44 protein-coding genes and 1 pseudogene (1 of these 45 running past the window's edge) are annotated in these 57,671 nt (G+C 63.4%); 16 read left to right on the top strand and 29 right to left on the bottom strand.

Going from position 1 to position 57,671, the window contains the following annotated elements:
• Nucleotides 1-28, top strand: partial view of a DoxX family protein gene (locus tag EN885_RS25020; protein WP_128243203.1) — the final stretch only. 365 nt of this gene lie to the left of the window's left edge; 28 of the gene's 393 nt are visible here — the last part of the coding sequence; its start codon lies off the left edge, out of view; its stop codon occupies nucleotides 26-28.
• Between the two features lie 20 nt (nucleotides 29-48).
• Here EN885_RS25020 and EN885_RS25015 read toward each other — a convergent pair whose 3' ends face one another.
• Both EN885_RS25015 and EN885_RS25005 read right to left on the bottom strand, forming a co-directional pair.
• Nucleotides 49-2,490 carry an FAD-dependent oxidoreductase gene (locus tag EN885_RS25015; protein WP_128243204.1) on the bottom strand — a complete coding sequence of 814 codons (2,442 nt, stop codon included), beginning with the start codon at nucleotides 2,488-2,490 and terminating at the stop codon, nucleotides 49-51.
• Nucleotides 2,491-2,733: 243 nt separating this feature from the next.
• A complete protein-coding gene (locus tag EN885_RS25005; protein WP_164897912.1) occupies nucleotides 2,734-4,272 on the bottom strand; it encodes a trimethylamine methyltransferase family protein in 1,539 nt (512 codons plus the stop codon).
• 218 nt (nucleotides 4,273-4,490) lie between these two features.
• On the opposite strand from EN885_RS25005, the gene EN885_RS25000 reads away from it, so the two are divergent.
• Nucleotides 4,491-5,081, top strand: coding sequence for a transglycosylase SLT domain-containing protein (locus tag EN885_RS25000; RefSeq protein ID WP_095482907.1), 591 nt, complete (start codon nucleotides 4,491-4,493; stop codon nucleotides 5,079-5,081).
• Nucleotides 5,082-5,094: 13 nt separating this feature from the next.
• Here the strand turns inward: EN885_RS25000 and EN885_RS24995 are convergent, their stop codons facing one another.
• The 6 genes from EN885_RS24995 to EN885_RS24970 form a co-directional block, all read right to left on the bottom strand.
• Nucleotides 5,095-7,311, bottom strand: coding sequence for an ABC transporter ATP-binding protein (locus EN885_RS24995; RefSeq protein ID WP_095482908.1), 2,217 nt, complete (start codon nucleotides 7,309-7,311; stop codon nucleotides 5,095-5,097).
• Between the two features lie 48 nt (nucleotides 7,312-7,359).
• Nucleotides 7,360-8,517, bottom strand: a complete 1,158-nt coding sequence (locus tag EN885_RS24990; protein ID WP_095482909.1) for an ABC transporter permease — start codon at nucleotides 8,515-8,517, stop codon at nucleotides 7,360-7,362.
• A 12-nt stretch (nucleotides 8,518-8,529) separates the two neighbouring features.
• Nucleotides 8,530-9,564, bottom strand: a complete 1,035-nt coding sequence (locus EN885_RS24985; protein ID WP_095482910.1) for an ABC transporter permease — start codon at nucleotides 9,562-9,564, stop codon at nucleotides 8,530-8,532.
• A 225-nt stretch (nucleotides 9,565-9,789) separates the two neighbouring features.
• A complete protein-coding gene (locus EN885_RS24980) occupies nucleotides 9,790-11,442 on the bottom strand; it encodes an ABC transporter substrate-binding protein (protein ID WP_127205702.1) in 1,653 nt (550 codons plus the stop codon).
• Nucleotides 11,443-11,815: 373 nt separating this feature from the next.
• Nucleotides 11,816-17,866: a translocation/assembly module TamB domain-containing protein gene (locus tag EN885_RS24975; RefSeq protein ID WP_128243206.1), complete on the bottom strand. Its 6,051-nt coding sequence runs from the start codon at nucleotides 17,864-17,866 to the stop codon at nucleotides 11,816-11,818.
• Complete coding sequence (locus tag EN885_RS24970; protein ID WP_128243207.1) at nucleotides 17,866-19,794, bottom strand: autotransporter assembly complex family protein; 1,929 nt, start codon at nucleotides 19,792-19,794, stop codon at nucleotides 17,866-17,868. Before EN885_RS24970 ends, EN885_RS24975 begins: the two co-directional genes overlap by 1 nt.
• A gap of 375 nt (nucleotides 19,795-20,169) precedes the next feature.
• Between EN885_RS24970 and EN885_RS24965 the strand changes: the two genes are divergently transcribed.
• The 7 genes from EN885_RS24965 to EN885_RS24935 all read left to right on the top strand — a co-directional run bounded on the left by EN885_RS24965 (nucleotide 20,170) and on the right by EN885_RS24935 (nucleotide 32,872).
• Nucleotides 20,170-25,650, top strand: a complete 5,481-nt coding sequence (locus EN885_RS24965) for an alpha-2-macroglobulin family protein (RefSeq protein ID WP_128243208.1) — start codon at nucleotides 20,170-20,172, stop codon at nucleotides 25,648-25,650.
• Between the two features lie 261 nt (nucleotides 25,651-25,911).
• Entirely contained in the window at nucleotides 25,912-28,002 is a 2,091-nt protein-coding gene (gene pbpC, locus EN885_RS24960) for a penicillin-binding protein 1C (RefSeq protein WP_128335230.1), read from the top strand.
• 1 nt (nucleotide 28,003) lies between these two features.
• Nucleotides 28,004-28,729, top strand: a complete 726-nt coding sequence (locus EN885_RS24955; protein WP_128243209.1) for a M15 family metallopeptidase — start codon at nucleotides 28,004-28,006, stop codon at nucleotides 28,727-28,729.
• A 244-nt stretch (nucleotides 28,730-28,973) separates the two neighbouring features.
• Nucleotides 28,974-30,002: a sulfate ABC transporter substrate-binding protein gene (locus EN885_RS24950; RefSeq protein ID WP_128243210.1), complete on the top strand. Its 1,029-nt coding sequence runs from the start codon at nucleotides 28,974-28,976 to the stop codon at nucleotides 30,000-30,002.
• Between the two features lie 32 nt (nucleotides 30,003-30,034).
• The gene (gene cysT / locus EN885_RS24945; RefSeq protein ID WP_095482918.1) at nucleotides 30,035-30,886 is read left to right on the top strand and encodes a sulfate ABC transporter permease subunit CysT; all 852 of its coding nucleotides are present in this window, start codon (nucleotides 30,035-30,037) and stop codon (nucleotides 30,884-30,886) included.
• Nucleotides 30,879-31,763, top strand: coding sequence for a sulfate ABC transporter permease subunit CysW (gene cysW, locus EN885_RS24940; protein WP_095482919.1), 885 nt, complete (start codon nucleotides 30,879-30,881; stop codon nucleotides 31,761-31,763). The genes cysT and cysW overlap by 8 nt, the downstream gene beginning before the upstream one ends.
• A 68-nt stretch (nucleotides 31,764-31,831) precedes the next feature.
• Nucleotides 31,832-32,872: a sulfate/molybdate ABC transporter ATP-binding protein gene (locus tag EN885_RS24935; protein WP_126105834.1), complete on the top strand. Its 1,041-nt coding sequence runs from the start codon at nucleotides 31,832-31,834 to the stop codon at nucleotides 32,870-32,872.
• A gap of 67 nt (nucleotides 32,873-32,939) precedes the next feature.
• Here EN885_RS24935 and EN885_RS24930 read toward each other — a convergent pair whose 3' ends face one another.
• Nucleotides 32,940-33,416 (bottom strand): GNAT family N-acetyltransferase, encoded by a 477-nt coding sequence (locus EN885_RS24930; protein ID WP_095482921.1) that lies wholly within the window; start codon nucleotides 33,414-33,416, stop codon nucleotides 32,940-32,942.
• Nucleotides 33,416-33,697, bottom strand: coding sequence for a DUF1778 domain-containing protein (locus EN885_RS24925; RefSeq protein WP_095482922.1), 282 nt, complete (start codon nucleotides 33,695-33,697; stop codon nucleotides 33,416-33,418). Before EN885_RS24925 ends, EN885_RS24930 begins: the two co-directional genes overlap by 1 nt.
• Nucleotides 33,698-33,969: 272 nt before the next feature.
• Between EN885_RS24925 and EN885_RS24920 the strand changes: the two genes are divergently transcribed.
• Together EN885_RS24920 and EN885_RS24915 are read left to right on the top strand one after the other, a co-directional pair.
• Nucleotides 33,970-34,956 carry a sulfate ABC transporter substrate-binding protein gene (locus tag EN885_RS24920; RefSeq protein ID WP_095482923.1) on the top strand — a complete coding sequence of 329 codons (987 nt, stop codon included), beginning with the start codon at nucleotides 33,970-33,972 and terminating at the stop codon, nucleotides 34,954-34,956.
• A gap of 251 nt (nucleotides 34,957-35,207) precedes the next feature.
• Nucleotides 35,208-35,657 carry an Rrf2 family transcriptional regulator gene (locus EN885_RS24915; RefSeq protein ID WP_006202816.1) on the top strand — a complete coding sequence of 150 codons (450 nt, stop codon included), beginning with the start codon at nucleotides 35,208-35,210 and terminating at the stop codon, nucleotides 35,655-35,657.
• Nucleotides 35,658-35,729: 72 nt separating this feature from the next.
• Here the strand turns inward: EN885_RS24915 and EN885_RS33875 are convergent.
• The 15 genes and pseudogenes from EN885_RS33875 to EN885_RS24840 all read right to left on the bottom strand — a co-directional run.
• A pseudogene (locus EN885_RS33875) lies at nucleotides 35,730-35,867 on the bottom strand (IS5/IS1182 family transposase); the annotation flags it as partial.
• A 102-nt stretch (nucleotides 35,868-35,969) separates the two neighbouring features.
• On the bottom strand, nucleotides 35,970-36,518 hold the full coding sequence (locus tag EN885_RS24905; protein ID WP_095482925.1) for a dihydrofolate reductase family protein: 549 nt from the start codon (nucleotides 36,516-36,518) through the stop codon (nucleotides 35,970-35,972).
• Between the two features lie 222 nt (nucleotides 36,519-36,740).
• A complete protein-coding gene (locus EN885_RS24900) occupies nucleotides 36,741-37,667 on the bottom strand; it encodes an SRPBCC family protein (RefSeq protein WP_128243211.1) in 927 nt (308 codons plus the stop codon).
• A complete protein-coding gene (locus EN885_RS24895; RefSeq protein ID WP_128243224.1) occupies nucleotides 37,664-38,005 on the bottom strand; it encodes a metalloregulator ArsR/SmtB family transcription factor in 342 nt (113 codons plus the stop codon). The genes EN885_RS24900 and EN885_RS24895 overlap by 4 nt, the downstream gene beginning before the upstream one ends.
• Before the next feature lie 274 nt (nucleotides 38,006-38,279).
• Nucleotides 38,280-38,765: a gluconokinase gene (locus EN885_RS24890; RefSeq protein WP_095482927.1), complete on the bottom strand. Its 486-nt coding sequence runs from the start codon at nucleotides 38,763-38,765 to the stop codon at nucleotides 38,280-38,282.
• A 70-nt stretch (nucleotides 38,766-38,835) separates the two neighbouring features.
• Nucleotides 38,836-39,822: an ABC transporter permease gene (locus tag EN885_RS24885; RefSeq protein WP_128243212.1), complete on the bottom strand. Its 987-nt coding sequence runs from the start codon at nucleotides 39,820-39,822 to the stop codon at nucleotides 38,836-38,838.
• On the bottom strand, nucleotides 39,819-40,799 hold the full coding sequence (locus EN885_RS24880) for an ABC transporter permease (RefSeq protein ID WP_128243213.1): 981 nt from the start codon (nucleotides 40,797-40,799) through the stop codon (nucleotides 39,819-39,821). The genes EN885_RS24885 and EN885_RS24880 overlap by 4 nt, the downstream gene beginning before the upstream one ends.
• Nucleotides 40,796-42,388 (bottom strand): sugar ABC transporter ATP-binding protein, encoded by a 1,593-nt coding sequence (locus tag EN885_RS24875; RefSeq protein ID WP_245493138.1) that lies wholly within the window; start codon nucleotides 42,386-42,388, stop codon nucleotides 40,796-40,798. Before EN885_RS24875 ends, EN885_RS24880 begins: the two co-directional genes overlap by 4 nt.
• Before the next feature lie 71 nt (nucleotides 42,389-42,459).
• Nucleotides 42,460-43,584 carry a sugar ABC transporter substrate-binding protein gene (locus EN885_RS24870; protein WP_095482929.1) on the bottom strand — a complete coding sequence of 375 codons (1,125 nt, stop codon included), beginning with the start codon at nucleotides 43,582-43,584 and terminating at the stop codon, nucleotides 42,460-42,462.
• Nucleotides 43,585-43,882: 298 nt separating this feature from the next.
• Nucleotides 43,883-44,911, bottom strand: a complete 1,029-nt coding sequence (locus tag EN885_RS24865) for a LacI family DNA-binding transcriptional regulator (protein ID WP_128243214.1) — start codon at nucleotides 44,909-44,911, stop codon at nucleotides 43,883-43,885.
• Nucleotides 44,912-45,157: 246 nt separating this feature from the next.
• On the bottom strand, nucleotides 45,158-45,373 hold the full coding sequence (locus EN885_RS24860) for a hypothetical protein (RefSeq protein ID WP_095482931.1): 216 nt from the start codon (nucleotides 45,371-45,373) through the stop codon (nucleotides 45,158-45,160).
• A 135-nt stretch (nucleotides 45,374-45,508) separates the two neighbouring features.
• The gene (locus EN885_RS24855; RefSeq protein ID WP_095482932.1) at nucleotides 45,509-45,919 is read right to left on the bottom strand and encodes an SRPBCC domain-containing protein; all 411 of its coding nucleotides are present in this window, start codon (nucleotides 45,917-45,919) and stop codon (nucleotides 45,509-45,511) included.
• Nucleotides 45,916-46,239 carry a metalloregulator ArsR/SmtB family transcription factor gene (locus EN885_RS24850; RefSeq protein WP_128243215.1) on the bottom strand — a complete coding sequence of 108 codons (324 nt, stop codon included), beginning with the start codon at nucleotides 46,237-46,239 and terminating at the stop codon, nucleotides 45,916-45,918. Before EN885_RS24850 ends, EN885_RS24855 begins: the two co-directional genes overlap by 4 nt.
• Before the next feature lie 148 nt (nucleotides 46,240-46,387).
• Complete coding sequence (locus EN885_RS24845; protein ID WP_128243216.1) at nucleotides 46,388-47,359, bottom strand: squalene cyclase; 972 nt, start codon at nucleotides 47,357-47,359, stop codon at nucleotides 46,388-46,390.
• 265 nt (nucleotides 47,360-47,624) lie between these two features.
• The gene (locus tag EN885_RS24840; protein WP_128243225.1) at nucleotides 47,625-48,797 is read right to left on the bottom strand and encodes an MFS transporter; all 1,173 of its coding nucleotides are present in this window, start codon (nucleotides 48,795-48,797) and stop codon (nucleotides 47,625-47,627) included.
• Between the two features lie 236 nt (nucleotides 48,798-49,033).
• Between EN885_RS24840 and EN885_RS24835 the strand changes: the two genes are divergently transcribed.
• Entirely contained in the window at nucleotides 49,034-49,321 is a 288-nt protein-coding gene (locus tag EN885_RS24835; RefSeq protein WP_128243217.1) for a DUF3175 domain-containing protein, read from the top strand.
• A 45-nt stretch (nucleotides 49,322-49,366) separates the two neighbouring features.
• Here the strand turns inward: EN885_RS24835 and EN885_RS24830 are convergent, their stop codons facing one another.
• Both EN885_RS24830 and EN885_RS24825 read right to left on the bottom strand, forming a co-directional pair.
• Nucleotides 49,367-50,143 (bottom strand): FadR/GntR family transcriptional regulator, encoded by a 777-nt coding sequence (locus EN885_RS24830; protein ID WP_127293480.1) that lies wholly within the window; start codon nucleotides 50,141-50,143, stop codon nucleotides 49,367-49,369.
• 100 nt (nucleotides 50,144-50,243) lie between these two features.
• Complete coding sequence (locus EN885_RS24825) at nucleotides 50,244-51,140, bottom strand: NAD(P)-dependent oxidoreductase (protein WP_095482936.1); 897 nt, start codon at nucleotides 51,138-51,140, stop codon at nucleotides 50,244-50,246.
• 155 nt (nucleotides 51,141-51,295) lie between these two features.
• Between EN885_RS24825 and EN885_RS24820 the strand changes: the two genes are divergently transcribed.
• Entirely contained in the window at nucleotides 51,296-52,222 is a 927-nt protein-coding gene (locus EN885_RS24820) for an NAD(P)-dependent oxidoreductase (RefSeq protein WP_126105821.1), read from the top strand.
• Nucleotides 52,223-52,431: 209 nt separating this feature from the next.
• Here the strand turns inward: EN885_RS24820 and EN885_RS24815 are convergent, their stop codons facing one another.
• Entirely contained in the window at nucleotides 52,432-53,229 is a 798-nt protein-coding gene (locus tag EN885_RS24815; protein WP_095482938.1) for a FadR/GntR family transcriptional regulator, read from the bottom strand.
• A 135-nt stretch (nucleotides 53,230-53,364) separates the two neighbouring features.
• On the bottom strand, nucleotides 53,365-54,354 hold the full coding sequence (locus EN885_RS24810; protein ID WP_095482939.1) for a sugar-binding protein: 990 nt from the start codon (nucleotides 54,352-54,354) through the stop codon (nucleotides 53,365-53,367).
• A gap of 430 nt (nucleotides 54,355-54,784) precedes the next feature.
• Between EN885_RS24810 and EN885_RS24805 the strand changes: the two genes are divergently transcribed.
• From EN885_RS24805 to EN885_RS24795, 3 genes are all read left to right on the top strand, one after another.
• The gene (locus tag EN885_RS24805; RefSeq protein WP_095482940.1) at nucleotides 54,785-55,525 is read left to right on the top strand and encodes an ATP-binding cassette domain-containing protein; all 741 of its coding nucleotides are present in this window, start codon (nucleotides 54,785-54,787) and stop codon (nucleotides 55,523-55,525) included.
• Nucleotides 55,526-55,565: 40 nt separating this feature from the next.
• A complete protein-coding gene (locus EN885_RS24800) occupies nucleotides 55,566-56,564 on the top strand; it encodes an ABC transporter permease (RefSeq protein WP_126105818.1) in 999 nt (332 codons plus the stop codon).
• Between the two features lie 90 nt (nucleotides 56,565-56,654).
• Complete coding sequence (locus EN885_RS24795) at nucleotides 56,655-57,422, top strand: SDR family oxidoreductase (protein WP_128243218.1); 768 nt, start codon at nucleotides 56,655-56,657, stop codon at nucleotides 57,420-57,422.
• Nucleotides 57,423-57,671: the final 249 nt, after the last annotated feature.

Here is a 57,671-nt window from a genome sequence, read left to right as displayed (position 1 = left end):
TGCGCTGGACAACCGCCGCAGCGCTTGAGGCGCCGACAAGCGGCGCCTTCACCCCCGCATCCGCTCGAGATTCGCGTCGAACAGCGGCGACGGCTGCACGCGCGCGCGATAGCGCTTACCCAGAAGCTCGATCTCGAAGCCGTCGGCCTCGTCGGCGATCTCCTTCGGCACATAGCCCATGGCCACGGACGCCTTCGAATGGTGCGCGTAGCCGCCTGACGTGACCCAGCCGCGCACGGCGCCGTCGAACCAGATCGGCTCGTCGCCGATGACGTCGGCGTCGGCCGCATCGACGACAAAGGCGCGCAGCCGCAGCTTGCCGCCTTGCTGGCGCTCGGCGAGTGCCGCTTGCTTGCCGACAAAATCGGTTTCTTTCCCGTAGGCGACGAAGCGATCGAGACCGGCCTCCAGCGGCCCGTAGATCGGCCGGTATTCGCGCGCCCACGAGCCGTAGTTCTTTTCCAGCCGAAGCGCGTTGAGCGCGCGCGAACCGAACAGGCCGAGGCCAAATTCTTCACCCGCTGCCATCAGGGTCTGGTACGCCGCGCGCTGATATTCCGGCGCCACCCAGATCTCGTAACCGAGATCGCCGGTGTAGCTGACGCGGCCGACCAGGCACGGCGCCATGCCGATATCCATCTTGCGGATGGCCATGAACGGAAACGCCGCATTGGCGACATCTGCCCGCGTGACCTTTGCCAGGAGTTCCCGCGCATTCGGTCCAGCGATCGACAGGCCCGTCAGCTTCGCCGCCAGCGCCTCGACACGAACCGAGCCGTCCTGCGGCAGATGCGCCTCGAACCAGCGCATGTGATACTGCTCGGCAATGCCGGAGCCGGCGAGAAACCAGCCCTCCCCGTTGGAATTGGGACTGTCGAGATTGGCCAGCGAGAAATCGCCGATCAGCCTGCCGTCTTCCTTCAGCATCGGCGCCAGCGTCATGCGGCCGGGTCTTGGCAGCTTGCAGGCAAGCAGGCGGTCGAGCCAGACCGCAGCGCCCTCGCCGGTCACCCTATATTTGGCGAAGTTCGAAATTTCCGACAGGCCGACACTTGTCCGCACCGTTCTCACCTCGTTTGCGACATGCTCAAAATCGCTTGAGCGCCGCCACGAGAACTCATCTTTGACGCCCTCGGGCGCATACCAAAGCGGCACTTCCAGTCCAAAGGCCACGCCCCATTGCGCGCCCTTGGCCGACAAGAGGTCGTAGACCGGCGTGGTCTTGAGCGGCCGCCCGGCAGGCAGCTCCTCATTGGGGAAGCGGATGGAAAAACGCCGCGAATAATTCTCGCGCACCTTGGCATTGGTGTAGGCCATCGTTGCCCAGTCACCATAGCGCGACACATCCATCGCCCAGATGTCGGCGCCGGGGTCGCCCTCGATCATCCAGTTCGACAGTGCGAGGCCAACACCGCCGCCCTGCGAAAAGCCGGCCATGACGCCGCAGGCGACCCAGAAACCAGGCAGGCCGCGCACCGGCCCGACCAGCGGGTTGCCGTCCGGCGCGAAGGTGAAGGGACCGTTGATGATCTGCTTGATGCCAGTGTTCTGGAAGGCCGGGAAATGCCTGAAGCCGACCTCCAGCGATGGCGCGATGCGGTCGATGTCGGGCTCCAGCAGTTCGTGGCCGAAATTCCACGGCGTCGAAAATTCGGACCATGGCTTGTTGGCCTTCTCGTAAGTGCCCATCAGCATGCCGCCGCGCTCCTGGCGCAGATAGAGCTCGCCGTCGAAATCGACCGCATGGATGATCTCCGTGCCGGTCTTCTGGTTCCAGGCGGCAACCTCCGGCATGTCCTCGGTGATCAGATACATGTGCTCCATGGCCAGCACCGGCAGCTCCAGCCCGACCATGCGGCCGACCTTGCGCGCCCACAGGCCGCCGGCATTGACGACATGCTCGGCCACCACCTCGCCTTTGTTGGTGATGACGCGCCACAGCCCGTCGGCGCGGCGCACGATGTCCTCGACCTTGGTGAAGCGCTCAACCTCGGCGCCAAGTTTCCGCGCGGCTTTGGCATAGGCATGGGTGACACCCGAGGGATCGAGATGGCCATCCTCCTTGTTGCGGACGGCGCCGACGAACTGCTTCGGGTCGAGCAGCGGCATCAGCTCGGCCGCTTCGTTAGGCGAAATCTCCTCGAGGTCGATGCCGAGATAGCGGCCTTTGGCGACAACGCCGCGCAGCCAGTCGAGCCGCGCCTCGGTCGCCGCCAGAAGCACGCCGCCGGTCAGATGCACGCCGGTCGCCTGGCCGGACAGCTCCTCGATCTCCTTGTAGAGCGAGATCGTGTATTTCTGCAGCTTGGCGACGTTGGGATCGCCATTGATCGTGTGCATGCCGCCGGCCGCATGCCAGGTCGAGCCGGAAGTCAGCTCGTCACGCTCCAGAAGCACGATGTCGGTCCAGCCGTGACGCGCCAGATGGAACAGCACGGAACAGCCGACGACACCGCCGCCTATGACCACGACCTTTGCATGCGATTTCATGGGTTTTCTCGTTATTTCAATGAGTTGGAGGGGAACGATGAATCGGGACGGGAGGAGCCAAGCCACCCCTCTCTGTCCTGCCGGCCATCTCCCCCTCAAGGGGGGAGATCAGCAGCGACGGCGCCGCCATGCTTCTTTCAACGTTGGTGATTGGCGAAGGAAAACGTGACAGCCAATCTCCCCCCTTGAGGGGGAGATGTCCGGCAGGACAGAGAGGGGTATACGAGCGCAAACCTGTGGCCATCACGGCTCACCCGCCCCAATCGCTTCCTTGCGCTTCGCCACATACGCCTCCAGCGCCTCGCGCACAGAAATATCCATCGTCGGCTCGACATAATCTTCCAGCGCTTTCTTCCACAGCCGCGTTGCGCGCGCCGTGGCGTCGAGCCCGCCGGCCTCTTGCCACGCCTCGTAGTTCTGCCAGTTGGAGAGCATTGGCTGGTAGAAGGCGGTGGCGTAGCGCTCCAGCGTGTGCGGCTCGCCGAAGAAATGGCCGCCGGTCGGCACAGCACCCAGCGCCTCGACGGCGAGTTCCGCCTCGTTGACTTCGATCGGGCGCAAAAATTCCATCATGTGCTGGATCATCTCGACGTCGATAATGAACTTCTCGAACGACGCGGTCAGCCCGCCTTCCTGCCAGCCGGCTGCGTGGTAGACGAGATTGCCGTGGCCGAGCACCGCGCCCCACAGCGCCATCAGCGTCTCATAGGCGCCTTGCGCGTCGGCGGCGTTGGAGGCCGAACCCGGCGTTGTCCGGTAGGGCAGTCCGTAACGCCTCGCCAACTGCCCGGAAGCGATGTTGGCCTTGGTGTTCTCCGGCGTGCCGAAGGCCGGGGCGCCGGACTTCATGTCGACATTGGATGTGAAGGCGCCATACATGACCGGCGCGCCGGGTCGGACAAGCTGCGTCAAGACCACGCCGAACAATGCCTCGGCGTTCTGCTGCGCGAGCGCGCCGGCAAGCGTCACCGGGCTCATCGCGCCCATCAGCGTGAACGGCGTCACCGCGACCGACTGGCCCAACTCGGCCATGGTCATCAGGCCTTCGGCCATCATCTCGTCGAAGCGGCGCGGCGAGTTGACCGAGATGATGGTGGTGACGCCGGGATCATCGCGCATCTCATCAAGCGTCAGCCCTCGCGAAATCGCCATCATTTCGATGCCGTCGAGCGCCCTGCCCCGGCCGATCGCCGAGACGTGAAAACTTTTGTCGGTCAGCGTCAGATTGGCGAAGTAGGTGTCGAGATGGCGTGAATTGGCCGGCAGGTCGACAGGCGCGCAGACCTGATTGCCCAGCATGTGGATGCAGTTGAAATGCTGCGCCAGCCGGGTGAGATCGTCATAGTCGCGCAAGTTTCCGGCGCGGCGGCCACGTTCCATGTCATGCACATTGGGCGGTCCGGCGACCAGAGTGAAGTTGATGGTGTTGCCGCCGAGATGGACGGTATGGGCCGGGTTGCGCGGCGTAAGCCGGTAGCTCGACCGCGTCGTCTTCAGTGCCTCGTCGACCATGCCCCGGTCGATGCGGATTGTCATCGGCGCATGATCGACCTTGGCCCCGGCCTTCTCGAACAGCGAAAGCGCTCGCGGGCTCATCACCTCGATGCCGAAATTCTCCAGAATGTGCATCGACGCCTGGTGGATCGCCTCGATCTGGTCGGCCGAAAGCATCCCCATTGGCGGATAGGGATTGGTGACGCGCCGCAGCGGCAGTTGCGGGATGGCAACCGGTCCCCTGTTGCTGGTTCGCTCGGCGCCGCGCTTGCGTCTCGGTTCGGTCATGCGGCGCATCAAAGCGCCGGCACGAGGATCGGGCTGTCAGAAATCCGCCACCTGCGGGCGTGATTTTAGCCAAGGCGGCATTTTGGGAATTTCATTCCAACAAAAGCGACAGAAAACGTCGGAATATCCATCCTCGCTGTGCCCCGGCCAAAGCAGCCGATGAGCCGTTAAGAAACGCCGCAAGATTCCCTTTATGTTTTCGGCCTAATCCTCCTCCGATGCGTAGGTCAAGTTTTAGTAAAATTGTAGCTGTTACCGTGCTGCTCGTGCTGTCGGCCTGCGCGACGCCGCCGAGCCATATCAACGATGTCTGCGCCGTCTTCGACCAGAATGACGGTTGGTTTGACAACTGGCAGGCAGCGGCCGAACGCGCCGAGCAGAAATACGGTGTGCCAGTTCCTGTGCTGATGGCGACGGTGCGCAAGGAATCCGGCTTCAAGAGCAATGCCAGGCCGCCGCGCACCAAGCTTCTCGGCTTCATTCCCTGGAAACGTGTCTCCAGCGCCACCGGCTTCTCGCAGGCGCTCGACGGCACCTGGGCGCAGTACCAGAGCGAGACGGGCAGCTGGGCGGCGCGCCGCACCAGGTTTGCCGATGCCGTCGATTTCGTCGGCTGGTACCATTCCAAGACATCAGACACGCTCGGCATCGCCCGCAACGACACCTATAATCTCTATCTAGCCTATTATCTCGGCTGGACAGCCTACGGCCGCGGCAATCGCGGCGACGCCGGCGTGCAGCGCTACGCGCGGGCCACCGAGCAGATGGCGCAGGACTACGCCGCGCAGCTACGCCAGTGCGCGCGTTGACGGCGCCACGGATCTAACCCTCCGTCAGCTTCGGCCGCTTTCCATGTGGACGCTTGGGCGGGGTGCCGGCAAAGCCCGGACCCACACCTTGCGGCGCGTCGTCCGGCACGCCTTCATTGGCGGCATGCTCCTTGTCGAACTTGATCACCGGCTCCATTTTCGCCAGCACATCGTCGGCAAGCCAGCACAGGCTCATATGGCCGTCGCCGAGATGCTTGACCGGCGGCACCTGCGTCTCGCAAAGATTGTCCGGCACCAGCTTCTTGTAGCCGCATCGCGTCTGGAACGGACAGCCGGTCGGCGGGTTCATCGCTGACGGAATGTCGCCCTCCAGCACGATGTGCTTCTTGATCACACTGGTGTCGGCGATCGGGATCGCCGACAGCAGCGCCTCGGTATAGGGATGATAGGGCGGCGAAAAGATCTGGTCGGTCGTGCCCTGCTCGACGATATAACCGAGATACATGACGACGACCCGGTCGGCGATGTAGCGCACCACCGACAGATCGTGGCTGATGAACAGCATCGTCGTCTTGTTCTTGCGCTGGATGTCCATCAAAAGCTCGGTCACCGCCGCCTGCACCGACACGTCGAGCGCCGAGACCGGCTCGTCGGCTACCACCACCTTGGCGTCGCCGGCAAAGGCCCGCGCCACGCCGATGCGCTGCTTCTGGCCGCCGGAAAGCTGGCGCGGCTTGCGGGTCTCGAACGCCCGCGGCAGCTTCACCAGGTCGAGAAGCTCCAGCATGCGCTTGCGGCGGTCGGCGACGGTGTTGCCGACGTTGAACTTTTCCAGCGTGCGGATGATCTGCGAGCCTACCGAGTGGCTGGGATTGAGCGTGTCGAACGGATTCTGGAACACCATCTGGATCGACGACACCGTCTCGACGCTGCGCTTCTCGACGCCGGTCGACTCGATCCGCTTGTTGCCGAGCGTCACAGTGCCGGAGCTTGCCGTCTCCAGCCCGAGCAGCACCTTGGCCAGCGTCGACTTTCCGCAACCGGACTCGCCGACGATGGCGACGGTCTCGGATTCGCGTGCCATGAAGGAGATCGTCTCGTTGGCCTTGACGACGCGGCCTTCGCTTGACCCGAACACTTCGCTGCCGCCGACCTTATAGTATTTCCTGAGGTCCTCGATCTTGAGCACCGGCGCGCCGGGCTCGACGCGCTCGTTGACCTTCTTGGCGCCGGGCGGCAGCGCTTCCCAGTCGATCTCGTTGAAGCGCACGCAGCGCGAAAAATGGCCTTCATGGCCGTCGACAGCGATCATCGGGATTTCGGCGGCGTTGCAGACGCCCTCGACGAAATGGTGGCAGCGGGGGCCGAAATTGCAGCCCTTCGGCCGCTCGTGCGGCAGCGGCAGTTGCCCCGGTATAGAGATCAGAGGCCGAGAATTCTTGTCGGCGCCGGGCAGCGGGATCGAGCGGAATAGGCCTTGCGTGTAGGGATGGCGCATTCGGTCGAAGACGTCCTTGATCTTGCCGGTCTCCACCGCTTCGCCCGAATACATCACCGTGATGCGGTCACAGGTTTCCAGGATCAGGCCAAGATTGTGCGACACGAAGATCATCGAGGTGCCGAACTTCTCGCCGAGCCCCTTGACCAGGTCGACGATGCCGGCTTCCACCGTCACGTCGAGCGCGGTCGTCGGCTCGTCGAGCAGGAGCAGCGCCGGCTTCGACAGCAGCGCCATGGCGATGACGATGCGCTGTTGCTGGCCACCGGAAAGCTGGTGCGGAAAGGAGCGCATCATGCGCTCGGGATCGGGCAGCCTGACCGAGCGCACCATTTCCAGCGCGCGTTTATAAGCCTCTTCCTTCGACACTTTGTCGTGGATCAGCGGCACTTCCATCAGTTGCTGGCCGACCTTCATCGCCGGGTTCAGACTGGCCATCGGCTCCTGGTAGATCATTGCGATCTTGTTGCCGCGGATGGCGCGCAGTTCCTCGTCGGACAGGTCGCCCATGTCCTTGCCCTGGAATTTTATCCGGCCGCCGACGATCTTTCCGATGTTGGAGAGGTCGCGCATGATGCCGAGCGACACGGTCGACTTGCCGCAGCCGGATTCGCCGACGATGCCCATCGCTTCGCCGGGCATGACCGTGCAGGAGAAGTCCATAACGGCCGGTATCTCACCCTTGCGGGTGAAGAAGGAGATCGACAGGTTCTCGATCTCGATGATCGGCCCATTGGTCGGCTTGGCGGGATTTCGAACTGCCTCATTCATGGGTCGCTCCAATCCTGGTTCTTCTAAGTAGGGTCGAAGACCCGTCCATCAATCTTTCATCGATTGTTCACGCAGCGAGTCTGCCAGGAGATTAAGGCCCAGCACGAACGACATCAGCGCGATCGTCGGCGGCAGCGCCGGATGGATGAAGGACCGCAGCAGCCGGCTGGCATCCTTGATCGCGGTGCCCCAGTCCGGGCTCTCTGGCGCCAGCCCCAAGCCGAAATAGCCGAGCGTGCCGAGCAGGATCGTGGTGTAGCCGATACGAAGGCAGGCATCGACGATCAGCGGCCCGCGCGCATTGGGAAGTATCTCCCACAGCATGATGTACCAGGGCGATTCACCGCGCGTCTGCGCCGCCGCCACATAGTCGCGCGTTTTGATGTCCATGACCAGGCCGCGCACGATGCGGAACACGCCGGGGCTGGACGCGAACACCACCGCCACGAAGATGTTGAGCTGGTTGGGATCAATGTGGATGATCCTGAACGGGTCGGCGTCGAAGACGAGGCCGGCGTAGACCCAGCCGCCAATGATCAGCGTCAGCCCCAGGAGGATGTACAGGCGGTCGGGCCGCTTCTTGTAGCGCGTCCAGAATAGCACGCTGAAGAAGATGATCGGGAACAGGAAGAACAGGCCGGCCATCATGTAGGGAATCGGTGTCTCCATGATGCCCGGCGTCACCAAGAGGTAGAACAGGAGGATCACCGGGAAGGCGAGCACCAGATTGGCGAGGAAGGACAGCACGGTGTCGATCCTGCCGCCGTAATAGCCGGCCGGCAGGCCGAGCGTGATGCCGACCATCAGCGCGAAACCGGTCGCCGCCGGCGCGATGATCAGCACGATCTGGCTGCCATAGACCATGCGGCTGAACACGTCGCGGGCAAGCTTGTCGCCGCCGAACAGGTAGACAAGTCCGGATTGCGGCTCGACCGCGCCCGGCAGCGCGTCCTTCATGATCGGGATCTGGACAAGCGGATTGAAGGGCGAGATGGTCGACGCGAAGATCGCCGTGAACAGCCAGAATAGGCAGATGCCGACGCCGACGATGCCGACGCTACTGTCGAACAGCTGACCGTAGAGGCCGAGCCTCTTCTTGTAGGCGAAGCTCGCCCCCATCACCAGGACGAGAGCGATCCAGACCGGCCAGAAACGCGCAAGCACGCCAAGCACCACGTTGAAGGCGCCGATATATTCAAGCTGCATCCGCCCGATCCCCTATTGAACTCTGATACGCGGATTGAGAAACGCATAGCCGACATCGGAAATGAGCTGCGTGATCAGGACGATGAACACCGAGACCAGGGAGCAGCCGAGCAAAAGATCGATGTCGTTGTTGCCGGCCGCCTCGACCAGCGTGTAGCCGAAGCCTTGATAGCGGAACATCACCTCGACGATGACGACGCCGGTGAGCAGCCAGGGAAATTGCAGCATGATGACAGTGAACGGCGCGATCAGCGCGTTGCGCAGCGCGTGCTTGACCACGACGCTGCCGAAGGAGAGGCCCTTCAACCGGGCGGTGCGGATATATTGCTGCGTCATCACCTCGACCATCGAGGCGCGGGTCATGCGGGCGATGTAGCCGATACCGTAGATCGCCAGCGTCATGACAGGCAGCGTGAAGTTGTAGAAGGTGATGCCCCGGCTGGCCGAAGCCGCCGAACCGTTCAGCAGGCCGAGCCATGAGGCGAAGATGACGGTAAAAATGACGCCCGACACATATTCGGGCGTCGCCGTCGAGGCGATCGAGGCGACGGACAATGTCCGATCGGTTCGCGACCCCTCGCGCATGCCGGCGAGGATGCCGATCAGAAGCGAAATCGGCACCATCACCACAAGCACCCAGAACATCAGGATGCCGGTGGCGCCGAGCGCCGGGAAAAGCTTCGACGCGACCGTCGTCTTGAACTTGGTCGAGCAGCCGAAATCGCCCTGCAACACGCCGGAGAACGTCGGCTCGACAGGATCGTTGCAGAAGGAAAAACGTCGCCCGGGCTTGCCCGTTGCCGGGTCTGTGACCGGCTGCTTGGGCACGACACCCAGCCATTGGCCGTAGCGGGAGAAGAAATTCTGGCGGTAGCCATGATTGACCAGCCAGCTTTCGAGCTGCTCGGCCGAGGTGTGCATTTCGGTCTGGCTAATGGCCAGCTTTTTCAGATTGGGGTCGAGATTGATCAGGAAGAACACGACCAACGTCAGGCACAGCATCGTCAATGCCATGGTGCCGAGGCGTCGAAGGATGAAAGAAAGCATGGCGGTCCCCTGCCGGTCTGGTTGGGGTTGAGGCCGGCTTGGAACCAGCTCAGCCGCTATCGGCGGAGCTGGCTGTCAAACGGACCCTCAGAATGCGATCAACCCTGTCTTATTGCACGCCCTCATCCGAAGAGTTTGCGCTTTTTTGCTGCGCCGACTTTCGGTTGTGGGATCATGCATGGCGTGGGTGGAAGGGGCGAACCGCCCCTTCCACGATCGATCCGATCAGGCCTCGTCGAGCCAGACCTTGCCGTAATCGCGCTCGAAGGTCGGGTGCATGGCGTAGTTCTTAACCGCCGCGACCGAATGGCTGTACAGCTTGCGCCAGTAGGGCTGGATGATGATGCCGGAATCCTGCAGGATCTGCTCGATGTCCTTCATCATCTCCTTGCGCTTGGCGGCGTCGGCGACCGAAAGCGCGGCGTTGAGCTTGGCATCCCACTCGGGATTCGACCAGGCAGTTTCGTTCCAGGCTTCTCCGGTGCGGTAGCCGATCGCCAGAACCTGGACGCCGAGCGGCCGCATGTTCCAGTTGGTCATCGACAGCGGATACTTCGTCCAGTCGTTCCAGAACGTCGAACCCGGCAGCACCGTGCGCTTCACCTTGATGCCGGCGTCGCGCATCTGCGCGGCGATCGCATCGCCGGTGTTCTTGTGCCAGTCTTCGTCGACCGTGATCAGCTCGTGCTCGAAATCGGCCTGCCCGGCTTCCTCCATCAGCGCCTTTGCCTTAGCCGGATCGCGGGCAATCTTCGGCAGCTCGTAATATTCCGGATGGATCGGGGCGACATGGTGGTTTTCGGCGACAGTACCGGCATCGCCACCCCCCAGCTGGAGCACGACAGCGTTGTCGACTGCGAGCTGCAGCGCGTTGCGGACCTTCTGATCATCATAAGGCTTGTTGGCCACGTTGGTGCGGCAGACGATGGTCGCTGCGGTGACCACCTCGTACTTGACCAGGTCGACACCGTCGAGGATCGACACATAGTCGGCTGACGTCTCGAAATTGGTATGGACCTCTCCCGATTCGAAGGCGCTGACCGTGGCCGCCGGATCGGTGCCGTAGTCGATGAACTCGATGCCGTCGAGAAAGACCTCGCCGTCCCACCACTTGTTGTCTTCGCGGCGCTTGTAGACGACTTTCTGGCCGACATCGTAGGAGACGAGCTCGAAGGGGCCGGTGCCGATCGGGCAGGCTTTGAAATCGCCACCCTTTTCGTCGAAGGTCTTGTGGACGACGAGACCGGGATAGTCGCACACGTTGGGGATGAGGGCGATATCCGGCGTGCTGAGCTTCAGCTTCACCGTCAAATCGTCGACCTTGGTGACTGCGCTCTCATCCAGCTTGTCGTCCTTGACCAGCGAGCCGAGACGGCCGGGCATGGAATTGCCTTCGGCCTTCTTGTCGGCCCAACGCTTGAAGTTGAAGATGACATCGTCTGCGGTGAACGGATCGCCGTTGTTCCAGGTGACGCCCTTGCGCACATGCAGCGTGTACTCGGTGGCATCGTCGTTGACGTCCCAGCTCTCGAGCAGGTAGGGGCGGAACGTGTATTCGTTTGTGTACTTGACCAACGGCTCGAGCGCCTGGCGCTCGGCATTAGCGATTTCCGACCAGTCGGCCTTGCGCGGATCCTTCGGATCCTTGATCCACATAGCGACCTTCAATATGCCGCCCTTCTTGCCCTCCACGTCCTGCGCTCTCGCCGGCGTCGGGTCGGCGAGGCCGAGCATGCCATAGGCCATCGCCGTGGACGCGCCGAAGACGCTGGCCAAAGCGAGAAACTCGCGGCGATCGACACGTCCGGCCCTGGCTTCTTCGGCCATTACGTGGATGTGATCCGGAACGCGATCGCCATTACTCTTGTAGATTGTCATCACGAACTCCCATTGTTGGCTTTCTGCCTTTTACCATTCCGCATCCGGGCCATGATGTCAAAAACGGCACGGATTGGGAACATTCCAAGGAATGTGCAACTTTGGAAGGGAAGCAGTTCGCGTGATAACGACAGTCTTGGCGCAAAATTGCTATTGCCCGGCAGATTTCGCTCGAATATCCGGCATCGATTAAACTGAGACATTCACTACAGCGCCGCGCGTCCTCGTGGACGCGCAAAGGACGCTGTAGCGCTTTGATTTTGCGCATAATCTTTTGCCGAAAATCGATTTCGATTTTCGGGGTCATGCGCGAAGGTCTGCACGGCGCCAGTTGATCGCGGATGTCGTGCAAAAACGGCGGCGGCGGCAGGCTTCAGTACTCGCGCTCGTAGAAAACGCCGCCCTTGGCTTCGCCGGCGTCGGTGGCCTCGCCGCGCAATTTGACGCCGCGCCCGACGTCGAGATCGATCGCCGCCTTGCCCGAACCCGGCTTGTCGCCTTTCTGGATCGTCACATAGGTGCGGTCGTTGAGATATTTGCCGGCCGAGACCGCGGTGCCGCCCTCCTCGTCCGTGATGACGTCGAGATCGTCGACGCCGATCGCGCTGCGCAGGTTCTGGAGCAGCGACGTCGAGCCGCCGACACCGGCCAGTTGCGCGGCGGCTTCGGCAAGCTGGGCGATCTGCAGCGGCGACAGGTTCGACATCGAGCGGCCGAAAATCAGTTGCGCCAGAACCTCGTCTTCCGGCAGCGCCGGCACCGACGAGAAATTGAATTTCGGATTGGTCGCCTCGCCCGATACCACGATGGTGACGGTGGCGCTGCTCGTCGTCGATGTCGCTGTGAGGTTGAGATAAGGCACCAGAGACCCTGAAAAGCCGACCGTGCCTTCGGTGAAGGTCAGCCGCTTGGCAAGGATCGTCAGCCGCCCGCGCTGCAAGGTGAAGGTGCCGACCGCTTGCGGCGACGACGCCGGGCCGGTCAGCCGCAGCGAGCCGCCAAGCTCGGCATCGACGCCCCTGCCCTGGATGAATATCTGGCTCGGCGCGTTGACCGTGACATCAAGATTGAGGCCGCTGCCACCGCTGCTGCCGCTCGCCGTCGCCGGGCGCAACGCCTTGTCCTGCGCGCGCACGGCGGCCGGTGCATTCTTGTGCTTGACGTCGAGCGCCGCCAGCGAGCCCGGCAGTTTTTCGGGAACGGTGATGACGGTCTTGGCCAGGTTGACCGTGCCCGAAATCACCGGCGCCGATGCGAGCGGACCCCTGATAGTCAGGTCGCCGCCGAGATTGGCGGTGACCACCCTGCCGTCGGTGTAGCGGCCGTCGACGAGCTTGACCGTCAGGTCGGCCGGAAAACCTTGCGCCGGAACGATGCCGACGGTGCCGCTGGCAGACAGGCTGCCGCGCGTCGACAGCGTGCCGGTCAGGCGGTTGATTCTGGCGACGCCGCCGCCGATTGCGACATCGGCGGCGATATCGTTGATCGCAAGGCCCGAGCGTGCATCGATCAAACGGGCACCTGACGTGCGGACCGTGCCTGAGATCACCGGCGATGTCGCCGGGCCGCGCACCTGCAAATTGACGTCGGCCGTGCCGCTCAAGGACAGGCCTTGCGCAGCGAGTGTCCGAGTGAGGAAGGCGAACGGCACCTTGCCGGAGAAGTCGAGATCAAGGGTGGGCGTGCCTGATGTCGTCATCGTGCCGCCGCCCTTGAGACCGAGGCCGGCGCCGTCGCTCATGTCGGCGTCGAAGGCCAGTCTGTTGCCCGAATATGTGCCGGAGGACGAAACACCCATGCCGCCGAAACCGGCACCGCGGGTCTGCGACGTCTGGACGCCTGCGGCGTCGATCTTGAAGGCAACGGCCGGATTGGCCGGCGCGCCCGTCACCTTAACCGTGCCCGAGATCGAGCCGGCGGCATCGAGGCCCGGCGAGAAACTGTTGGCGAGCGAGATCGGCACCCGGGCCAGCGTCGCGTTGAGATCGAGCGCCTGCCCAGCTTTGCCCGTGACCGTCGCCGTGCCGCCGCCGAGGTTGAGCACGAGCCTGTCCAGGTTGGTGGTGCCGTTGGCGATGGTGATGGTCGAGGCCTGGGCGATCGCCGCCTTGATGCCACGCATGGTCGCCTCGCCGGAGGTGAGCTCGACCGTCGTCGTGCCACTGGCGATCCTGACGCGGCCGGCGGCCCTGGCCGGAATATCCTTGACGGTGGCGCCGCCGGAAAAGCCGGTCCAGTCGGCCTCGCGCTTGAGGTCGACATCGATGCCGCGAATGACGGTGCCGCCGGAGGTGACGCTGTCGGCACGGATCTTTCCGGAGATCACTGGCGCGGCGAGATAGTTGGCGATCTGCGCATCGATTGTGACCGTCTTTGCCGAAAGATCGCCGCGCGAAATCGAAGCCGTCGAAGCCTTGATGGTGACTTCAGGCGCATTGCCGGTCTTCGAGAAGACAATCGTGCCGCGCACGTCGCCTTCCGCCTTTTCCAGCGCAAGCGCTGCGAGCGGTCCGATATCAGGCAGGTCGAGCGCCACGGTGCCATCAGGCACGAAGGCATTATCAAGTGCCAGGTCGCCCGATATCCGGTTCTTGCCGAGCGACAGCAGAAGCCCGTTGATGGCGCGCTTGCCGTCGGACGTCGCCAGCACGGCACTGCCTTGCAGGGCCTGGCCCGCGACATTTCCGGTCAGTTGCACATTCGCCGCCGGGTTGGCGGCATCGGCCTTGCCGGTGGCGGTGAGCCTCAGCCCGGTGATCTCGCGTTCAGCCACCGAAAGCCGGTCGCTGTTGACCGTCAGCGACAGGTCGGGCGCCGTGCTCGCGCCTTGCGCGTTCAGCGCGAAAGCGATGGCGCCCTTGGCATCCCCGGATAGAAGCGAGATGTCGGCCAGCGCGCCCTTGATGTCGGCGGCGAGTTTGTTGTCGGCAAGGCTGGCCTGCCCGTCGGCGGTCAGCGCGCCGGACACCAGCCGGATCGCATTGGCGGTGACATTGCCATTGGCGCCACGCTTCAACGCGGCACTGAGTTCCGTCCGCTCCGCGAGCACACCGCGCGCTGCCGCCGGCAGCGCTGCGGAAGCCGCATCCGCGCTAAGGTTGAGATCGATGGCGCCGTCGGCCAGTGAGACCCTTCCGTTGAAGCTGGTGTTCAGCGCGTCGCCCGTCACCGACCCGCTGTCGATGACGAAGGTGTCAGCGGCGAGACTGCCGGCCACCTTGGCGGTGATCTTGCCGGCGATCAGCGGCGCGATGGTCGGATTGTCCAAGCCGATCTTGTCCGCCGTCACCGTGCCGGAGATCGGTCCTGTCCGGCTTTTCACGTCGAAGGCGTCCGAGTGCAATGCCAAGGTGAGCCTCTCGACCTTGGTAAAGTTCGTCGCGACCGAAGGCAGGAAAGCGGAGATATCGAGCTTCGGCTGTGTGCCCTGCCCCGCAGCCTTTACCGAAAGCGCCTGCAGCTCGAGCTTGATCGGGCTTTCGGTGCTGCCAAACGCCAGCGGCAGGCTCGGGCCGGTCGAGGCCAGGTCGAGCGCAAAATCGCTGATGCCGTTCGGATTGATGGTGCCGGCGGCCTTGCCGGAAACCTTATCTCCGGTAAGCGTCGCTTGATCGATGGCGATGCCACTGGCGGATGAGAAGCTGCCTGCCGCATCGACATTGAGCGGACCGAGTCCCGCCTGGCGCGTCTGGCTGGTTTCGGCGCCGTTGAGTTGCGCATTGAAACGAATGTCGGGGGCAGCCGACGGTCCCGTCACTTGCGCCGTTCCGCCGAGCGTGCCCGCGGCGTCGAGGCCGGGTGAAAAATCATTGGCAAGGGCGGCCGGCAGCGCTGAAAACTCTGCCGCGAGGTCGAGTGTCTGGCCGGCAGTGCCGGACACGGACACCGATCCGCCGCCAACATCGAGCATCAGCTTCTCGATGCTGGCTGCGCCATTGGCGATGCTCAAGCTCGACGGCTGTGCGATCGCTGCCTTGATGCCACGGATGGTCGCTTCGCCCGAGGCGATCTCGACGCTTGTCGTGCCGTCCGCGATCTTCACCCGGCCTTTGGCCGTGGCCGGAATGCCGGCCACGGTGGCGCCACCGGAAAACCCGGTCCAGTCGCCGTCGCGCTTCAAATCGACTCCGATCCCGCTGACCACGGTGGCCCCCGATGTGACCGTATCGGCCTTGATGGTGCCTGAGATCGCCGGGGCCTTGAGGTAGTTGGCGACCAGCGCGTTGACGGCAATGGTCTTCGCCGCCAGATCGCCGCGCGAAATCGAGGCGCTGGTCATATCGATCGCAACTGCCGGCGCGCCGCCATCATTCGAGAGGCGGATGCTGCCCTGCACGTCGCCCGTCGCCGTCTGCCCGGCAAGTGCGGCCAACGGGCCGATATCGAGCGCTTCGAGTGTCAACGTGCCGAGCGGCAGCAAGCTGTCGTCGAGAGCGAGATCACCCGAGACCTTGTTGTCCGCCAGCGACAGGCTAAGCCCGTTGAGGGAACGCTTTCCGTCACGCGTGACCAGTGATGCCCTGAGATCGAGTGGCTGGTCGTCGACAGATCCGGTCAGTGAGACATCGGCGGCGGGGTTGGCGATGTCGGCCTTCCCGGTCGCCGCCAGCTTGATCGTCTTGACCGTATGACCGGACGCCGTCAGGCTGTCGCTGTCGGCCGAGACCGAGAAATCCGGCGCCGTGCGCGCGCCGCTCGCCGTCAGCGCGAAATCGACGGCCCCGCCGACGGGTACGCCAACCATGGGCGACAGCACCGAAACGTCACCGAGCGTGCCCTTGATGTCGGCCTGAATATCGGTGCCCGTCGCGCTGGCAGTGCCGCTGGCGCTGAGCGAGCCCGAAGTGAATTGCAGCGCATTGGCGGCAAATGAGCCTTGCGGATCGCGGGTCGCCGTCGCCGAGAATGTCACACGCTCGCCGAGAACCGAGCGGATCTGCGGCGGCAGCGCGGTCGAGACGGCATCGGCATTCATCTTGAGCGTCATCGCCAGATCGGCCAGCGTCACCCTTGACGTCACCGAGGCGTTGAGCGCGTCGCTGCGCAGCGTGCCTTGATCGACGACGATCTCGGCCTTGCTGACCGATCCGGCGAGGTCCGCTGTCACCCTGCCGGTCACCAGCGGCGCCAGCGTCGCCACGTCCGTGTTCAGGCCACCGGCCGCAAGCTTGATGGTGACCGGTCCGCTGCGGTCCTGGATGTCGAAGCCGTCGGAATGGATTTCAGCCGTCAGATCGTCCACCCGCGTGCCGCCCGCCACCACCGAGACCAGAGACGCGCCGATGTCGACGATCGGCGCCTTGCCGCCGCCGAACGCGCGGGCCGTGGCGCCGGTGATCGCGACGGTCACCGGCTGCGCCGCAGTGCCGAGGCTGAGCACAATCGGCGGACCCTTGGCGGCGAGCTCCACCGAAAGATCGCTGGCGCCATTGGGGTCGATGATGCCCGCGGCGGTGCCAAGCACGGCATCGCTGTCGATATTGGCGCGCTCGACTTCGACGCCGCCCGTCACGATCGCGGTTCCGGCGAGGTCGAAGCTGGTTTTGCCGGTAAACAAGGGTTTCAGATTGTCGGGTATGAAGCGCTGGAAGTCGCCATCGCCCTTGGCCTCGACATAGTTGCCCTTGTCGGTGAGCTGGTGGCGGCCGGTGAGTTGGGTGACGATCTGGCCGTCGACGACGAAGGTGCCGATGCCGCTCCAGTTGGCGACCGGCCCCGTGCCCGTGACGACGATGTCGACCGGAGGCGTATCCGGCAAATTGAGCAGATTGGCGATGATGCCTCCCGCCGGCTCGGACGCCTTCAGATCGAGGTCGAGCTTGTTGTCGGCGGGCGCAAAATGGATGTTGGCGTCGACCTTGCCTTGCTTGCCGTCGTGGCGGGTGATGTTGAGGTTGGTTTCGAGCGCCAGTGGCGCCGCGTCGGCCTTGAACGCACCCTTGGCCGCCAGCTCTGCGATGCCGCTGCCGGCCAGGGCCTGCCCGAGCGCAATTTCTGGCAGGTCGATCTGCTTGATGTCGAGCGACACCGGCAGTGTGGTGGCACCACCTTGGCTCGGCTGCGTGCCGGCCACCGGCAATCGCGCCAGCTCGATGCGATCGGCGGCGATGCGGCCGGCGCTGAAGCTTTTTGACAGAAGTTCCAGCGGTGACCAGTCGACGGCCACCTTGCGCGCCACCAGCCAGGCGCCCTGGCGATCTTCCAGCACCACGTGGTCGACGGTCAGCGCGCCGGACCAGATGCCGTCGATGCCGCTTACCGTGACCTTCCGGTCATCGGTCGACGCCACGGTCGAGATGAGGCCGGCGAGATTGTCGCGGCCGCGCTCGGTCTTGGTCAGCACGACGAGCGCACCGATCACCGCCGCCACTAGGATGAGCAGCGTGTAAAGGACAATGCGGAGGATGCGCTTGAACATTGTCATCAGAACGCCTGGCCGATGCCGGCATAGATGCCGAAACGCGGGTCGTCGGGACCCCGGTTGAGCGGCACCGCCGCATCCACGCGCAGCGGTCCGAACGGCGTAATATAGCGCAGGCCGACGCCGGCGCCGACCTTCATGTCGGAAAAATCCGGGAACTGCTCGGTCGAGACCGTGCCGGCATCGACGAACGGCACGACGCCGATCGTGTCGGTGACGGCGATGCGCATCTCGAGCGAGGTCTCGAAGTACGAAAGCCCACCGATCGGCTCTCCGTCGATGTCCTTCGGACCGATGCCCTGATAGGCATAACCGCGCACCGAGCCGCCGCCGCCGGCATAAAAACGCCGGTCGGCCGGAACGTCCTGAAGGCCGGCACCGATGATCGAGCCGATGGCGACGCGTTCGGCCAAGACGAACTTCGAGGCCGCGTCGATCGACTGATAGGCCGATCCTTCGCCCCTCAGCTTGACGAAGGCCGCACCGTTCAAAATGTCGTAGCTCGGCTCGACATAGGCCAGCGCCCTGAATCCCGTCGTCGGGTTCAGCCGGCTGTCGCGATTGTCGTAGACATATTGCAGCGGAACGCTCGCGATCAGATAGGTGTGCTTGCCGAAGGAATCGGTGATCTTCGAATAGTCGAGCGCGACTTCCGCAGAAACCGTCTGCTGCTTGTCGAGTTCATAGGACAGACCGGTGTTGCCCTTAACCGCGAAATGGTCGTAGGCGTCGGGATGCTCCAATACGGTGTTGACGCCGGCGAAGAATTTCGACGCCGGCCCCACCACGCCCGGCTTTTCGAACATGATGCCGGCATTGTAGTTGAGCTCGGTCAGGTCGTTGCTGCCGATGCCGCTGATTGCACCCTCGATGCGCAGCTTTTCGGCACGGCCGAACAGATTGCGGTGGCCCCAATAACCTTCGAGGCCGAGCCCTTCGGTGTTGGAGAAGGTGCCGCCAATGCCGAAGTAGCGCGGCTTGCGCTCGCTCACTTCGACTCCAATCGGGATGTTGCCGTCGGCGTCGAGGCTGTCGGCCTCCTTCAGCGTCACGCTGTTGAAGACTTCCAGCCCGAGCAGCCGGTCGCGCGCCTCGTCGACCTCTTCCGGCGAATATTGGCGGCCGCGCTCCAGGCCGGTCATGTATTCGGTGAAGTCGCGGTCGACTTTTTCCGTGCCCTCGACCGTGGTGTCGCCGTAGCCGGCAACCGGCCCGGCCGCCACGGTTAGCGTCACGTCGAGCGTCGAGGTGGCGTGGTCGGCAACGATCTCGCGGTCCGTCACCTCGGCCAGCGGCCTGCCTTCCTCTTTGAGCGCCCGCACGATCGACGCCTCGGCTTTGAGCACGGCACCGGAACCGGCATCGCCGCCGGCGATCAGGCCGAAATTGGCGCCCAGCAGTCCCGCCGCATCGCCCTCCAGCCTAATGTCGCCAAGCGTGAATTTCGGCCCGGTCGCAATGTTGATCACCACCGGAATCGGCTGCGGCCCCGAAAATTCGGCGTCGGGCGGCAAATCGTCGAGCGGCTTGCCTTCGATGGTGATGGTGACGACGCCCTCGTAGCGGGCGTCCGCGTAAAGTGCGGCGATAAGCTGATCGCGGTCGCCGCGCGCCTTGGCCAGCAGGCCGAGCGAACCGGAAACCGGGCGTTCTTCGTCGGCCTTCAGTGCCGACGCGTTTTCGAGCTTCTTGACGAGATCCTCGTCGGCGTCGGGCGCCTCGATGGTCACCGCATAGCGCAGCGGATCGACGATATCGGCATCTTCGTCGTCCGACGACCCCCACAGCTTGATGCCGAATATCTCGAAAGCGGCCGCATTTCCGCTCGTGGCAACCAGTGCAGTCGAGCACAGCAAAGCGAAAAGCAGGGCGTGCGAAAGCACGCGCCTTGGCACGGTTCCTCCCGACATCTGCCTTTCACACGCCGACATTACAACTCTACACTAGCTCCCAAAGCTAAAATTGGAATGAACTTCTGAATTGCTCGTAAAGGAGCCACAATCCAATTGTCTGAAATAGACAGGGCTTGGAATTCACACCTTCTGCGTCGCCGCAAGAAAGCGTGATCCCTGTCCATGGAGGTACTACCGGCCATCGGCCGGAAAGGAAACCGTTGGCAGGCGGAACCTGCCGCGTCCTCGCGTTGACAAGCTGGACTGAAGCTTGAACATGTCTGGACGTTAGAGCGACGTGCGTCCATTCGGAGGCCCAAAGTACGCTCTAAGACTTTGAAGTGGCGCATCGTGCTTTCCGAAAGTCGATTCCGATTTTCGGGCCGATGCGTAAGCAGTGTCCGGAGGGGTATTATGGCAATGCGCGCGGCTCGTGGTCTGTCGATCCTTTTCCTTCTCTTTTTCGCCTGGGGCGGTATCGCGCAAGCGGCCGAAGCACGCCGGGTGATGACATCGGACAATTCCGATTATTTCGGTTTCGATCTCAGATCCGACCAAAATGTCAGCCTCGACCAGTGCAAGACGACATGTCTCGGCGATCCCGCCTGCCGCGCCTTCACCTACAATCCCAAGGCCAAATGGTGTTTTCTCAAATCCGACTATAACACGCTCAAACCCTTCAACGGCGCCGTCGCCGGCAAGGTCGTCAACATCGATGGCGACCCCGATATCGGCGCGCCGCCGGACCTCGCCTTCTTCCCCGCCTGGATGGCCGACCAGGCCCAGCAATATCGCAACAGGCTCACCGGCCCGGCCTATACCAAGCCTACCGATGGGCTGGCGGCGCTGAAGCAGGCGGCGCAACAAGCGGCGCAGACCGGCGATCGCCGCTCGGCCATGCAAAAATACGAGGCTTTGGTTTCGGTATTGCCCGACGACGGCCAGCTTTGGCTTGAACTGGCGCGGGAAACGCTCGCCGTGCCGCCGACCGCCAACAGTGCGGAGGCCTCCACACTGCCCGCGAATGCCACCTCCGCCGCCTTCAACGCCTACAAATTGCTGCGCACCACAAAAACGCGCGCCGAAGCACTGGCACTGCTCGGCGACGGGCTCGATCGCCGCGACCTCTCCCGGCCGGCCCTGCAGGCCTACGAAGCGAGCCTCGCGCTGGTCAATTCGTCTTGGGTCTCGGCCGCCTATCAGGATCTCAAGGCACGCAAGGGCTTCCGCATCGTCGATCACACGGTAGACGCCGACACCAGCGCGCCGCGCATCTGCGCGCAGTTTTCCGAGGATCTGGTCAAGACCGGCGTCGACTATTCGCAATTCGTCACCGTCGACAACGCCGCCCCCAAGGGCGTCGAGGCCAAGGACAAGCAGATCTGCGTCGAAGGGCTCGAGCATGGCCAGCATTACGACGTGACCTTCCGCCCCGGCCTGCCGGCCGCCATCGGCGAGGTGATCACCGCACCGGTGGTACTGTCGATCTATGTGCAGGACCGCGCCCCGTCCGCCCGTTTCACCGGCGACAGCTTTGTGCTGCCCGCCGGCGCGCGCCGCGGCATCCCGATCGTCACCGTCAACATGAACGCCGCCGAAATGAAGCTCTATCGCATCGGCGACCGCTCGCTGACCCAACTTCTTTCGGGCTACCAGTTCCTGCGCCAGCTTGACGGCTACGACATCTCCAACATTTCCGATCAGATGGGCGAGCCGGTCTGGCAAGGCCAGCTCGACATCGCCAGCGACCTGAACAAGGAAGTCACCACCTCCTTCCCGGTCGACGAGGCGCTGCCGCAGCGCAAGCCTGGTGTCTATGTGCTGACCGCACAACCGATCGGCGAGAATGACGACGACTATGATTCCCGCGCCACGCAATGGTTCGTTGTCTCCGATATCGGCCTGTCGACCTATACCGGACAGGATGGATTGAACGTCTTTGCCCGTTCGCTCGGAACCGCCAAGCCGATCGCGGGTGCTGAACTGACGCTGCTCGCCAGGAACAATGACATCCTCGGCACCGCGACCACGGACGCGGAAGGCCGCGCCGTCTTCAACCCCGGCCTGACGCGCGGCGACGGCGGCATGGTGCCGGCCGTGCTGACGGCGAAACAGGGCGACAACGACTTCGTCTTCCTCGACATGGGCCGCGCCGGCTTTGACCTGTCCGATCGTGGCGTCACCGGGCGTCCGGCGCCGGGCGCGCTCGACGTCTATGCCTGGACCGAACGCGGCATCTACCGCGCCGGCGAGGACGTCCATGTCGCAGCGCTTGCCCGCGACGGCGCTGCCAAGGCGGTCGAGAACCTGCCGCTGACCTTCATCTTCACGCGTCCCGACGGCGTCGAGAACCGCCGCATCGTCAGCGACGGCGCATCGGCCGGCGGCCATGCCGTCGACCTGCCGCTCGAACCCAATGCCATGCGCGGCACCTGGACGGTGGCGATCCACACCGACCCCAAGCAGGCGGCGGTCGCCAGCCACATGTTTCTGGTCGAGGATTTCGTGCCGGATCGCATCGAGTTCGACTTGTCCTCCGACAAGCAGGAGATCGCGCAGGGCGAAACAGCCAACGTCACCGTCGACGGCCGCTTTCTTTATGGCGCGCCGGCCGCCGGGCTGGCGCTCGAAGGCGAGCTGACGCTGTCGACCACTCGCGACTGGGACCGTTTCAAGGGCTACTCCTTCGGCCTCGCCGATGAGCAGTCGGCGGAACCGTCGGTCACGCCGTTCACCGGGCTGCCGGTGGTCGGCGAGGACGGCAAGGCGACCTTCCCGGTTTCCGTCGACCAGTTGCCCTCGACCACCAAGCTCGTCGATGCCAAGGTTACGGTCAGAATGCGCGAGACTGGCGGCCGCGTCGTCGAGCGCTCGCTCAACATCGGCATCCGGCCGCAGGGCCACATGATCGGCATCCGTCCGGATTTCGACGGCGACGAGGTACCGCAAGGCGGCACGGCGAAGTTCAGCCTGATCGCCGTCGACCCCGACGGCAAGCGTGAGGCGCTGCAGGGCGCGCAATGGTCGCTGGTCAAGGTCGAACGCAGCTACCAATGGTACCGCTCGAGCAATTCCTGGAACTATGAGCCGGTGACGTTCACCAAGTCGGTGGCCAATGGCCAGGTCGACCTGACCGCCGATGGCGAGGCCACCGTCTCGCTGCCGGTCGACTGGGGCCGCTACCGGCTCGAGATCGAGACATCGGATCCGGAAGGCCCGGCGACCAGCTACGAGTTCGACGCCGGCTGGTATGTCAGCTCCGCCACCACCGAAACGCCCGACGGCCTCGAGATCGCCCTCGACAAGGATACCTATGCGGCGGGCGAAGTGGCTAAGCTCAAAGTGTCGCCGCATTTTGCCGGCGAGTTGCTCGTCACCATTGGTGCCGACAAACTCTTGAAGACCGTCACCGCGACCGTTCCAGAAGGCGGCAGCACCATCGACATCCCGGTCGGCGACGACTGGGGCGCAGGCGCCTATGTCACGGCAACGCTGTTCAGGCCGGGCGATGCGCAGGAAACCCGCATGCCGGCGCGCGCCATCGGCGTCAAATGGCTGAAGGTCGATCCGGGCTCGAAGAAGCTCGCCGTCACCTTGACGCCGCCGGACAAGACCATGCCGCGCCAGCAGCTGTCGATCCCGGTCTCGGTGGCCGGCGTGCAGCCGGGCGCCAATGCCTATGTCATGGTCGCGGCCGTCGATGTCGGCATCCTCAACCTCACCAATTACAAGGTGCCGGATCCGGAGACCTGGTTCTTCGGCCAGCGCATGCTCGGCCTTGAAGTGCGCGACCTCTACGGCCGCCTGATCGACGGCTCGCTGGGCACGTCAGGCAAGCTGCGCACCGGCGGCGACGGCGCCAACATGCAGTCGCAAGGCAGTCCGCCGACCGAAAAACTGGTCGCCTTCTTCTCCGGTCCGGTCCAGCTCGACGCCGACGGCAAGGCGCGGATCGATTTCGACATCCCGCAGTTCAACGGCACCGTGCGCGTCATGGCCGTCGCCTGGACCAAGGACGGGGTCGGCCATGCCCAGTCCGACGTGATCGTGCGCGATCCGGTCGTGATCACTGCCGGCCTGCCGCGCTTCCTGGCGCCCGGCGATTCGGCCGTCATGCGGCTCGACGTCGCCGACACCGATGGTCCAGAGGGCGACTATGCACTGTCGATAGATACCACCGGCGGGCTGTCGACCGGCACTGCCGCCCTGCCCGAGAAGCTGACGCTCGCCGAAGGCAAGCGGCAGACGCTGACCGTGCCGCTGATGGCTGAGAAGCCAGGCAACGCCTCGATCACGATCAAGCTCGCTCATGCCGACGGCACGGCTGTTGAACAGACGCTCTATGTTCCGGTGCGTCCGGCGCAATTGCCGGTGACCACCCGCATGGTGGTCGACCTCAAGGGCAATGGCGGGTCGCTGCGCGTCGACAAGGAGCTGCTGGCGGCAAGCGTGCTCGACGGCGCTTCGGTCAGCGTCGGCGTTTCGCAGGCGGCGGCCTTTGACGTGCCGTCGCTCCTGATGACGCTCGACCGCTACCCCTATGGCTGCGCCGAGCAGACCACCAGCCGCGCCATGCCGCTTCTCTATGTCAACGACATGGCCTCGGGCATCGGCATGGCCAGCGACCCCGACCTGCGTGGCCGCATCCAGGACGCCATCTACAAGGTGCTGAGCTATCAGGCCTCGGCCGGCAGCTTCGGCCTGTGGGGTCCGGGCTCCGGCGACCTGTGGCTCGACGCCTACGTCACTGATTTCCTGACCCGGGCGCGTGAGCAGAAATACGACGTGCCGGCCCTGGCGATGAACCAGGCGCTGAGCAATCTGCAGAACGCGATCGGCTACGACCAGGACGTCAAGGGTCGCGGCAGCGAGATCGCCTATGCGCTCTATGTGCTGGCCCGCAACAAAAAGGCTTCGATCGGCGATCTGCGCTACTATGCCGACACGCAGCTCGAAGCCTTTACGAGCCCGATGGCCCTTGCCCAATTGGCGGCAGGCCTGGCGCTTTATGGCGACACGCAGCGTTCGGAAGCCACCTTCCAGGCCGCCCTGCAACTGGCCCAGTCGACCTCCGCATACGACTACTACAGGTCCGACTATGGCTCGCCGCTGCGTGACGGCGCGGCGATGCTGGCGCTCGCCGCCGAATCGAAGCCGGTGCCGACGATCGTGCCGGCGCTGATCACGCTGGTGACGAAGGAACGCGCCGCCGTCAGATGGACCAGCACCCAGGACGAGTCCTGGATGCTGCTGGCGGCCCGCGCGCTGAAGGCCGGCAACGATGCGATCGCGCTGACCATCAATGACGCGCCGCATGTCGGCGCCTATTCGGAGCAGATCGCCGGCAGCGACCTGGTCGATAGCCCACTGACCGTCGCCAACACCGGCAGCAACCCGCTGCAGGCAGTCGTCACCACGGTGGCCTCGCCGATCCAGCCACTGCCGGCCAGCGGCAACGGCTTCACCATCGGCCGCACCTACTACAAGCTCGACGGCACCGAAGCCAATGTCACGGAGGCGACCCAGAACGAACGCTATGTCGTCGTGCTCAAGATCTATGAGCAGAACAAGTGGCCGTCGCGGCTCGTGATCACCGATCTGCTGCCGGCCGGCTTCGAAATCGACAATCCGGGCCTGGTTTCCAGCGCCCAGTTGTCGAACTTCTCCTGGCTGGCCCAGACCGACGCCGCCCATCTCGAATTCCGCGACGACCGTTTCGTCGCGGCCTTCAATCCGAACGACGGCGACGGCGACCGCAACATCACGCTCGCCTATGTCGTGCGCGCGGTGACGCCGGGCACCTATGCCCATCCGGCGGCAACGGTCGAGGACATGTACCGGCCGCAATATTCGGCCCGCACCGCGACCGGGATGATGGAGGTCAAGGCGCCGTAAGGCGCCGATGGCGAACAGGAACATGGCGATGGCACCTTCGCAAAGGATTTCGCCAATCTTCAGCGCTGCAGAAAGAGAGCCGAGGTTGCGGCCGGCTCTCCCTTCTCCCCTTGTGGGAGAAGGTGGCCGAGCGCAGCTCGGTCGGATGAGGGGTGTTCCAGCTTGGCACCGATAGCGCTCTGGCCAGCACCCCTCAACCGTCTTGGCGCTGCGCGCCAATCCACCTTCTCCCACAAGGGGAGAAGGAAGAAGGGCGGCGCGATGCTCTCCAGAAAATTCCTACGCCGAACGGCCATCACCGCCGCCGCTTGCGCCGGCCTCATGGCCATCTCCGCCGCCACCCTTTGGCAGCTCGACCGCGCCTTTCCGCCGCCGCTACCGGCAGAACCCACTGTGTCGACCGAGGTGCTCGACCGCGACGGCCAGCTTCTGCGCGCCTTCGCCACGCCGGACGGCTACTGGCGGCTAGCCACCCGCCTCGACCAGGTCGACAAACAGCTCGTCGACATGCTGGTGACGTACGAGGACAAGCGCTTCTGGGACCATCAAGGCGTCGACGTGCTGGCGCTGGCCCGCGCCGCCGGTCAGTTCGCGACCAATGGCCGTATCGTCTCCGGCGGCTCGACGCTGTCGATGCAACTTGCCAGGCTGGCAGAGCCGCGCGACAGCCGCAGCCTCGGCTCGAAGATCAAGCAGATGCTGCGCGCGCTACAGATCGAGCGGCGGCTCACCAAGCGCGAGATCCTCGAACGCTATTTGACGCTGGCGCCCTATGGCGGCAACCTCGAAGGCGTGCGCGCCGCCTCGCTGGCCTATTTCGGCAAGGAGCCAAAGCGGCTGACGCTCTCGGAGGCCGCCCTGCTCGTCGCGCTGCCGCAATTGCCGGAAAAGCGCAGGCCCGACCGCAACCTCGCGATCGCTCACGCCGCTCGCGACCGGGTGCTGGCGCGCATGGTTTCATCAGGCCTGCTTGGCGAGCGCGAGGCCGCACGTGCCGCTCTCGACGACGTTTCAGGCATCCGCCGCACGCTGCCGGCGCTCGCCGCCCACGCCGCCTATGCGGTGCTGCCCAAGGCCGTCCCCGGCCAGAAGCTGCAACTGACGATCCGCAAGAGCGTTCAGGAAGGGCTGGAACAGGTAGCCAGGGATGCCGCCACCAGGCTCGGGCCCCGCCTGTCGGTCGCCATGGTGCTGGCCGACTCCCGCACCGGCGATATCCTCGGCGAGGTCGGCTCAGCCAACTATTTCGACGCCAGCCGCTCCGGCTGGATCGACATGACCAGGATCGTGCGCTCGCCAGGTTCGACGCTGAAGCCGTTCATCTATGGGCTCGCCTTCGAGCAGGGACTGGTCGCGCAGGAAACTCTGATCGACGACAGTCCGGCGGATTTCGGAGGCTATCGGCCGAAGAATTTCGACATGGGCTACCAAGGCGACGTCAGCATCAGGCAGGCGCTGCAACTGTCGCTCAACGTGCCGGCGATCAGGGTGCTTGACGCGGTCGGACCGGCGCGGCTGCTCGCGCGCTTCCGGCAGGCCGGCGTCACGCCGATCCTGCCGGTCAACAAGGCTTCGGGTCTCGCCATCGGCCTTGGCGGCGTCGGCGTGACGCTGCGCGACCTCGTCCAGCTCTATGCCGGGCTTGCCAATGGCGGCAAGGCGCATACGCTGCGTGACGGCACCGAGCCGGCCAATGCCGAACGCTCCACCACTACCATCCTCGACGATCAGGCGAGCTGGCAGATCACCGACATATTGTCGGGCGTCAAGCCGCCCGAAGGTGCGGCCCAGCGCGGCATCGCCTACAAGACCGGCACCTCCTACGGCTACCGCGATGCCTGGTCGGTCGGTTTCGACGGGCGCTACGTGCTGGGCGTCTGGGTCGGCCGTCCCGATGCCGGCGCGGTGCCCGGCCTGTCCGGCTATGTCTCGGCCGCACCCATCCTGTTCGAGGGCTTTGTCCGCGCCGGTCTGGCCGCCGTGCAACTGCCAAGCCGGCCGGCCGGCGTCATCAGACCCAGGCGCGACGATCTGCCGGTGACATTGGCGCGCTTCGGTTCTGGCGCCGATGGGCTGGTGCAGGCGACGCCGACCGAGCCCGCGCCGACGATCATCTTTCCGCCTGACGGCGCCCGCGTCGATCTCGACACCACTACCGCCGAAGCCTCGCCACTGGTGCTGAAGCTGCAAGGTGGCCGCGCGCCGTTCCGCTGGCTGGCAAATGGCAAGCCACTGATCGGCATCGACCGGCGACGCACCGCGACCTGGCAGCCGGACGGCGCCGGCTATTCGACCCTGACCGTGATCGACGCGGCCGGGCGCGCGGCCAGCGTGAAAGTGTTCGTTGAATAGAATGCGCCAAGCGATTCAGCGCATTGCGTTTTGCGCCCCGCTGTTGGCTGCCGGTATTGTCCCCGTCTTTTCCGCAGACCTCCCCGCCGGCTTCGTCCGCCTTGCCGACGTTGACCGCACCATCCGGCAGGACATCCGCTATGCCGGCACAAACAATTTCCTGCACCGCAAGGCGACCGGCTACGACGCGCCGGTATGCATACTCACCGGGCGAGCGGCGGAAGCGCTTTCCCGCGTCCAGAAAGCGATTGCCGCGGAGAGCCTCACGCTGGTCGTCTTCGACTGCTACCGCCCGGCGCGCGCGGTCTCTGATATGGGCGAATGGACCAGGGAAGGCGGACCACCAGACCCGCAATGGTATCCGGCGGTCAAGCGCAAGGACCTCATCGCCAAGGGCTATATCGGCGAACTGTCGACCCATTCGCGCGGCTCGACCGTCGATGTCGCCATCGCGCGAGCCGACCGCACCACCGCCACCCCGAAACCGGCCTGCGGTGTATCAGATGCCGACATGCTCGATTTCGGCACCGGCTTTGACTGTTTCGACCCAATGAGTGAAACGGCGCACCGTCCGCTCGCCGAGGAAGCAACCGCAAACCGCAAGAGGCTTGTCGAGATCATGCGCGCCGGCGGCTTCAGGAATTATCCGCGCGAATGGTGGCACTTCACGCTGAAAAACGAGCCATTTCCAAAGCAGCGCTTCGATTTTCTCGTCACCGCCGACTGAACCTGTGGCCACCGCGAAAGCAAATCGCGCCTAGATCACATCCAGCCATTGCCGAGGCGCGACCTGTCTCTAGATAGATCGCTTCATGAGCCCGGATTCTGCACCCCGGCGTCGAGAGGAAAGAATTTCTTCATGAAGCCAAAGATCAGCGAAAAATTGCTTCTGAGGGACAAAAAAAGCAACATTGAGTGCATCTAATTTCTACCAATTCGGTAGATTTGAGGTGATCTCAACGGAGGCGTAAATGACCAATCCTCATTTCAGGAAACTGCTCGGCGCCCTTGTCGCTGCATCGGTCCAATTCGGAACACTCGGTTTCGCGTTTGCCGATTCCACCATTCTCAACGTGTCCTATGATCCGACGCGTGAGCTATACAAGCAATTCGACGAGGCCTTTGTCGCCCACTGGAAGGCCGAGACCGGTGAGACGGTAACCGTCCAGCAGTCGCATGGCGGGTCGGGCGCGCAGGCCCGCGCCGTGATCGACGGCCTCGACGCCGACGTGGTGACGCTGGCGCTCGAAGGCGACATCAACGCCATCGTCTCGAAATCGCAGAAGATCAATCCCGACTGGCGGACCAAGTTCGAGAACAATTCGGCGCCCTACACTTCGACCATCGTCTTCCTTGTCCGCAAGGGCAATCCGAAGGGCATCCAGGACTGGGGCGACCTCGTCAAGGACGACGTCCAGGTGATCACGCCGAACCCCAAGACTTCGGGCGGAGCGCGCTGGAACTATCTCGCCGCCTGGGCCTATGCCAACGCCAAGGATGGCGGCGACGAGGCCAAGACCAAGGAATTCGTCGGCAACCTCTACGCCCATGTTCCGGTGCTCGACACCGGCGCGCGCGGCTCAACGGTGACTTTCGCGCAAAAGGGCCTGGGCGACGTGCTGCTGGCCTGGGAAAACGAAGCCTATCTGGCGCTCGACGAGTTCGGCGCCGACAATTTCGATATCGTCTACCCGCCGACCTCGATCCTGGCTGAGCCGCCGGTCGCCGTGGTCGACGCCAATGTCGATGCCAAGGGCACGCGAAAAGTCGCCGAAGCCTATCTGGGCTATCTCTACTCCAAGGAAGGCCAGACGCTGATCGCCAAGAACCACTATCGCCCGTCGAAGCCCGATTTGGTGCCGGCGGAGGACCTCGCCAAACTGCCGGAGATCAAGCTGATCACCATCGACGATCCACTTTTTGGCGGTTGGAAGAAGGCGCAGCCTTACCATTTCGGCGACGGTGGTATATTCGACCAGATCTACAAGCCGGCCCAGTAGGCCTAACAAGCTAGACTCTAGATCAGGACGACATGACCACAGCACCCGCAAAAGCGGGGTGGCGGTTCAGACAGCCGAGCGTCATTCCGGGTTTCGGATTGACGCTCGGCTTCTCTCTTGCCTACCTCACGCTCATCATCCTCATCCCCCTTTCCGGGCTGATCTGGCGATCGGCCGCGCTCGGCTGGGCCGATTTCTGGGCGATCGCCACCGATCGCCGCACCGTCAACGCGCTTGAAATCAGTTTTGGCACCGCTTTCATTGCCGCCGCGGTCAATGTCGTCTTCGGCACGATCGTCGCCTGGGTGCTGGTGCGCTACAACTTTCCTGGCCGCCGCATCGTCGATGCAATGGTCGACCTGCCCTTCGCGCTGCCGACGGCGGTCGCAGGCATCGCGCTGACCACGCTCTACGCGCCGAATGGCTGGCTCGGCAGCCTGCTGGCACCGCTCGGCATCAAGGTCGCCTACACGCCGCTCGGCATCGTCATCGCGCTGATCTTCATCGGCCTGCCTTTTGTCGTGCGCACCGTCCAGCCGATCATGGAGGAGATCGACAAGGAGGTGGAGGAAGTGGCCGCGACGCTCGGCGCCAACCGCTTCCAGACAATCGCCCGGGTTCTGCTTCCGGGCCTCGCGCCCGCCATCGTCACCGGTTTCGCGCTGGCTTTCGCGCGCGGTGTCGGCGAGTACGGCTCCGTCATCTTCATCGCCGGCAACCTGCCCTACAAATCCGAGATCGCGCCGCTGCTGATCGTCATCCGGCTGGAGGAATACAATTATGCGGCGGCGACCGCGATCGCGGCAATCATGCTCGCTTTGTCGTTCGTGATGCTGCTGGTCATCAATCTCGTGCAGACGTGGAGCCGCAAGCGCTATGGCTGATCCGGAGATCAAATCCTACGCACCGCACCACGAAAGCCAGTCGGCGGCAGTGACCGAAAGCCGCCCGGCGAAAGCCGTGCTGATGATCGTGACCTTTGCCTTCCTCGGCATTTTCCTGCTCTTGCCGCTGATCGTCGTCTTCAACGAAGCCTTCGCAAAAGGTCTCGGCGCTTACACGGAGGCGCTGACCAACCCAGACACGCGCTCGGCGATCCATCTGACACTGCTGGTGGCGGCGATCTCGGTGCCGCTCAATGTCGTCTTCGGCATCTCCGCCGCTTGGGCGATCGCCAAATTCGAGTTCAAGGGCAAGGCCTTCCTGACCACGCTCATCGACCTGCCGTTTTCGGTCTCGCCGGTCATTTCCGGCTTGGTCTATGTGCTTTTGTTCGGCGCGCAAGGCCTGCTCGGCGCCTGGCTGAAGGCGCATGGCATCGTCATCCTGTTTGCCGTGCCGGGCATCGTGCTCGCCACCATCTTCGTCACCTTCCCCTTTGTCGCCCGCGAACTGATCCCGTTGATGCAGGAACAGGGCAATGGCGACGAGGAGGCAGCGCTGTCGCTCGGCGCCAATGGCTGGCAGGCTTTCTGGTACGTGACGCTGCCCAACGTCAAATGGGGGCTGCTCTACGGCGTGCTGTTGTGCAATGCCCGCGCCATGGGCGAGTTCGGCGCGGTGTCGGTGGTGTCCGGCCACATACGCGGGCTGACCAACACCATGCCGCTGCATGTCGAAATCCTCTACAATGAGTACAACGCCGCCGCCGCCTTCGCCGTCGCTTCGCTACTCGCGGGCCTGGCGCTCGTCACGCTGGTCTTGAAAACACTTCTCGAAATGCGCTACGGCGCCGAGATCGCCGCGACGCGCGGACATTAATGCCTGTTGCCCAAAAGTGTATAGCGGTTTTGGGATAACGACATGCATCGACAAAAAAGGGACGGTTGATGGAAGTTCGCGTTGCCAACGTGCGCAAGGAGTTTGAGCGGTTTCCGGCCCTCCACGATGTTTCGCTCGACATCAAGTCCGGCGAGCTGATCGCGCTGCTCGGGCCTTCCGGCTCCGGCAAGACGACGCTGCTCAGGCTGATCGCCGGACTGGAGCGACCGACGAGGGGAAAGATATTCTTCGGTGAGGAGGACGCGTCGCAAAAGTCGATCCAGGAGCGTAATGTCGGCTTCGTCTTCCAGCACTATGCGCTGTTTCGCCATATGACGGTCGCCGATAATATCGGCTTCGGACTCAAGGTCCGGCACGGGCCGACACGCCCGTCCGCGCAGGAAATCCGCCGCCGGGCCTCCGAGCTTCTCGACCTCGTCCAGCTTTCCGGCTTGGAAAAACGCTATCCGGCGCAGCTTTCGGGCGGCCAGCGCCAGCGCGTGGCGCTTGCCCGCGCCATGGCGATCGAACCGGCTGTGCTTTTGCTGGACGAGCCGTTCGGCGCGCTCGATGCCCAGGTCCGCCGCGAGTTGCGGCGCTGGCTGCGCGACATCCACGACGCCACCGGCCACACCACGGTCTTCGTCACCCATGACCAGGAAGAAGCGCTGGAGCTTGCCGACCGCGTGGTGGTGATGAGCCAGGGCCGCATCGAGCAGGTCGGCACCGCCGATGAAATCTACGACACGCCGAATTCGCCCTTCGTCTACGGCTTCATCGGCGAATCGAGCTCGCTTCCCGTCAAGGTCGAGGACGGCCAGGTCTGGATCGCCGATCGCCCGATCGGCCTCTCCGCGCCACAGGCGCCGCAAGGCGAAGCGACGCTGTTCTTCCGCCCGCACGATGTCGAGCTGGTGGACGAATGCAATGGCTGCATCGCCGGCACGGTCGCCGCCAGCCGCCGCGTCGCCGGCACCAGACGCGTGGAGCTCGAAATCGGCGGCGAGCGTCAGCGGGTCGAGATCGAGCTGCCCGTCGACCACCCAGCGGCGCAGAAAAGCCGGGTGGCGTTCCGGCCGCGGCGCTGGAAGCTTTTTCCGGCCGCTTAGCCGCAAGGCGATGGTGAATCCGGCTGATGGTGGTCGCCTCTTCATGCTGAGCGACATCGACTACCTTTCAACGCGCCTTTAGCGAGAGCACCAGGGTCATCGGATTTTTTGGGGAAGCCGCAAAGCCGTAGTGCTCATAGAAAGCTTTCGCTTCAGCCGATATGGCATGAACAAAAATGCCGCGAATCCCGAGGATCGTCGCGGCATGGCCAGTGCGCAGAACGGCATCTTGCAAGAGCGCTGCGCCTAGCCCCTTCCCTTGCCAGCTTGCGTCCACGGCGAGACGCCCGAGCACAGCCATAGGGACGGGATCCGGCATGTTGCGGCGAATGGCGCCTGGCGCTTCCGCAAGATCGAGCCCACCCGAGGACAGACAGTAGTAGCCGACAACGCGCACGCCTTCCGTTACGACATAGGTGCGCGACGCGCCGCTGACCTGGTTGGCCCGCGCCCTGCGGCGAAGCCATTGATCCAGGCTCTCGGTCCCGCTTTGGAATAGTTCGAGATCGTGGTTGTCGGCAAGAGGCGTGGGCGCCGACAGCATCAGCCCTGCCAGGGCTTGGGCGCATTCATAAGGCGTGCAAAACCTTCGCCGCTCGGTGGCTCGTCAAGAATGTCGAGATAGTGTTGGTAACTCTCGGGATCGACCTTGATCAGCGCTTGATCGAGCAACGTGTCCTCGGCCGCGCGGTAGGCGGCATCGATCATAAAGTCGGAGCGGGTTTTACCGCGTATTTTCGCGGCGCGGTCAATCAGAACTCGCACATCCTCTCGGATGCGCAGATTGACAGGCTTGGCGTGGGTTTCAGGTGCAGTTTTTGTCATTGAGGACTCCTCTTTCCCACCATAACACTCCGCATACACAATGTGTATCTATTTCATTGCCTCACTAGGAAGGTGATTGGAAAAGCACCGGCGGTGTGGCGGGAACACACCGAAATGACTCTGCTTGGAAGAAAATCCTAGCAATGGGCTGTCTCGGCAATCTTTTTTCTCACAGCAACACCATAGATCCGGCTTGCATGCCTCGTCGTCTCGGGCATCGTCCGATTATTCTGCGGCATTCGACAAAACGACATTTTCAGGAGCCCGTTTTCATGAAGCGATTTTTGCTTGGCGTCGCCACATTGGCCGGTCTGTTCCTGGCATCCTCCCAAGCCTGGTCGGCCGACAAATTATTGAACGCGTCCTACGATGTCGGCCGCGAATTGTTTGCGCAGGTCAACAAGGCCTTCATCGCTGGGCACCCCGGCGTCACCATCGATCAGTCGCATGCCGGGACGTCGGCGCAGGCGCGCGCCATCGCCGAGGGGCTCGGCGCCGATGTCGTCACCTTCAACCAGGTCCTCGACATCGACTTTCTGGTCTCGAAGGGTCTTATCTCCGCCGACTGGCAAAAAGACTTCCCCGACAATGCCTCGCCTTTCTATTCGCTGCCGTCCTTTTTGGTGCGCGCCGGCAATCCGAAGAACATCAAGGATTGGAACGATCTCGTGCGCGACGACGTCCAGGTGATCTTCCCCAATCCAAAAACGTCGGGCAATGCGCGCTACACCTATCTCGCGGCCACCGCCTACGCCAAGGAGGCCTTCAAGGGCGATGACGCCAAGGTGAAGGAATTCGTCACCAAACTCTTCAACAACGTGCCGATCTTCGACAGCGGCGGACGCGCCGCCACCACCACCTTCGTGCAGCGAGAAATCGGCGACGTGCTGATCACCTTCGAGTCGGAAACCCGCGGCATCAGCAGGGAGTATGGCGAGGACAAGTTCCAGCAGGTGACGCCTTCGGTCAGCCTGTTGGCGGAGTTTCCGGTGGCGATCGTCGACACGGTCGCCGACGAGCACGGCACACGCGATCTCGCCAAGACCTATCTCGACTTCCTCTATACGCAGGAGGGCCAGGACATCGCCGCCCGCAACGGCCTGCGGGCCCGCGACGCGGCGGTCGCGGCCAAATACACGGCTGAGTTTCCCGATGTCCGCCTGCTGACGGTGGAAGATGTCTTCGGCGGCTGGGCCAAGGTCCAGGCCGAGCATTTCGCCGCGGGCGGATTGCTCGACCAGACCTACGGCAGTCGCTGAAGCAAGCGATCTTCGAACTGAAACGAAAGTCGGCTTTTGCCGGCTTTCTTCGTTTTTCGCTCCGGAAAGGTGATTTCCCGCTTTCCGGACGCCTGCCATCCAAAAACGTTACGAAGAATCAACGCGTTTGCGCGCAATGTGTCAGCAGGCGGCTTGTCTGCGCGAACGGCATCGCAAGGCTCAACCGTCATGATTTGCACACAAACAGCCGCCAGACGCGGGTGGTTGGGGCTTCATGGGTTGACTCGGGCATGCTGACCAAAAAAGGCAAATACGGCCTCAAGGCCCTCGTGCATCTGTCCGGCCTGCCGGTCGGCCAGCTCGCATTCGTCAATGACATTGCGGTCGCCAACAACATCCCGAAGAAATTCCTGGATGCCATTCTGGGCGAGTTACGCAATGCCGGCTTCGTCCAGAGCCGCAAGGGCAAGGAGGGCGGCTATCGCCTCGCGCGGCCGGCCTCCGAGATCAAGATCGGCCATGTCGTGCGTGTCCTCGACGGGCCGCTGGCGCCGATCCCTTGCGCCAGCCGCACGCAGTACCAGCGTTGCGAGGATTGCGACGAGGCGACCTGCCAGGTCAGGCACATGATGCTGGAGGTGCGCCAGGCGATCGCCGAGGTGCTGGACAATCGCAGCCTCGCCGCCATGCGCGATGCCGACAATGACGATTTTCCGGTCGAACTGACGTCGCAGATCTAATCTAAATTTAGGCCGTAGACTCATAAGCGCGGAGCCAAAGCCGCATTGACCGACACAATGATCTGGAACCTCCTTTTTTGCTGTCACAGCCCGCTGATGGGCGCGAACGGAGGTTCTGTCGATCATCTGGATCTCGCCGTCGTGCGCAGCCGTGATACACTCCATCAGTCGGCCCCACACGCCTGCCTTCCGCCATCGCACGAAGCGGTCGACGGCGGCTGCGCCCCTTGGCCGCCGATCGTCTGGAGCGCGCCGCTTCCGCAGGCCCTCCATTTCGACAAGCCTAGTTGACGGGAAAGAGCGGATCGATCGTCATTGTCTGCTCTCCGGCGCGTAATGGAGGATGACAACACCTGACTTGAGCGTCCTCGTCTCCAGATGCTTCAGGGGTATCCGGTTCGGGCCGCCCTTGAAGAGCGGCGTGCCTCTCCCGAGAATGACGGGGTTGATCCCGAGGTGATACTCGTCGATCAGGCCGTGCTCCATCAGGCTCGCCGTGAGGTCGGCGCTGCCGAACACGAAGATGTCTCCGCCGTCCCTGGTCTTCAGCTTGGAGACTTCTTCCGCGACATTGCCGTTGAAGAGCTTCGTGTTGTTCCAGTCGGCGCTTTTCAGCGTGCGCGAGAAGACCACCTTCTCGATCTTGTTCATGAAATCCGCGATCCAGCCTTGCTCGGACGGCCAATAGGCTGCCATGAGCTCGTAGGTCACGCGACCGAAGATCAGCGTGTCGGCCTTTTCCTGGGTCTCACGAATGTAGTTCTCAAGTTCTTCTTCGAAGACGAACCAGCTGATGTCCCTGTCCGGACCTTCGAAGAAGCCGTCGACGGTCACCATGTCCCAGATGATCAGTTTTCTCATAGAACCCTCCTCTTCGTGTATCCCTTTGTGAATTCTCGGCCCTATCCCGCGAATCGGAAGCGCATGTTGGTGATTTGCCCCGCTTCCGAGATCTCGGTCTTCTCCAGCCTGACCGGCTCCATGCCTTCTGACTGAAGAGGCGGATGCCGACGCCGATGAGGACGGGCGCGACACGGATGAGGACCTCGTCCACAAGCCTAATTCGGGGCGAGTCGCAGCACCTCAGCGGCATGCGACGAAGCGTTCCAGTTTGCCCAGAGTTTGCAGTCCCAGCTCCACGGCACCGAAGCCCTTCGCCTCCTGGAACTCGGCAGCCGTGCTGAATACCATGCCCAGCGTTACCTTCGTCGCCCCGTCCTGATCCTCGAACGAGGCCCAGGCGTCGGCATGTTTCGGCCCGTTTTCGCCCCAATGCAGCGTATAGCCGATCCTCTCCTCGGGCCGGACCTCGTTATAGAGATGGTGGTTCGGGAAGACCGTGCCGTCACGCGCGATCATGTCGAATACCCATTCGCCGCCCGTTCGCAAGTCGATCCTCTTCGTTCGACAGGAGAAGCCTTCCGGCCCCCACCATTGCGGCAGCGTTTCAGGGTTCATCCACGCGCCCCACACGATGGACCGCGGCGCCTGAATCACCCGCTGCAGTACCATGGCCCGTTCAGCCGCGCCCGCGAGGTTGTCTAGTCCCGCGCCGAAGCCTGCCCGGTAGCCTGCCTCCATGTCCTCCGCCAGCGATGAAAGTTGCACCGTCACGACCAGCCGGCTGCGCTCGTGCGTACCTGAAAGATCTGCCGTCACCAGCGCTGCTGATTGCGTCACGCCTTCGCACGAAATCACCTCATAGTTCACACTGCACACCGCTGGCTGCAACACAAGCCAGCCATTCTCGCAGCGGATGTCCGGCTGGCCCTCTACCTTGCAGAGCGAGATCTCGCGACCGCCCACCCTGGTGTCGGCCTCCAAGAACTCCACGGTGACTGAGGGAGATGGCGCAGCCCAGATAGCCCGCGCGGCCGGGGCCGTCCATGCCTCCCACAGCACGGCCGTTGGCGCTGCCACGTCCCGTTCGAAGGCGAGCGTTGCAAAACGGTTTCTTCCATCATCAGGCGCAGCACTGATCGTGCTGTCTGTAGCCAGGTTCTGTGTCATTCTTTGCTTTCCTTCATCACATTCATCACAAATGCGTCCAACCGGTCGAGCCGGGTCTCCCAGATGGCCCGCTGTTCATCGAGCCATGTCCGCGCTGGGTCCAGAGCCTCGGGCACGATGGCGCAGGTGCGTATCCGCCCGTCCTTGGAGGTGGAGATCAACCCTGCCTCCTCCAGCACAGAAAGGTGCCGCATCACCGTGGGCAGACGCAGTCCCGTCGGACCAGCCAAATCCGTCACCCGCGCAGGCCTTTCGGCGAGTCGAGTCAGGATCGACCGACGGGTCGGATCGGCCAGAGCGTGGAAGAGCAGCGATAGATCGGGATAATGCTTAGCCATGTCGCTAACTATCGCCCACTTTTCCGGTGGCGCAAGCGAAAACTTCGTCAAGTCGCTAAGTTTTTTTCCCAACGCGCCGAGTTCTCGGAGTAGGCGGCTTACATTGCCGAGTCCGCTGAGAAGTTGCTCGCAGCGATGCGAGCGCAGGCCGATGCCTGCAATCGAAGACAAATTCCTGAAGCCGCCAGTCCGCTTCCCACCAATCTCAGCCGTTCGCGTTTTATGGGTTCACGGACTGGCACCCTGAAAGCGAGAGCCGCGCCGGCGAGCCGGCTCATGAATTCGCCTCGAACAGGCTCACGGCGTCGGCGACAATGTCGGCGATCGGGCGCGTCGCATCGAGCGTCACTGCGTTCTCGTCGGCTGCCGGCGCTTCAAGCGTGGCGAACTGGCTGTCGACCAGGCTTGCCGGCATGAAATGGCCCTGGCGGGAGCCGACGCGCTGCTTGGCGGTCGCTGGATCGATTTCCAGATAGAGGAAAACGATATCCTGGCAAAAGCCACGCAGGCGCTCGCGGTAGCTGCGCTTCAGCGCCGAGCAGGCGGCGACGACACCTTGCCCATCGCCGACCGATCCCGCAATGCGCCGGCCGATCGCGTCGAGCCAGCCTTCACGCAATGCGTCGGTCAGCGGCTCACCGCTTGCCATCCGCGCGACGTTTTCCGGCGGATGCAGCCTGTCGCCCTCGACGAAGATGGCGCCCAACGCTGCGGCCAGCGCTTCGCCGACGGCCGACTTGCCGCAGCCGGCAACGCCCATCACCACGACGGCCGGTGCGGACCGGACGGGATCCCTCTGCAATTGTGCTGCCTTTTCGTCCACGATGCGGTCAGCGGCTGGCCGGCGCGCGGCCGTAAAGCAGGAGCATGGCGACGATGACGACGCCGTAGATGATCTGCCGCCCCGCCTCAGGCATCTGCATGACCGAAAGGATGGATTGCAGGAGCGTGATCAGGATGACGCCCGCGACGGTGCCGAGATAGGAGCCGCGGCCGCCGAGGATCGAGGTGCCGCCAAGCACGACCGCTGCTATCGACGGCAGAAGATAGGCATCGCCCATCGACTGTGCCGCCTTGGAGGCGTAGCCGGCCAGAAGCACGCCACCGAAGGCCGAGAGGCCGCCGGACGCGGCGAAGGCGATCAGCACCACGCGCCGCGTGTCGATGCCGGAGAGGTAGGCGGCGCGCTCGCGGTTGCCGATGCCGTAGACCGTGCGGCCGAAGCCGGTGCGGGTCAGCACGAAGACCATCGCAGCACCGATCAGCGCCCAGATGATGACGGCGTTGGGCACGCCCGGAATGGCAAAGCCGGTCGCCAGATAGCGCATCGCCCGGGTCGCCGAATCCTGCGGCGAGAAGCCGCCCGTATAGACCACCATCAGCCCTTGCGCGACGGCGTTGGTGGCGAGCGTGATGATCATCGAGGGAATGCGCAGATAAGCGACGCCGATACCGTTGACGATGCCGATCGCGACACCGCAGAAAATGCCGAACGGGATCGCCAGCGCCACGCCGACCGGGCCGTAGGCGGCCGCCGCACAGGCCATCATCGCGCCTGCCGCCACCGACCACGGCACCGACAGGTCGATCTGGCCGAGCAGGATGACCAGCATCATGCCAGTGGCGATGACGCCGAGAAACGAGGCGACCTTGAGCTGCTGCAGCAGATATTCCGGCGACAGGAAGCTGCGCGAATAGAGGCTGCCGACAAACAGCAGCAGCACGATGCAGGCGAAGGCGGTCAGCACCGCGGGGTCGGCGCGGCGAATAAATTTCGGCATGCGTCCGGCGATGCCGCCTGTTATCGTTTCGCTCACAGGAACCACTCCAGCCGGTTGCGGACCCTGAACAGGGCGAAGGCGCCGAGGCTGACCGCGATCAGCAGGATGACGCCCTGGAACAGCGGCTGCCAGAGTGGATCGAAATCGAAGACGAAGAGCAGGTCGCCGATGGTACGAAACGCGAGCGCCCCAAAAATCGCGCCGATGGCGCTGCCCTTGCCGCCGAACAATGAGACGCCGCCAAGCACCACGGCGGCGATGGAAAACAGCGTATAGGCATTGCCGCTGGCATAGGCCGCCTCGCCCGTATAGGTGAAGAAGGTCAGGAACAATCCGCCGATCGCGGCCAGCAGGCCGGCCAGCGCATAAGCGGCGAATTTGCCGCGGCGGATCGGCACGCCGGACATGTAGGCGGCCATCTCCGACGATCCGGCCGCGTAGGCCGCACGGCCGAGCACCGAGCGGCTGAACGGCACCCAGACGACGAGCACGACGGCCAGCAGCACCACCAGGCTCGCCGGCACCACGCCGAACAGCCGCCCGGTCAGCGCGTCGGCGAGATCCTCGTTGACCGAGCCGCCCGGGAAGGGTCTCAGCAGCAGTGCGATGCCGTAATAGACCGCACCGGTGGCGATGGTGGTGACGATCGGCTGCAGCCGTCCGTAGATGACGATGGCGCCGTTGATCGCCCCGCACAGCAGCCCGGTGCCGAGCACCGCGACGACGCCGAAGGCGGTCTCGATACCGGTGCCGACGACCAGCCATGAGGCCAGGCAGTTGGTCAGCAGAAAGATCATGCCGACGGAAAGGTCGATGCCGGCGGTGATCACCACCAGCGTCTGCGCCATGGCGACGAAGGCGAGCAGCACGCCCTTGTTCGAGGCCGTCTGCACGACATTGGCGGTAAAGCCCGCCGGATGGTTCCAGGTGTAGATCGTGAACATCACGATGAAGATGCCGAATGCCAGCAGCGTTCCGCGTTGTTCGGCAAGCCAGTAACGCCAGTCTTTCACTCGTCCGCTCCTCGGGCTGGCGTTTTCGCCATGCCTCGGGCTGGCGTCTTCGCCATGCCTCTAACAGCCATCTCTTCGCCATGGATGTTGAGCGCGCTGGCGATCAGCGCCCGCTCTGTGATCTCGGCGCCGACCAGCTCGCGCTTGACTGCCCCGTCATAGAGCACCAGCACCCGATCGCAGCAGCCGATCAGCTCGTCATAGTCGGTGGAGTAAAACAAGATCGCCGCACCTTGGTCGGCGAGTTTGCGCATCAGCTGATAGAGTTCCTGCTTGGTGCCGACATCGATGCCTCGCGTCGGGTCGTTGAGCAGGATGATGCGCGGCTGCCGCATCAGCCACTTGGCGATGACGACCTTCTGCTGGTTGCCGCCGGACAGCGCGCCGACTGGAATATCGAGGCCTGCCGTCTTGATCGCCAGCAGAGCGACCATATCGTCGATCAGCCGCTGCTCGGCGGCACGGTCGATGATGCCCGCCCTGGAAAGCCGGTCGAGCGCTGCGAAGGAGAGGTTTTCGCGTACCGTCATCGGCAGCATCAGGCCTTCCGTCTTGCGATCCTCCGGGATCAGCGCCATGCCGATCCGGTCATCGCGCGCCGCGGCCGGGCTGGCGATGGTCGCCGGTCTGCCATCGATCAATATCTGGCCGCTGAGGCCGCGAAGCACGCCGAAGAAGGCGAGCAGCAATTCGCGCTGACCCTGGCCGTCGAGACCGCCGAGACCGACGACCTCGCCTGCCCCGACCGACAGCGAGATATTGTCCAACCGGTCGGTCCAGGACAGTTTTCGCGCCTCCAGCACTGGAGCGGCGGTGGCCGGCGCGCGCACCGGTTTTGGTGGGAAGATGTGGCTGTATTCGCGGCCGATCATCAGCTCGACGACTTCGTTGTCGCTCTTCGTGCCTGCAGCGTAGCTGGCGACATTGCGGCCGTTGCGGAACACCGTGCACTGGTCGGCCAGCTCGGCGATCTCGTTCATCCGATGCGAGATGTAGAGCAGCGCCAGCCCTTCCGAGCGCAGCCGCTTCAAGACGCCGAATATCTTGGCGACGTCGGCCGCGGTGAGCGCCGAGGTAGCCTCGTCGAGGATCAGGATGCGAGGCTTCCTGGCAAGTGCTTTGGCGATCTCGACTATCTGCCTTCTTGAAAGAGGAAGGTCCTTGACCAACGCCAGCGGGTGGATGTCGGCGGCGCCCGCGCGCGCCAGCGCCTCCTCCGCGATGCGGCGCTGCGCCTTGCGGTCGATCATGCCGAAGCGCTTGGGCGGATCGGAAATAACGATGTTATCGGCGACGCTGAGTTCGGGGACGAGCGACAGTTCCTGGAAGATGCAGACGATGCCGGCCTGGTTGGCAGCGGCCGGCGACGCGAAGGTCACCTCGCTTCCGTCCAGCATCATGCGGCCTTCGTCAGGCGCGACGACGCCGGCCATGACCTTGATCAGCGTCGATTTGCCGGCGCCGTTTTCGCCGAGGATGGCGTGGATGCTGCCCGACGTGACCGAAAGCTCGGCCTTCTCCAGCGCCCGCACACCGCCATAGCGCTTGGATATGCCCTCCATGCGGAAGAGCGGAACCGCACCGTCCATCGGCCCCTCCCAAGGCGCTTGTTCTTCGGGACCGGCGCCGCGGGATTATCCCGAGGCGCCGAGCGATCACTCTATTGGTTTTCCTTGCTCTGGCCCATGATTTCCTGCGCGGTGAAATTGATGCCGCAGGTCGGGAAGGAATTTCCGACGAAGAAATTGTCGGACTGGTCGGGGAAATAGTCTTGGCCTTCCTTGAAGTTCGGATCCTCGACGATCGCCAGCGGCAGCTTCACCGCTTGCGGGATGACCTGGCCTTCGAGCGCTGCGATCGCCGTCTTGATGGCGACCGCCACCTGGGCGGGCCCGGTTCCGGCCGACGAGCATTTCAGCCCGTCTGCGGCAAACTTGGCGCAGAATTTGCGGAAGCCATTCTCCGTTTCGCCGCCGAACGGCACGAACGGATGCTTGGCATCCATCATCGCCTGGACGATGCCGGTGTCGCCGCCCTGCCCGGTGACGCCGTCGAAGGGACCGTTAGTGGCGATCGCGTCGGCCGAGGCCTTTTGCGCCACGCCATCATCCCATTTGCCGACGACTTCGGTGACCTCCCACTTCTTGCCTGAAGCATCGAGGACCTCGTGGATGCCATTGTGGCGGTCGGTGTCGACCGACGTGCCGGCAACGCCGCGCACCTCGAGGATCTTGCCACCATTGGGAATATGCTTGATCAGCCAGTTGGCCCACAACTCGCCAAGGCCTTTCTGGTCGACATTGACGTTGATGGCGTCCTTGGTGTCGAGAATATTGTCGAAAGCGACCAGCACGACGCCGGCTTCCTTGGCGCGCTTGATAACCGGTCCGAAAGCCGTCGGATTCTGCGCGTTGACGACGATCGCGTCATAGCCGGAATCGATGAAGTTGTTGATCGCCGAAATCTGCGCCGGCACGTCTTCGCCGGTCGAGACGACTTTGAATTCTTTCAGTTTGGCGGCGACCTCCGGCTGCGCCGCATAGGCCTTCGCCGTCTGCACCATCTGGATGCGCCAGGTGTTGGCGATGTAGCCATTGGCGAGCGCAATGCGGTACGGGCCTTCCTTTTTAGGAAATTTGAAGAACTGCGTATCGGCGGCCCATGGCGCAAAGCAGTCCGGCTCGGCGGACGGGCCCGTGACGATTTCGGGTTCGGCGAGCGCCGACGAGCTCAGCATGACGAATGCAGTGGCGGCAACGATGCCACCAACGAGTGACTTGATCATCGATATTCCTCCCAGTTGCAGTTTCTGATTGTTCTTACGCGTCTCGCGCGTTTGGCCCGGCACCTCCCGCCTTGCCCGTCGCGCTTTTTCAGGTGGCCGAATGCCGACCCGATCTCCTCCCTTGCCGCACGGCAACCGAAGTAAAAACTATCATATTATATATAATAAACAAGTATGAGCTGTCGCTTATATATAATAAACAGACTTCGGTCTTTGCTGCGAGCTTCGCCCAGAGGTTGATGGTAGCGCTACCACGACGTAGTGTAAAGTGGCATTTCGCGATGCCTGCAAAGTGCTTTCAGCGGGCCGTGCTCTCGCGGCGCTTGAGCTCGAAGCCGAGGTCGACGACCGGCTCTTGCGGCCGTTTGCCTGCAATCGCCGCGAGCGCCATGGCGACCGACCGCCGGCCGATCTCGTAGCGAGGCGTCCGGATGCTGGTGACCGATGGAAAAGCCACTTCCATCATATCGAGATCGTTGAAGCCTGTGATGCCGATCGTCTTCGGCACCGCGATCGAGGCGCGATGGCACTCGAACAGCACGCCGAGCGCGATATCGTCATTGTTGCAGAAAACCGCGTCGAGCGTCGGCACCTTGGCCAGCGCGTCGCGAAACAGTTCGCGCCCGAGCGTCACGCTGGACGGCACCGGCGTGGTGGTGACCAGCCGCGCGTCGAACAAACCGGCCGCCTCCATCGCCGCGCGATAGCCGGCCAGACGCCGCTGCGAGCGCGGGTCCATGCGCGCGCCGATGAAGCCGATGCGGCGATAGCCCATTTCGATCATATGCTCCGTCGCCGCCTTGCCGCCGTCGAAATGCGAGAAGCCGACCATCATGTCGACCGGATCGGGCCCGGTCTCCATGACCTGAACCACCGGGCAGCCGGCCGTCTCGAGCAGTCTTCGCGACGTCGGCGTCTGGTCGATGCCCGCCACGATCAGCGCCGCGGGGCGCTGCGGGCCGAAAACCTGCAGCAGCCGTTCCTCCTCCAGACCGGAATAATGGGTGTTGCCGAGCTGGATGCGGTAGGAGCTGTCGGACAGGCTGTCATAGATGCCGCGCAGCACTTCGGCAAAGACGCTGTTGGTGAGCGACGGCACCAGCACGCCAAAGACTTCGGCCCGCGCCGAAGCCAGCGCGCGCGCATTCGGGTCGGGCAAATAGCCGAGCTCATCGACGGCCGCCTGGATCTGGCGGCGCAGATCTTCCGAGACACGCTCCGGCTCACGCAGGGCGCGCGATACAGTGATGGCGCCGACACCGGCCTTGCGCGCGACGTCGGCGATGGTCGGACGGCCGCCGCCGCGGCGCGAGCGCGGTTTGGTCACAGCCTTGTCCCGAACGCGGCGCCTTCGCCGAAGCGCGGCCGCGAAATGCTATTCAGCGTCTTTGCCACTGTCGCCATGCCAACCCATGCTTGCCAGAGATTATGGCTGCTGCCGCACCCGCCTGGCGTCGCGCAGCCTTACCCCATTGTCAAGCGAACGGGCCAGAACTGCTGATCGAACTCGGGTAGGTCTCAGTTTGAATTTCGGCTGTGGGTGGATTTGCAGGTGTCTTCTCGTCCATCGCCTCTACGCCGTGCGTCGTCTGCTGCTGCGCCACCTGTCGGCATAGGGCAACGCGAACAAGTACAGACCGCTGAGCATGAGCAAGGCGAGCGGGATCAGCGGCATGAGGTATACCCAGTAGGCGGGCTCCACACCTACGCCCAACGTGATGAAGATGGCGGCGACGACCGCCGTAAAAATGATCGACAGCCAGCGGTGGAATTGCCGAATCCAGTTCATGAGGACCTCCCCTGAAGACGAGCCGAAGCGGATCGGGCGACCCGCTTGGCGACCTTCCTTGCAGCCTTGTTTGATTTGATGGACGTCTTGTTGGCCATTGCGTTCATCGCAGAAGCCTGTTGGTGCCGGCGCGCCTCACTCTATCCGCGCCAGGACCTGCTCCAGGTTCGCAAAGAACCGCTGCCAGCCGTATTTTGCGCCCTGGTAGTACTGTTGCTGATCCGGCCGGAAACCCATCTGCTCCATGCGCAGATGGGTCCCTGTGCTCGTAGGGGTGAGCGTCCACGTGACGACACTTTTGAGATCCTTGGTGTCCCAGCTGTAGGACAGCGACTTGTTGGGCTCGACTGCCTGGACCTGACAGTCGACTGCCCCCCAGTCCGCGCTAAGATTGAAACGGTGACCCTCATCTGGCTTGAAATCGTTCTTCATCAGCCACTCCTCGATCAGGTGCGATTGCGTGAGCGCGCGCCAAATCTTTTCCGGCGGAAAAGCGACCTCTCGTTCGACAACGACGGAGCGCGTTTCGGTCGCAGTATTGGTCATTGGTCCATCCTTTTGAGCAGATCTTCGAGGTCGTCGAACCGGCTTTTCCAGAACCCGGTCATTTGGTTTGTCCAGTCGATCAGCGGGGCCAAGGCGCTGAGCTCCGCGCTATAATGCGTGTTGCGGCCTTCGTGGCGGTCGCGCACCAACCCTGCCTGCTTCAGCACCCCAAGATGCTTTGACACGGCCGGTTGCGAGACCCCGGCCCGAGCCGTCAGGGCCACGACCGTCTGGTCTCCATCGCGACACAGCCGCTCGAAGATGGCCCGTCGCGTCGGATCGGCAAGCGTTCTGAAAAGGATTTCGTGGGGCTGTGGCATCGCAATCGATAACTCATTGGCTATTGATCGATCCAATAACCGACGAGATATGTGTTAGTCAAGCAGGAAGGTGGACCGGCATCCACGTCACAGGGGCCGCCGGCCATATTTTGCTACCGTCGACTGCAGATTACAGTCACCGAGCGTTTCAAGCGCGCTGTTTCCACCATTTGAGCACCCGCATTGCTCGCAGGGTCACCCACTTGGACGGCTTACCAGGGCCGGCGTCGACCTCGAACCATACCTGCCCTTTAGGAGTCCAGTCGAGAGGCCAAGTGCCATCTGCCAGGCACCTGGAGCGGAGGTGAGCGATGGCGTCGGCAAGCCGCAGATCGGGTTCGGCATCAGTAAACATGGATGCGGAACGGAAATAGTCCAGCGCACGCAGTATGTCGTAATGCCAGCGGTTGGGGTGATGGAGACACAGAAACTGATCGTCCGCAGGGTTTCCCGAGCTTAGACGTCGGAAGAGGCTACGCTCCAAAAGGAACGACTCTCCAGATTGGCGAGCTTCTCTGGATTCGGATGTGCCGCCGGTCGCTTTCTCATACTCCAACAGTCCTTCCAGCACATTGATCGTGGTGTGGAACGACGAGCGGATCGAACCATTGGCCCTCTCGCAATTCCAACCGCCGTCATCGAGACGCTCGCCAAGCAGCCGAACAACAATGGATGAAATATCGGCTCCAAAATATGCACCGTCAGCAACAGTTCGCCCGTTGATGCACTCTTCAACTTCCCCCTCCCAATAGGGCTGGCCACCCTCATCCCAGCGCGAGTTGAGGCCAACCAGCTCGACGATCCGCTTCGCACGATCCGACGATGGGTCGAAACCAAACTCGCGAAGCTGCGAGAGCGAAAAGGTTGTTGCCGTCCAAGGCTGGCCGAACCTTTCCCAGTCTTGAGGTTTGAAACCGCGCGGGACAAAAGAGCCTGCCGCCCATTGCCCGTCCTCATCTTGGCAAGCCAGAAGCTTGGCTCCCCAGCCAATGGTTTCGATCTTGGCCCGTTCAGCCGCCCACTCCGGTACCGGAGTATCGAGGAGGTCGCGCATCACCTGCCAGCGGATCGCTGGGTCGGAATCGAGAAGCCAAGCAATCACATCGCCTGCGGCAGTCATCTGAGCCGTCCAGTTGCCAACTTAAAATCAACATTACAGCGTGCATCGCTAGTAGGCACAGCCGACGTCTGCAATGGTGGGCGAAATTCGAACTGAGACACCAACCCGAACTCGCGATCCGTTGCTAAATGACGGCAGATATGCTAGATATTTGGGCATGGTGCTGATTTGCGCCAGCAACCCTCCTTGAGGCGGGTTTTTTGTATGCCTTGCTCGCCGGCTCTGCCTTCGCCAGGCGCGGCAAGTCTCGGGTCCGTTCTCCGCTTCACGCAATCGCCGTGGCGCTGCGCCGTGCCTTCCACAGCAGCAGCACCATGGCCGCTATGTTCAGCAGGTTCCAGGCAATGCCGTTGAGGAACGCGGCGGCATAGGAACCGGTCAGATCGTAAATCCAGCCCGACATCCAGCCGCCGATCGCCATGCCGAAGATCGTCGCCATGATGACGATGCCTACGCGCTGGCCGGCCTCTCGGGCCGGCATGTATTCCCGCACGATGATGGCATAGCAAGGCACGATGCCGCCTTGCGACAGGCCGAAGACCAGCGAGACGACGTAAAGCGAGGCGAGCCCGTCGAAGGGGATGTAGAGCAACAACGACAAGGCTTGCAGCACCGAGCCGATTAGCAGGGTTTTCACGCCGCCGATGCGATCGGCAAGGAAGCCGGACGCCAGCCGGCTGACGACGCCCGCCGCCATCATGATCGACAGCATGTCGGCGCCCCGCGCAACGCCATAGCCGAGGTCCATGCAATAGGCGACGATATGGACCTGAGGCATCGACATCGCCACGCAGCAGCTAAGGCCGGCGACGACGAGCAGCACCTGCAGGGCTGCCGGCGACAGCGATATCGGCTGGACGGGCCGGCTGCCGGGTGAACCGGAAATGGCGGCGCGTGGTGCGCCGCGCCTGAGCAGCAGGATCAGCGGCACCATGGTCACGAGGCAGACGACACCGATCGCGGCATAGGTGAAACGCCAGCCTTCGCTCTGCATGATATAGGGCATAACCATCGGCCAGATCGCCCCGGCGAGATAGCTGCCGGCAGCGGCAGCCGACACCGCGACGCCGCGCCGGCGGTTGAACCAGTGCGAGATGTCGGCGATCAACGGCCCGAAGATCGCCGAGGTGCCGACGCCGATCAAAACACCCTGGACAAGGGTGAACTGCAGCACCGAGGTGGTCAGCGACGCCAGCAGGAAACCGGCACCGAGCGCCACCGAGGCAATGAGCGCCGGTATCCAGTAGCCCATGCGGTCGATGGCGCGACCGATCGCAACATTGCCGACGGCGAAGCCGACCATGGTCGCGGTATAGGGCATCGACGCGGCGGCGCGATCGACGCCGAATTCCGCCTGCATGGCGGGCAGGACCACGACCACCGCCCACATGCCGACACCGCCGATCGTCGACAGCAGCATCGAGATGCCGAGCCGCATCCAGGCATAGGCGCTGTCGATGCCGGGGCTGCTTGCCTGGCTAGAGACGGTTGTGATCAAGGCGTTTCCTGTCCGCGGTTCTGCAAAATCGACCGGTTCAACACCACTATCGGCACATTCGTGGCGCCGTGCAGCGCCACATCACGCAATCCGTGGCTCCAGGGATTTAAGCTGAAATGGAACAGTGGCCGCCGTCCCGGAGTTTTCCATTAACTCACCGATGGAAGGAGGTTGTCATGACCGCGAAAAGGAAATGGTCGGCCGAGGTGAACGAGCACAGCGATGCGCTGGACGTCGAGGAACATGTCTTCGAATCCCACGACCCCAAGAAGATCGCGGCCTCGCTCAAGCGATCGGCCGAGCACAGCGATCGGCGCAAGGCCGAGCCGTTCCAGTCCGCCATGTCGATGCTGAATTTCTACATCAACCGTGCCGGTAAGAACCTGCCGGCCAAGCAGAAGAAAGTGCTGGAGGACGCCAAGGACGAACTGCGCGCAGCGTTTGGGCGTCCGCGAGAAGACTAAGGCGCCGGCAGGAAACTTCGCGGGCGCGACATCCGACGCGCTTTGTCAGCGCGACTTGATGACGCCGTCGGTGTTGGCCAACAGCTTGCGGACCGCGTTGCGCGCCGCATCCGGCCGCTGCAGGCGGATGCTCTTCTCGATCGCCTCGTGCAGCTTCTGCGCATGCTGCAAATCGTCCAGCTCCCGCGTCGTATAGGCGAACAGATGATCGAAAGCCGATTCGATCAGAACGCCGAGCGGCACCAGGAGATCGTTGCCCGAGGCACGCAGGATGGCCAGATGAAAACGCGTATCGGCGCGGGTGCGCTCCTGCAGCGTCGTCGCCTCCCCCATCTCCCGGCAGGCCTGGCTGATCTCGGCCATCTGCTCGTCCGTGCGCCGCATCGCGGCAAAGGCGGTCGCTTCCGGCTCGATGATGTGGCGGAACTCCTGCACCGTTTTCAGGAACACCTCGCGGTCGGGCGATGTCGCGTACCAGGCGAGCACGTCGCGATCGAGCAGGTTCCAGCGCTCTTTCGGCTCGACCCAGCTGCCGATCTTGGGGCGCGAGGCCAGCAGGCTCTTGGCCATCAGCATCTTGATCGCTTCGCGCACCGCCGAGCGGCTGACGTCGAAGGTCTCCGACCACTTGGCTTCGTTGGGCAGGATGGTTCCCGGCGGATAGTCGCCGCGCACGATCCTCAGACCAATCTCATTGGCCAGCGACGCATGCACGCTCGATCCAGGCATGCGCGCCGCATCCGCACGGCGAACGGCGGTCGGGCGCTCGGCGGACGCCGCCTTGGCCGGTGTTTTTCCCTTATTCGGCTTGCCGTCCCGCATGTGCTCACAAAGTCCGGATTCCGAAGACTGTCAAGCACGGGAAAGACCCTGGGTTGGAAACCCGGCCGCCGTGCACAGATCAGCCAGGATCGACGCCCTGTCAGGCCGTCTTGACGTATTTCCGCCAGCTATGCTCAGGACGAAACCCGAGCACGTCCCGCGCTTTGCGGTTGGAGAGCAGCGTCTCGTATTCGCCAAGTTCGCCCTTAACCGGCACGTCAGGATAAAACCGCCTCAGCAGTTCGGCCGTCGGCAGGTCGGACGAAGTGTCGTCGTTGGCGGCGTTGAACACCTGATAGCCGAGCCCGTCCTTCTCGATAGCGCGCAACGTGATCTGGCCGAGATCGCGCGCGTCGATGTAGCTCCAGGCGATCCGCTTGCGGAAACCCGGATCGGCGAACCATTTCGGAAACAGCGAATATTCGTGCGGTTCGATGACGTTGCCGATGCGCAAAGCGTAGATGTCGATGCCGCTGCGCAGCGCGAAGGCACGCGCCGTCTTCTCGTTGACGATCTTGGACAGCGCATAGCTGTCCATCGGATCGACATCATAGTCCTCGTCGAGCGGGAAATGCGTCGGGTCGCGCGGCTCGTTGGCAAAGACCAGGCCGTAAGTTGTCTCGCTGGAAGCGATCACCACCTTGCGGATGCCGAGCTTCACCGCCGCCTCGATGACATTGTAGGTGCCAAGCGCGTTGATGCGGAACACCTCGTTATCGGGCGTGATCATGATGCGCGGGATCGCCGCGAAATGCACCACGGCATCGACCGGCTGCGCGCGCAGCGACGGGTCGAACTCGTGCAGGCCCATATAGCTGGACAGTGCATTGAACACCTGCCCGCTGTCGGTGATATCGGTGATCAGCGTGCGCACCTTGGGATTGTCGAGCGGCTTGGTATCGATGTTGAGCACCTGGCAGCCCTGCTCGACCAGATACTGCACGACATGACGCCCGGCCTTGCCGCTGCCGCCGGTGAACATGATCCGCTTGGTCATTTTGCTCTCCACATTCCGTAGGATTCATGTGTATTGTCAGACAATATGGCATTCCGCAATCGCCTGCCAACCGTCTGCGGCAAAAACCCGCTTCAACAATTCGCCTGCCAAAGCGCAGCGCCGTCATCGACATCAGCAACACAGGACGACACGACATGAACACGACTGCCGCGAGCGAAAAGATCGGCTTCATCGGACTTGGCTTGATGGGCCACGGGATCGCGAAGAACATCGTCGACAAAGCCTATCCCCTGACGTTTCTCGGCCGCAAAAACCGCGCTCCGGCGGAAGACCTGCTCGGCCGTGGCGCAAAGGAAGCGGCGACCTCGCGCGATGTCGCGGCGGCATCCGATATCGTCTTCATCTGCGTCACCGGCTCGCGCGAGGTCGAAGCCATCATCCGCGGACCCGGCGGCCTCAAGGAGGGCCTGAAGAAGGGCTCGGTGGTCGTCGATTGCTCCACCTCGGATCCGACCTCGACCGTAGCGCTTGCCGCCGAACTCAAGGCGCTCGGCGTCGACTATGTCGATGCCCCGCTCAGCCGCACGCCGAAGGAGGCGTGGGAGGGCACGCTCGACGCCATGGTCGGTGCGTCCGACGCGGTCTTTGCCCGGCTGAAGCCGGTGCTCGACACCTGGGCTGGCCGCATCGTCCATATCGGCGACACCGGCGATGGCCACCGCATGAAGCTGCTCAACAATTTCATCTCGCTGGGCTATGCGGCGATCTATTCCGAGGCGCTGGCGCTGGCGCAGAAGGTCGGCATCTCGCCGCCGCGCTTCGACAGCGTCATCCGCAACGGCCGCATGGATTGCGGCTTCTACCAGACCTTCATGCGCTGGACGCTCGAAGGCGACCGCGACGCGCACAAATTCACCATCGCCAACGCCTTCAAGGACCTCACCTATCTCGAATCGATGGCGGGTGCTGCCGGCATCGCCAACCCGCTCGGCAATGCCACGAAGAACGCCTTCGCCGGCGCCTTCGCCGCCGGGCCCGCCGATCAATATGTGCCGATGCTGGCAACGCATATCGGCAAGATCAACGGCGTCGACCTGACACCGAGCAAGGACGGCAAGTAGTAGAAGATTTGAGGTGACCGACCTTAGTGTTTGGTCAAGGCTGGCGCTGCCCCCTCGGCTGCCTGCCGGGCACCCTCATTCCGGAGTAGGCGCGGTCGGCGAAGCGGCCGATCTCCCCCGCAAGGGGGGGGGGAGATTGGACGTCACTTCGGCTTTCGCCAATCGCCAACGTAAGGCAGGGGCAGACGGCGCCAGCCTTGCTGGATGAATTACCGCCGTGACCGTCCGATAACGTCGTCAGTGTTGGCGAGTAGTCTGTGCACTGCCGTGCGGGCTGCAGCCGGCCGCTGGAGACGGATGTTCTTCTCGATGGCCTCATGCAGCGCCTGCGCCCGAGGCTGGTCGCTGGTTTCGCGCGTGACGAAAACGAAGAGGTGGTCGAGCGCCGATTCGATCAGCACGCCGAGCGGCACCAGGAGATCGTTGCCCGAGGCACGCAGGATGGCCAGATGAAAACGGGTATCCGCGCGGGTGCGTTCCGGCAGCGTCGCCGCCTCCCCCATCTCCCGGCAGGCCTGGCTGATCTCGGCCATCTGTTCGTCGCTACGCCGGATCGCGGCAAAGGCGCTGGCTTCCGGCTCGATGATGTGACGAAACTCCTGCACCGTGCGCAGGAACATTTCGCGATCGGGCGCCGTCGCGTACCAGGCGAGCACGTCGCGATCGAGTAGATTCCAGCGCTCCTTCGGCTCGACCCAGCTGCCGATCTTCGGGCGTGAGGCGAGCAGGCTCTTGGCCATCAGCATCTTGATCGCCTCGCGCACGGCCGAGCGGCTGACGTCGAAGGTCTCCGACCATTTAGCTTCGTTGGGCAGGATGGTTCCCGGCGGATAGTCGCCGCGCACGATCCGAAGACCGATCTCGTTGGCCAGCGACGCATGCACGCTCGATCCGGGGATCAGCGCCGCGTCGGCACGGCGAGCGCCGACCGGACGGGCGGCCCGTGCCTTGATCTTGGCCCGTTCCTTGACCGTGGTAAGTCGCTTTTTCGGTCTTGCGTCCGGCATCCACGTTCCCCCGGTGCAGGCTGAACTCAAGGCGCGGCAAAGCAGGAGCGGTTCGCCCCGGCAATGTCGCCTCGCACGTTTCATGAACCGGCGTGACGGGGCGCCCGTCGATCGGACGCCCCGAAAACTGCGAACCTACTTCTGGATGCAGGTGTCGACCGTATCTTTGGTGCACTCGTCGAGACCGGTGAAGACCGGATCGGCGACGGGCTTGCCTTCGACCAGGTCGATCATCACCGAGGGCGCCTTGTAGCCCATCTCGAACGGCCGTTGGCCGACCAGCGCGGTCACCAGACCCTCCTTGGCAATGGCCACTTCATCACCGATCGTATCGGCGGCGCCGATGACGAACTCGTTCTTGGCGATCTTGTCGGCCATCGGCTTGAACAGGTCGCGATAGGGCTGCGGCGCGCCGAACAGCGGCCAGCCGCCCATGATGCCGAAGGCGTCGAGATCGGGATTGGCGGCGAGGATATCGGTCATCGCCTGCACGCCCTTGGCGCCGTCGTCATTGGTGAACACCGGGCAGCCGGCAACTTCGGTCCAGCCGCCCTCGCCGGCGAGCGCCGGGAGATCCTTCTGGCCTGTAAGCGCGTCGCGCATGCCCTGGGCGCGGCGCAGGATGTTGTCGGCCGCCGGATTGCCTTGGATGGTGCAGATCTTGCCGCCATCCGGCTTGCCCTTCTTGATGTACTCGCCGATCTTGTATCCCATCAGGTAGTTGTCGGTGCCGAGATAGGTCTTGCGCAGCCCCGCATCTTCCTTGCTGAGGTCGGCGTCGAGCGTCATGATCGGGATCGACGGATTGGCGCTTTTGATCGTCTGCGCGATCAGCGGCGCGTTGGACGGCGAAATGGCCATCGCCACTGTATCGGGCTTGCTCAGCATGTCCTGAACGATCTGGGCTTCGCCGGCCTCGTCCGAGGTCGATGCCGGGCCGGTGTAGAAGCACTCATACTCCGAGCTGGCATTTTCCTTGTTCCATTTCTGGCAACCCTGGTTGATGGCCTCGAAGAACGGATTGTCGAGCCCCTTCACCACGATGACGAGCTGTTTCTTGGCCAAAGCCGGCCCGGCACCCAACGCCATGACGGCGACGGCGGCGAGCAATAGTGATTTCCTCATGTCAGTCCTCCCTTGAAACAGACGGACACGGCGTGCCCGCCACACAGACCAGCCCGGATCAAGCGATGACAGAGGTTCGTTTCGCGAGCGCTCGTGTCGCCAAGCCGGGCCGATAAGCATTTCCAGATGCGGTAGCAGACCAGCGCGATACGGACGCTGCCAGATCCTCGACCGATAAACCTCCGCCTACTCCGCCCGGCGAGCCGGAACAGGAGATCGGCATAATCTCCTCCGGCGCTTAGCTAATATCGGCTTGCGACGAACGTCAATTGCTATTTGTCCTACAAAACGGATTTTTCGAAAGAAGCCGCTGTTGACGCCAAGGGGGCATGTGCGTAAATGGGCGAAAGCGCTGTTTCCGGGAGGGGCCGGGAAAGAGCGAGGGCCGCGGCAGAACCGCCGGCCGAAAGCACGGGGAGGAAGCAGTCTGGTGTCGGTTCTCGAACTCACCAATATCTCGAAACATTTCGGCGCCATCCAGGCTGTCAACGACGTTTCGCTCTCGATCGAGGCCGGACAGGTGGTCGGCCTGATGGGCGACAACGGCGCCGGCAAGTCGACGCTGGTCAAGATGATCGCCGGCAATTTCCCCCCGAGCCATGGCACGATGCAGATGGACGGCAAGGATCTGATCCTGCACAAGCCGGTGGAGGCGCGCCAGCACGGCATCGAGATCGTTCATCAGGACCTCGCGCTGTGCAACAATCTGACGGCCGCCGCCAATGTTTATCTCGGACGCGAGCTGCGCCGCGGCATCGGCCCGTTTCGCATCCTCGACTACGCCGCGATGTACAAGCGCGCCGGCCAGATCTTTGCCGAGCTGAAATCCGAGACCCGCCCGCGCGACCTGGTCAAGCAGATGTCGGGCGGCCAGCGGCAAGCGGTGGCGATCGCCCGCACCATGCTTTCGCAAGCCAAGATCGTGCTGATGGACGAGCCGACGGCGGCGATCTCGGTCCGGCAGGTCGCCGAGGTGCTGAACCTGATCCGCCATCTGCGCGACCAGGGCATTGCGGTCGTGCTGATCAGTCACCGCATGCCAGACGTCTTTGATGTTGCCGATCGCGTCATCGTCATGCGGCGCGGCCGCAAGGTCGCCGACAAGACGATCGCGTCGAGTTCGCCCGAGGAAGTCACCGGGCTCATTACCGGCGCCATCGAACAGGTTTGATGTCAGCGGGTTCCACCACGCAAGCAAATAAAGGTCGACGATGGCAGTAACTCTTGACCAGACGATCGCGCAGAAACAGCACACTTTGCTGAGCAGGGTGTTTGCCAGCCAGACCTTCTGGGTGGTGATCGCGGTCATCCTCGCCTGTCTGTTCCTGTCCGTGGCCACGGATTCCTTCGCCACGACCAAGAACCTGTACAACATCACCCGCAACGTCACCTTCGTCGCCATTGTTGCGCTCGGCATGACATTCGTCATCATCACCGGCGGCATCGACCTGTCGGTCGGCTCGGTGCTTTGCCTGTGCTCGATGGTGCTGGCCGTCACCATGCATGCCGGCTACGGCATCGAGGTCGGCATCGCCGCTGCGATCGCGACAGCGCTGATTATCGGCGCCTTCAACGGCATTTTGATCGCCTATCTCGGCTTTCCGCCCTTCGTGGTGACGCTCGGAATGCTGTCGATCGCCCGCAGCCTGGCCATGGTCGCCTCCAACAACACCGTCGTCTTCCAGTTCGGGCCCGATCACGACAAGCTTCTGGCGTTGGGCGGCGGCGCCTGGGTGTTCGGCATCGCCAATCCGGTGCTCTACACCATCTTGCTGGCGCTGATCACCGGCTTCGTGCTGCGCTGGACGAAATTCGGCCGGCACATCTTCGCCATCGGTGGCAACGAGCATGCGGCGACGCTGACCGGCGTTCCGGTGCGCCAGATCAAGGTCGCGGTCTACATGATCTCGGCGCTGGCAGCGGGCGTTGCCGGCATCATCCAGACCGGCTGGCTGGGCGCCGTCACCACCAATCTCGGCAACGGCATGGAGCTTCAGGTTATCGCCGCCACCGTCATCGGCGGCGCCAATTTGGCGGGCGGCATGGGTACGGCCTTTGGCGCCGTCGTCGGCGCAGCGCTGATCGAGGTGATCCGCAACAGTCTCGGCCTGCTCGGCATCAATGCGTTCTGGCAAGGTACCTTTATTGGCGGCGCTATTCTGATGGCGGTCCTGTTCGACCGGCTACGCAATTTCAGGCGCAACGAATAGGACCATGATCCCGAACCGAAGGTCCGCGCCGGCGAAAGCGGCGCTGACCGTCGGTTCGGATAAGATCATTGTCAAACAAAAGACAGTCTGATGGTGAAATCCCTCTTCAGCCTCGACGGACGGCTGGTGCTGATCACCGGTTCCGGCCAGGGAATCGGCTTTGCCCTGGCGCGGGGCCTTGCCGAGCATGGCGCGAGCGTGGTGCTGAACGGCCGCGATCCGGGCAAGGTCGCTGGTGCGGTGGCAAGGCTGGGCGACGCCGGCTTCAAGGCGCATGCCTCGATCTTCGACGTGACCGATTTTCATGCGGTCGATGAAGACATTGCCCGGATCGAGGCCGAGATCGGCGCCATCGACATCCTCGTCAACAATGCCGGCGTGCAGTTCCGCGCGCCGCTCGAGGATTTTCCCGAGGAGCAGTGGGAGCGCCTGTTCAAGACCAATGTCTCGGGCGCCTTCCACGCCGGCAAGGCGGTGGCCCGGCACATGATTCCGCGCGGCAAAGGCAAGATCATCAACATCGGTTCGGTGCAAAGCGAGCTCGCCAGAACCGGCATCGCGCCCTACACGGCGACCAAGGGCGCGATCAGGAACCTGACCAGGGGCATGTGCGCCGACTGGGCGAAACACGGCCTGCAGATCAATGCCATCGCGCCCGGCTATTTCCGCACCGAGATGAACCAGGCGCTGGTCGACAATCCGGAATTCTCCACCTGGCTGGAGAAGCGCACGCCGGCCGGGCGCTGGGGCAATGTCGATGAACTGATCGGCGCCGCAGTCTTCCTGGCGTCGGATGCATCGTCCTTCGTCAATGGCCACACGCTTTATGTCGACGGCGGCCTGACCGCGTCGGTTTGAGAGGTGGCGCCTTCCCCTTCTCCCCTTGTGAGGGCTTTGCACGGGGAGCGAAGTGGAGTTCGGTGGTCAGTGGGGGCCTTTTTGAAGGCCGGCAGAGCGGTTTTCCGCGGCCCTTGCGAGGCCTTTGTCGGTTTAGGCAGCCATCCTGCCGGATTGTGGACGCACTCCTCCCTCATGTCCGCCTCTCATCGGGTGGATAGAGGACGCCAATCATGGTGCGCAGATTGTAAGCGCAGGCGGCCAGTATGC

It is taken from the genome of Mesorhizobium sp. M6A.T.Cr.TU.014.01.1.1 (assembly GCF_004022765.1).
Taxonomy (GTDB): domain Bacteria; phylum Pseudomonadota; class Alphaproteobacteria; order Rhizobiales; family Rhizobiaceae; genus Mesorhizobium; species Mesorhizobium mediterraneum.
The sequence above is the reverse complement of the archived record's forward strand: the minus strand, read 5'-3'. Positions and strand labels throughout refer to the sequence as shown.

Excerpts from the sequence above, each read along its gene's own strand:
- EN885_RS24895 (WP_128243224.1), bottom strand. The coding sequence starts at position 38,005 with ATGGCTAAGCATTATCCCGATCTATCGCTGCTCTTCCACGCTCTGGCC.
- EN885_RS24890 (WP_095482927.1), bottom strand. The coding sequence starts at position 38,765 with ATGGGCGTTGCCGGCTGCGGCAAGTCGGCCGTCGGCGAAGCGCTGGCC.
- pbpC (WP_128335230.1), top strand. The coding sequence starts at position 25,912 with ATGCTCTCCAGAAAATTCCTACGCCGAACGGCCATCACCGCCGCCGCT.
- EN885_RS24975 (WP_128243206.1), bottom strand. The coding sequence starts at position 17,866 with ATGACAATGTTCAAGCGCATCCTCCGCATTGTCCTTTACACGCTGCTC.
- EN885_RS24850 (WP_128243215.1), bottom strand. The coding sequence starts at position 46,239 with ATGCCACAGCCCCACGAAATCCTTTTCAGAACGCTTGCCGATCCGACG.
- EN885_RS24815 (WP_095482938.1), bottom strand. The coding sequence starts at position 53,229 with ATGCCGGACGCAAGACCGAAAAAGCGACTTACCACGGTCAAGGAACGG.
- EN885_RS24970 (WP_128243207.1), bottom strand. The coding sequence starts at position 19,794 with ATGTCGGCGTGTGAAAGGCAGATGTCGGGAGGAACCGTGCCAAGGCGC.
- EN885_RS24905 (WP_095482925.1), bottom strand. The coding sequence starts at position 36,518 with ATGAGAAAACTGATCATCTGGGACATGGTGACCGTCGACGGCTTCTTC.
- EN885_RS24900 (WP_128243211.1), bottom strand. The coding sequence starts at position 37,667 with ATGACACAGAACCTGGCTACAGACAGCACGATCAGTGCTGCGCCTGAT.
- EN885_RS24825 (WP_095482936.1), bottom strand. The coding sequence starts at position 51,140 with ATGACCAAGCGGATCATGTTCACCGGCGGCAGCGGCAAGGCCGGGCGT.
- EN885_RS24985 (WP_095482910.1), bottom strand. The coding sequence starts at position 9,564 with ATGCTTTCTTTCATCCTTCGACGCCTCGGCACCATGGCATTGACGATG.
- EN885_RS24920 (WP_095482923.1), top strand. The coding sequence starts at position 33,970 with ATGAAGCGATTTTTGCTTGGCGTCGCCACATTGGCCGGTCTGTTCCTG.
- EN885_RS24980 (WP_127205702.1), bottom strand. The coding sequence starts at position 11,442 with ATGACAATCTACAAGAGTAATGGCGATCGCGTTCCGGATCACATCCAC.
- EN885_RS24860 (WP_095482931.1), bottom strand. The coding sequence starts at position 45,373 with ATGAACTGGATTCGGCAATTCCACCGCTGGCTGTCGATCATTTTTACG.
- cysT (WP_095482918.1), top strand. The coding sequence starts at position 30,035 with ATGACCACAGCACCCGCAAAAGCGGGGTGGCGGTTCAGACAGCCGAGC.
- EN885_RS24925 (WP_095482922.1), bottom strand. The coding sequence starts at position 33,697 with ATGACAAAAACTGCACCTGAAACCCACGCCAAGCCTGTCAATCTGCGC.
- EN885_RS24840 (WP_128243225.1), bottom strand. The coding sequence starts at position 48,797 with ATGCGGCTCGGCATCTCGATGCTGCTGTCGACGATCGGCGGTGTCGGC.
- EN885_RS24965 (WP_128243208.1), top strand. The coding sequence starts at position 20,170 with ATGGCAATGCGCGCGGCTCGTGGTCTGTCGATCCTTTTCCTTCTCTTT.
- EN885_RS24870 (WP_095482929.1), bottom strand. The coding sequence starts at position 43,584 with ATGATCAAGTCACTCGTTGGTGGCATCGTTGCCGCCACTGCATTCGTC.
- EN885_RS24915 (WP_006202816.1), top strand. The coding sequence starts at position 35,208 with ATGCTGACCAAAAAAGGCAAATACGGCCTCAAGGCCCTCGTGCATCTG.
- EN885_RS24930 (WP_095482921.1), bottom strand. The coding sequence starts at position 33,416 with ATGCTGTCGGCGCCCACGCCTCTTGCCGACAACCACGATCTCGAACTA.
- EN885_RS24935 (WP_126105834.1), top strand. The coding sequence starts at position 31,832 with ATGGAAGTTCGCGTTGCCAACGTGCGCAAGGAGTTTGAGCGGTTTCCG.
- EN885_RS24955 (WP_128243209.1), top strand. The coding sequence starts at position 28,004 with ATGCGCCAAGCGATTCAGCGCATTGCGTTTTGCGCCCCGCTGTTGGCT.
- EN885_RS24835 (WP_128243217.1), top strand. The coding sequence starts at position 49,034 with ATGACCGCGAAAAGGAAATGGTCGGCCGAGGTGAACGAGCACAGCGAT.
- EN885_RS24950 (WP_128243210.1), top strand. The coding sequence starts at position 28,974 with ATGACCAATCCTCATTTCAGGAAACTGCTCGGCGCCCTTGTCGCTGCA.
- EN885_RS25015 (WP_128243204.1), bottom strand. The coding sequence starts at position 2,490 with ATGAAATCGCATGCAAAGGTCGTGGTCATAGGCGGCGGTGTCGTCGGC.
- EN885_RS24990 (WP_095482909.1), bottom strand. The coding sequence starts at position 8,517 with ATGCAGCTTGAATATATCGGCGCCTTCAACGTGGTGCTTGGCGTGCTT.
- cysW (WP_095482919.1), top strand. The coding sequence starts at position 30,879 with ATGGCTGATCCGGAGATCAAATCCTACGCACCGCACCACGAAAGCCAG.
- EN885_RS24995 (WP_095482908.1), bottom strand. The coding sequence starts at position 7,311 with ATGAATGAGGCAGTTCGAAATCCCGCCAAGCCGACCAATGGGCCGATC.
- EN885_RS24830 (WP_127293480.1), bottom strand. The coding sequence starts at position 50,143 with ATGCGGGACGGCAAGCCGAATAAGGGAAAAACACCGGCCAAGGCGGCG.
- EN885_RS24855 (WP_095482932.1), bottom strand. The coding sequence starts at position 45,919 with ATGACCAATACTGCGACCGAAACGCGCTCCGTCGTTGTCGAACGAGAG.
- EN885_RS24875 (WP_245493138.1), bottom strand. The coding sequence starts at position 42,388 with ATGGACGGTGCGGTTCCGCTCTTCCGCATGGAGGGCATATCCAAGCGC.
- EN885_RS25005 (WP_164897912.1), bottom strand. The coding sequence starts at position 4,272 with ATGACCGAACCGAGACGCAAGCGCGGCGCCGAGCGAACCAGCAACAGG.
- EN885_RS24800 (WP_126105818.1), top strand. The coding sequence starts at position 55,566 with ATGGCAGTAACTCTTGACCAGACGATCGCGCAGAAACAGCACACTTTG.
- EN885_RS25000 (WP_095482907.1), top strand. The coding sequence starts at position 4,491 with ATGCGTAGGTCAAGTTTTAGTAAAATTGTAGCTGTTACCGTGCTGCTC.
- EN885_RS24820 (WP_126105821.1), top strand. The coding sequence starts at position 51,296 with ATGAACACGACTGCCGCGAGCGAAAAGATCGGCTTCATCGGACTTGGC.
- EN885_RS24845 (WP_128243216.1), bottom strand. The coding sequence starts at position 47,359 with ATGACTGCCGCAGGCGATGTGATTGCTTGGCTTCTCGATTCCGACCCA.
- EN885_RS24795 (WP_128243218.1), top strand. The coding sequence starts at position 56,655 with ATGGTGAAATCCCTCTTCAGCCTCGACGGACGGCTGGTGCTGATCACC.
- EN885_RS24810 (WP_095482939.1), bottom strand. The coding sequence starts at position 54,354 with ATGAGGAAATCACTATTGCTCGCCGCCGTCGCCGTCATGGCGTTGGGT.